The sequence below is a fragment of the Halorubrum halophilum genome (assembly GCF_000739595.1).
GTDB lineage: Archaea > Halobacteriota > Halobacteria > Halobacteriales > Haloferacaceae > Halorubrum > Halorubrum halophilum.
On the sequence record NZ_BBJP01000081.1, the window covers coordinates 163,503 to 206,794 of the forward strand.

The window sequence follows — 43,292 nt, forward strand, 5'->3', positions numbered from 1 at the left end:
CAGCACCTCGACCGCGGCCGGGACGACCTCGCGGCCGATCCCGTCGCCCTCGATGACGACGACCTCGTGGCTCACGCCTCGTCCTCCGGGATGTGGTCATCCGGAACGTACGGCAGCGACCGGGCCGTCTCACGGACCGCGCCCTCGTTCGCGCCCATCAGCGCCGTGGTGTCCCAGACGCCCTCGACGAGCGCCTTCCGCTGGGCGTCGTGGACCGTTGCGTCGATCACGGTGTCGCCGTAAGTGATCGTCTCGGCGGCCACGTCGATGTCGACCTCGGCGTCGGGGTTGGTCTCGACGTAGTCCTGGAGCGCCTCGATCTCCTCCTGATCGGCCGTGACCGTGGGAACGCCGAGCGCGAGGCAGTTGCCCGCGAAGATCTCCGCGAACGACTCGCCGACGACGGCGTCGATCCCCCAGCGCATCAGCGCCTGCGGGGCGTGCTCGCGCGACGAGCCGCAGCCGAAGTTGGCGTTGACGACCAGCACGTTCGCGCCGCGGTATTTCTCCTCGTTGAACGGGTGGTCCTTCTCGTTGTCGTCGTCGTCGAACCGCTGGTCGAAGAACGAGAACTGGCCCAGCCCGTCGAAGGTGACGACCTTCATGAACCGCGCCGGGATGATCTGGTCGGTGTCGATGTCGTTGCCCCGAACCGGAATCCCGGTGCCGGAGACCTCGGTGACCTTCTCGGCCGGCGCCTCGCCGTCGCTGAACTCGGGCGAGCTCATACGGTCGCCACCTCCTCCATCTCGCGGACGTCGGTGACCTCGCCGGTCACCGCCGCGGCCGCGACCATGATCGGACTCATCAGCACGGTGCGCCCGTCCTTCGAGCCCTGTCGGCCGACGAAGTTCCGGTTCGAAGAGGAGGCGCTCGCCTCGTCGCCCACCAGCTGGTCGTCGTTCATGCCGAGACACATCGAACAGCCGGGCTCGCGCCAGTCGAAGCCGGCGTCCTTGAACACCTCGTCGATCCCCTCGGCCTCGGCGGCGTCGCGGACGCGCTGGCTGCCGGGGACGACCATCGCGCGCACGTCGTCGTCGACCTCGCGGCCCTCGACGAACGCCGCGGCCTCGCGGAGGTCCTTCAGCCGCGCGTTGGTACACGAGCCGAGGAACGCCACGTCGATGTCGTACCCCTCCATCGTGTCGCCGGGCTCGACGCGCATGTGCTTCTGCGCGCGCCGCGCCGTGTCGCGGTCCTCCTCGGGCAGATCGTCTGGGTCCGGGATCGGCTCGGTGATACCCGCGGTCTGGCCGGGCGTGGTCCCCCACGTCACGGTCGGCTCGATCGCCGAGCCGTCGATGGTGACCACGTCGTCGTACTCGGCGTCCTCGTCGGTCCGGATCGACTCCCAGTAGGGTTTCAGCCGCTCGAACTCCTCGGGGTCGTCGGCGAAGGCGTCCGTCTGCTTGAGCCACTCGTAGGTGGTCTCGTCGGGGTTGACGTATCCCGCGCGGGCGCCGCCCTCGATCGACATGTTACAGATGGACATCCGTCCCTCCATCCCGAGGCTCTCGATGGCCTCGCCGGCGTACTCGTACACGTGGCCGACGCCGCCGTCGGTCCCGAGCTTCCCGATGATCGTGAGGATGACGTCCTTCGCGGTGACGCCCTCGCCGAGCTCGCCCGTGACCTCGATCTTGCGGACCTTCTGTTTCTCCATCGCGACGCAGCCGGTCGCCAGCACGTCGCGGATCTGCGAGGTGCCGATCCCGAACGCCAGCGCGCCGAACGCGCCGTGCGTCGACGTGTGCGAGTCGCCGCAGACGATCGTCATGCCCGGCTGGGTGAGCCCCTGCTCCGGCCCGATGACGTGGACGATCCCCTGGTTCCCGGAGTCCGGGTCGGAGAACTCGATGCCGGAGCCACGGACGTTCTCCTCTAACTCCGCCATCATGCTCTCGGCGGCCTCGTCGCGGTAGGGCCGGTCGCGGTTGCCGGTCGGCACGATGTGATCGACCGTCGCGTGCGTGCGCTTCGGGAACGCGACCTCCTGTCCGCGTTCCTTCAACATGCCGAACGCCTGTGGGCTGGTGACCTCGTGGACGAGGTGGAGCCCGACGAACAGCTGGTCCTGTCCGGTGGGCAGTCGCGTCACCGTGTGCCGGTCCCACACCTTGTCGTACAGCGTCCCCTCGCTCATCGGGACTCACCCGCGTGGCGCGTGGATCGCGTCGACTGCGTGGTCTCACAGGGTCGGTTCGCGTCGCCGCATACTCCCATCAGGCGGTCACCTCGGCGCTCTCTTCCTCGTCTTCTTCCTCGTCCTGCCACGCGAACAGCCCGCGCAGTTCCTCACCGACGGCCTCGATCTCGTGGTTCTTCTCGGCGGTCCGGAGCTGCGTGTAGGAGGGTCGCCCCGCCTGGTTCTCGGCGATCCACTCGCGGGCGAACTCGCCGTTCTGGACCTTCTCAAGCACTTCCTCCATGTTCTCGCGGGCGTGCTCGTCGACGATCACGTCGCCCTGCGTGAGCCCGCCGTACTCGGCGGTGTCGGAGACGGAGTCCCACATGCCGCCGAGCCCGTCCTCGTACATCAGATCGACGATGAGCTTCAGCTCGTTGAGACACTCGAAGTACGCCATCTCCGGGGAGTAGCCGGCGTCGACGAGCGTCTCGTACCCCTGTTTCACGAGCGACGTGACGCCGCCGCAGAGGACGGCCTGCTCGCCGAACAGGTCGGTCTCGGTCTCCTCGCGGAACGACGTCTCGACGACGCCGGCGCGGGTGCAGCCGATCGCGGCCGCGTACGCGAGCCCCTGGTCGTGGGCGTCGCCGGTCGCGTCCTGGTACACCGCCAGCAGACCGGGCGTTCCCTCGTCATTCTCGTAGTTGCGGCGCACGAGGTGGCCCGGCGACTTCGGCGCGACCATCGTCACGTCGACGTCCTCGGGCGGCTGGATCTGGTTGTAGTGGATATTGAACCCGTGCGCGAACTGGAGCGTGTCGCCCGCGTCCAGGTTCGGCTCAACGGCGTTCTCGTACACGTCCGGCTGGACCGTGTCGGGCACGAGCACGCTCACGATGTCGGCCTCGGCGGCCGCGTCCGCGGGGGTCTCCACGCGGAGCCCGTCGCTCTCGGCGGCGCTGCGGGAGGAGCTGTCCTCGCGGAGGCCGACGATCACGTCGACTCCGCTCTCGGAGAGGTTCTGCGCGTGCGCGTGGCCCTGCGAGCCGTAGCCGAGCACGGCCACGGTCTCGTGGGCGATCGCCTCCTCGTCGGCGTCTTCGTCGTAGTATACTGTCGAGTTGAACGTCTGCGTGTCGTCTTCGGTCATGTGTATCGTGTGAGTTCGCGTGTAGGTTCGCGTGTCAGTCGTCGTGCGTGGTCGGTTCGCCGGCCGTTCCGGGTTTCTCTCCGGGCGCCGTCGGCGTGTCGCCGCGGGCGAGGGCGGTCGGCCCGGTCCGCGCGATCTCGACGATGCCGAACCGCTCGAAGGCGCCTATCGCGTTGTCGATGCTGGCGTTGTCGCCGGTGAGCTCGACGGTGATCGTCTCCGGGCCGGCGTCGACCGTCCGGCCGTCGTACATCTCGGAGACCGCGTGGACCGCGGCGGGGTCGTCCGCCTGCACCTTCAACAGGACGAGCTCCGAGGTGACGGCGTCGCCGGCGACCTCGCCGACGGAGATGACCGGCTTCAGCTTCGCCATCTGCTTTTCGATCTGGTCGATGCCGGGGTCCGTCTCCTCGACGACCATGGTGATCCGCGAGTGGCCGTCGACGGTCGTCGGACCGACGGTGAGGCTCTCGATGTTGAACTGCCGGCGGGAGACGAGCCCGGAGACGCGCGCGAGCACTCCGGGTTCGTCCTCGACGAGCGCGGAGATGACGGCGCGTCGCGACTCGTGTTCGGCCTCGACGACGGGGTCGATGCGGATCCCTTCGAGGTTCCGTCGCCCCTCGGGGTGGTCGCGCTCCTCGGGACCGGGCTGGTCGGCGGCGGGGGTAGCGTCGGAGCCGGAGCCGGCGTCCGAGGCGGAGCCGCCGTCGGTCGCGGGTCGGGTGTCGATCGGGTCTTCACCCGGCTGGGAGTCGGACGACTCGCCGCTCATAGCTGGTCCTCCACGGCCGCGAACTTGCCGTTCGCACCGCCGCTCGGCACCATCGGGAGGACGTTCTCCTCGGGATCGACGTGGAAGTCGATCACGGCCGGCCCGTCGTAGTCGAGGGCCTCCTCGACCGCGGGCGCGACCTCGTCGTAGTCGTCGACGCGGAGGCCTAAGGCGCCGAACGCCTCGGCGAGCTTGTCGAACTCGGGCATCCACGTGTAGTCGGAGGCCATGTGGCGGCCCTCGTAGAAGGCGTCCTGCCACTGGCGCACCATCCCGATGTACTCGTTGTTGAGCACGGCGATGGTGACGTCGAGGTCTTCGCGGACGGCCACCGACAGCTCCTGCATCGTCATCAGGAAGGAGCCGTCGCCGTCGAAGCACACCACGTCGCGGTCCTCCTCGCCCATCGTGTCGGCCGCGACGCGCGCGCCGACCGCGGCTGGCACGCCGTACCCCATCGTCCCCAGCCCGTGCGAGGAGACCCACGTCCGGGGCTCCGTGTACGTCCAGAACTGGGAGGCCCACATCTGGTGTTGGCCGACGCCCGTGGTGACGATGGTGTCGTCGTCGGTCGCCTCGTCGAACGCCTCGACGACGAACTGCGGCTTCAGCGGCTCGTCCTCGGGCGTCGCGTACGTGAGCGGGTACGTTTCTTTCCACTCGTCGCAGCGCTCGCGCCACGCCTCGGCGTCGGGCGCCTCGCGGACCGCGGCGGTCAGCTGGTCGAGGACGCGCCCCGCGTCACCGATCAGCGGGTAGTCGGCGTACACGTTCTTCGAGATCTCGGCCGGGTCGATGTCGACGTGGACGACCTCGGCCTCCGGCGCGAACGTGTCTATCCCGCCCGTCAGCCGGTCGTCGAACCGGGTGCCGACCGCGATCAGGCAGTCGGTGTGGGTGATCGCCATGTTGGCGTAGCCGGTGCCGTGCATCCCCGCCCACGAGAGGCAGAGGTCGTCGTCCTCGGGGAACGAGCCGATCCCCGGCATCGTCGTCGTCACCGGGATGCCGTACGTCCGCGCGAAGGTGCGCGCGGCGTCGCTCGCGTCCGCCTTGATGACGCCGCCGCCGAACAGGCACACGGGTCGCTCGGCCTCCTCGATGGCGCGGGCGGCCTCCTCGACCGCGTCCGAGTCGGCGTTCGGGTCGGGATCGGTGCCGGCCGGCGGCGTCGCCGGCTCGGGCGTCTCGTCCGTCTCGGCCTGCGTCACGTCCTTCGGCAGGTCGACGAGCGTCGGCCCGGGACGCCCCGCGCGCGACAGCTCGAACGCCTCGCCGACGGTGTCGCCGACGGTGTCGGCGCCGTGCGCGAAGTAGTTGTGCTTCGTGATCGGGCGGGTGACGCCGACCGTGTCAGTCTCCTGGAACGCGTCGTTGCCGACGAACTCGGTGGGAACCTGCCCGGTCAGCGCCAACATCGCGTCGGAGTCCATGTCGGCGTCGGCGATGCCGGTGACGAGGTTCGTCGCGCCCGGACCCGAGGTCGCCAGGCAGAGTCCCGGCTCGCCGGCGACGACGCCGTAGGCGTCGGCGGCGTGGGATGCCCCCTGCTCGTGGGCCATCGTCACGTGGCGGATCGAGGAGTCGTACAGCGCGTCGTAGACGGGCATGATCGCGCCGCCCTGCACGCCGAAGGCGGTCTCCGCGCCGGCGGCCTCCAGCGCGGCGACGACCGACTCGGCGCCGGTCGACACCGGTCCCGCGACGGGACCGTCGTCGGCGCCCGGATCGTCGGTCTCGGCCGCGACCGACTCGTCCGCGTCCGGCGGATCCTCCGGCTCCTCTGCGTCCTCGTCTCGTGGCTGTGCTGCTGTGTCGCTCATTGTCGTGGTGGTGTTCGGTGGTGCATCTCGCGGGTGTGAGAGTCAGTCGGTCCGAACGCCGGATCATCGGACGAGAACGGACTCGCCCGTCGGCGTTCGTCGATGCGTGGCGTCGGTGAGGAAGGGGTGGTGTAGGGGGTTAGACCCCTACGATAATCGGCGCGACGGCTCCGGCGACGTCGGCGGTCGTCGGGATTGCGGCGTGCCGTCGCATCTCGCTTCCACCAACGCGACCGGGGTATAAATCCCTGTCGGGGAGCGAAACCGGAGGACCGGTCCCGGAGAGCTGACCGTTTTCGAGCGGCGGATCGCGTCGGGCGATCGCTCTCGTCCGCGCGACCGCACGGCGGTCGCTCGGCGGGCTCCCCGCGCAGGGAGGCGGCCATCAGACCCGGACCTCCTCCTCGCGGTCGACGTCCGCCTCCTCGGCGAACCGCTCGACGTCGCCGGCGGTCACCTGGCGCTTGCCGGAGCCGTACTCCTTGACGCGCTTGGTGATGCGCCGGACCTCGCCGTCGCTCGGGTCGAAACCGGCCTCCACCAGGTGCTTGCGCACGCTGTGGGTGCCGGTGTGTTTCCCGAGCACGAACTCGCGTTCGGCGCCGACCATCTCCGGGGTCATCACGCCGGTCTCGAACGTGTCGGCGTTCTCGATGACGCCCGCGGCGTGGATGCCCGACTCGTGGGCGAACGCGTTCCGCCCGGTGACGGGCTTGTTCGCCGGCACCGGGATGTCCGAGGCCTCCTCGACGATCCGGGCCAGCTTGGTGATCTGGGTCGTGTCGATGCCGGTGTCGACGCCGTACACCGATTCGACCGCCATCACGACTTCCTCGTAGGCGGCGTTGCCGGCGCGCTCGCCGATCCCGTTGACCGACACCTGCGCCTGCTCCGCGCCGTTCTCGAACCCGGTGACCGCGTTCGCCGCGGCCATCCCGAAGTCGTCGTGGGTGTGCACGTCGACGCGGGCGTCGGTCGCCTCGACGACCGCCTTCACCGTCTTCCCGAAGCTGGTCGGCATCGCCACGCCGCACGTGTCCGGGATGTTGATCCAGTCGGTGCCCGCGTCGCTGACCGCCTCGACGATCTCCCGCAGGTAGTCGGGGTCGGTCCGCGTCGCGTCCATCGGCGAGAACATGCACTCGACGCCGGCGTCTTTCACCTGCTCGACGGCGGCGACGGCGCGCTGTTTCGCCTCTTGTCGGGTCGCGTGCATCGAATCCTCCAGCTGTACGTCGCTGGTGGAGACGAACACGTGGACCATCTCGACGCCGGAGTCGATGGCGGCGTCGATGTCGCCCTCGACGACCCGCGCCAGCCCGCAGACGGTGGTGTCCGTCGCGGCGGCGATGTCGCTCACTGCCTCGAACTCCGCGTCCGAGTTGACCGGGAACCCCGCCTCGATGACGTGGGTGTTCATGTCGTCCAGCGTCGCCGCTATGCGGCGTTTCTCGTCGTAACTGAACGACGTACGTGGTGACTGTTCACCGTCTCGTAACGTCGTGTCGAAGATCCGTACAGGACCGATATCGATGTTAGAAGCTATCGTGCCCTGGAAGAACTCGATCCGCCGGGGTGTCCGACGAAGCCTCCGTGATGTCTGTCATCGACTGACGAAAACACGGTCGAGAACTTAACACTTGTGCCGGTTGCAAAAACAGCCCGCCCGACAAGGCCTCGGTGTTCGACCGACGATCCGTAAAATCGCACGACACCAACGCCATCAATTGTCCTTATACACATTATACACACACCGAGACGATCGGGGTGATGTCGTTTCGGAACCGGGTTCATAAGGGAGATAGACGTTCGTTTCGTTCCGTGCGGGGCCGGCGCGCGGTCGGTGGCACCCGAAACGGCGACGGGCCGCGCCTCAGTCGCCGTTCATCCACGCGGAGAAGCCGCCCTCGATCAGCGTCTCGGCCTGTCGGTCGATGTACTCGCGCTGCGTGTCGTGGACGGCGGTCTCGAAGTCGTCGCCGGCGTCGAGGCGCCCGCGGACCCGATCCCGCTTCCAGCTGGCCGGGGTCGTCCGGTTCGCCACCCGCCACCGGAGCGGGGCGAGCCACGCGGCGGCCTCCTCCTCGGGGCAGCCCGCGGTCCGGAGGCCCGCCTCAGCGTGGTCGAGGAGGTCCGCGTACACCGCGTCGGTGTCGGTCGTGGTCTCACCGTCGAGGCCTATCCACTCGATCTCCGCGCCGAGGCCGTCGGCGACCGCGGCGTAGAAGTTGTCGCGGGCGGTCTCCCAGTCGAGCCCGATGACGGGGTGTTCGCGCTGGGGGAGCGCCTGCATCAGGCCGGCGAACGCCGCCTGGAAGGCGATCGAGTCGCGGACGGTCGGTTGGCCCGGGATCGGCCGGAACTCGATCCGAGCGTTGGCGCTCGACCGGCTCGCGCCCTCGAAGACGGGACGGACCCACCGCCAGTAGCTTCCGTGCTTCGTTCGGAACGTCGCGAACTCGTCGTCGAACCGGTCGGTCCCCTCGGGCTCCGGCATCGGAATCAGGGTCTCGTCGCCCGCGATCCGGTCGACCGCGGTCTCGACGTCGTGGAACTCCCGCGGGAATCGGACCTTCCCCTCGTCGGTGCGGGAGTTGAGCACCGACTCGAACACGTGGATCCGGTTCTCCGTCGCGCCCTCCGCGAGGACGCGCTCGCCGTCCCAGTCGTCGTCGTACAGGTCCGGCGGGAAGAAGGGGGAGTTGACCCCGAGCGCGAGCAGGGGACCGGCGATCCGGAGCGCGTACCGGAAGTGCCGCGGCAGGGTCTCGGCCTGCGCGACCTGATAGTGCGGCTGGACCGAGGTGATGAGGCTCTCGGGCATCACCGTGTCCGCCTCGAGCGACACCCCCGGCGCCTCAACGACCGTCCCGCGCTTCGCGTCGTCGCCCGCGTTCGCCATCGCGTGGTACCGCACCGCGTCGCTCATGTTGACGGCGACGGTGACTCCGTCAACGTCGACGCTGTCCGTGAGATATCCACGGGCCGTCTCGCCCGCCGGCGGGATGGTCCAGAGGGCGTCGGAGACGAGCCGCATCCCCTCGACGCCCGCGGTGTTCTCCGCGGCCTCCAGCCGCGCCCGGACCTCCGCGAGCTGCGCCCGGAGCCCGTGGTCCGAGAGCGGCTGCGGGCTCGTCGACATCTCGGCGTTGTGGAGCCCGAGCTCCTTCTCGAACCCCATCAGCTCCAGCAGTCGGCGGGGGACTCTCATTAGGGCGTACTCGCCCGCCCGCGACTCCTCGCTCCACCGCCCGTCCGCGACCGCGTAGAACTCGTACTCGAAGCCGACGATCGACTGCTGGTTGTCGAAGGCGCCGTCGCGGAGCGCCTGCTTGACGACCTCCGCCTCCTCCTCGGCGCGGGCGTCGAACTCGTCGGGGTCGACCGCGAGCGCCTCGCGAACTCCGTCGGCGAGGGCGGACTCGGTGCTCATGGGACGGTCGACGACCCCGGCCAGTAAAAAGGCCTACGCCCGATCGGCGGCGTGTGAGCGGTCGGCACGCGGTTCGTCGGTCCCGGGACCGACCCGTATCGGGGCGCCGGCCCATCTCGAGGCGCCGACCGTACCGAGGCGCTTTTGCCGAGCGATCGCCGACTCCGCGCATGGAGTTCGCAGCGTTCGCCGACCGGGCGGAGGCGCTGGCGGCCGAGCCCGCCGACATCGAGACGACCCGGCTCGTCGCCGACCTGCTCGCGGCGGCCCGGGATCGCGGCGGGAGCGCCGGCGGCGAGAACGGCGACGGCGCCCGCTCCGAGGGCGACGACCTCCCGACAGTCACCCGGTTTCTGCTCGGCCGTGTCTTCCCGGCGCACGACACTCGGACGCTCGACGTGGGGCCGGCGCTCTGTCGCGAGGCGATCGCCCGCGCCGCCGGTCCGAACGTGACCGCGGCCGACGTGGAGGAGCGGCTGGCCGAGGCGGGCGAGATCGGCGCGGTCGCGGCCGGCTTCGAGTTCGGCGGCCAGCGCGGCCTCGCCGCCTTCGGCGAGGGACGCGACCGGCTCACCGTCGCCGCGGTGGACGCGGCGCTGCGCGAGCTGGCGGCCGCCGCCGGCGACGGCAGCGAGTCACGCAAGCGCGACGCGCTGTTCGGGCTGTTCAATCGGTGCGAGCCCGCCGAGGCGAAGGTGCTCGCCCGGCTGGTGCTCGGCGAGATGCGGCTCGGCGTCGGCGAGGGAGCCGTCCGCGACGCGATCGCCGAGGCGTTCCTCGCGGACGGGAGCGACGGCAAGGAAGGGGGAGACGACGGCGACCGCGACGGCGACGAACCGACCCTCCGCGCCGGCGACGAGACGGTCGCGGCGGTCGAGCGCGCGCTGCAGGTGACCAACGACTACGGCCGCGTCGCGGTCCTCGCCCGCGATGAGGGGTTCGAAGGTCTGCGCGCCGAGGGGCTGGAGGTCGGCCGGCCGGTGCAAGCGATGCTCGCGCAGGCCGGGACGGCGACCGACGCGGTGGAGGCGTTCGGCGAGGTCGCCGTCGAGACCAAGTTCGACGGGGCCCGGGTGCAGGTCCACTATGTGCCGGAGTCGGACGCCGAGGGCGAAGGGGACGATCTCGGCCCGCGGATCTACTCGCGGAACATGGACGACGTGACCGGCGCGCTCCCGGAGATCGTCGAGTACGTCGCGGGGCGCGTCTCGGTCCCGGTGATCCTCGACGGAGAGGTCGTCGCGGTCGACGACGACGGCGATCCCCTACCGTTCCAAGAGGTGCTGCGTCGCTTCCGGCGGAAACACGGCGTGGACCGGATGCGCGAGGAGGTCGGGCTTCGGCTCCACGCGTTCGACTGCCTCCACGCGGACGGCGAGGACCTGCTGGACGAGCCGCTCCGCGCGCGCCACGACCGACTCGTGGAGGTCCTGCCGGACGCGGCCGCGAGCGTCGAGTTCGCGGACGACCCGGCGGCGATCGAGGACGCGGAGGCGGCCGCGCTCGACGCGGGCCACGAGGGCGTGATGCTGAAGAACCCCGAGGCGGCGTACACGCCCGGCGACCGCGGCCGCGACTGGCTCAAGCGCAAGCCCGACGTGGAGACGCTCGACGCGGCGGTGGTCGGCGCGGAGTGGGGCGAGGGGCGCCGCGCGGAGCTGTTCGGGACGTTCCTGCTCGGCGTGCGGACAGGAGACGACGAGTTCGCGACCATCGGCAAGGTCGCGACCGGGCTCACCGACGAGGCGCTCGCCGACCTGACCGAGCGGCTGGAGCCCCACGTGGTGAGCGAGGACGGGACCGAGATCGAAATCCGGCCCGAGGTCGTCCTCGAAGTGGGCTACGAGGAGATCCAGACCTCGCCGACCTACTCGTCGGGCTACGCCCTGCGGTTCCCGCGGTTCGTCGGCGTGCGCGAGGACAAGTCGGTCGACGGCGCCGACTCGCTGGAGCGTGTCTCGCGGCTCGCCGGCGGTGAAGGTGAAGGCTGATAGCCACCCTCAAGGCGTCCGCGGCCGGAACCCGGCGTATGACGGTACGATACGACGACTTCACGGTGGAGTGGCTCGGCTACGCGACGGCGCGACTGGAGCCCGAGGACGGTCCGGTCGCCTACACGGATCCGGGGCGATACGGCGTCCTCGACGATTACTGGGCCCGCGACGGTGACCTCGTCGTGGTCACCCACGACCACCACTACGACCCCGACGGGATCCGGTCGGTCGCGCGCGAGGACGCGACGCTCGTGATCTACGAGGCGGTCGACCCCGCGGGGATCGACCGCGACGTGGAGTCGATCGAGTCGCTCGCTGACGACTACGACGTGATTCGGGTCGACGACGAGGCGCGCGTCGACGTGGCGACCCCGGCCGGCGAGGTCGCCGTCTGGTCGGTCGCCGCGCACAACGATCCCGATGGTCCCAACGCCGGACCGGACGGCTCGGTGACCCACCCGCCGGGGTTCGGCTGCGGGTTCCTGCTCGGTCTCGGCGACCGCACAGTCTTCTGGCCCGGCGACTCCGACGCGCTCGACGGGTTCGCGGAGCTCGACGTCTCGATATTCCTCGCGAACATCGCCGGCGGCGGGCTCGCTTCCGACCGCCACGCCGCCGCGGACCTGGCCGAGGCGATGGACCCCGACCTCGTCGTCCCGATCCACTACGACACCTTCGAACAGTTGGCGGCGGACGGCGAGGCGTTCGCGGGCGACGTGGCCTCACGATCGATCCCAGTCGCACTCGACGCGCGGTCGGCGAACCAGTAGCGAGAGAGAGGGGGATCCGCCGCGACTGCAACCCCGCCGTCTCGTCCCAGTTCTCCTACGATCGCCGTGCGATCAGCGTCGCGGCGAGCGCCGCGATCAAGGCGGCGACGACGCCGAATCCGGGGGCTTGGCTCTGCGAGTCGCCGTCGCCGTCCGTCGCCCCTTCACCTTCCGTCTGCAGCTCCTCGACCGCGGTCGCGAGCGTCTCCGTCGACTCGATCACGCTCCGCGGGGCCGGCTGGTTAAGATAGTTCACCTCCATGACGACGTAGTTCCCCTCGACCCCGGCGGTCGTGCTGGCGTACGGCTCCTCGTCGAGGATCGGCGCCTCGGGGTCGGTGACGAGGATCAGTTCGGGGTCGGTTTGGAGGATGACCTCGTTCGAGAGTTGCGGATAGCCGTCGCCCTCCGCGGCGGCGACGTTGTTCACGCCGCCGATCTCCATGATCTCGTTGATGAACGTGTTGTTCGCGGCGACGAAGCCGTCGCCGAGCGGGTACAGCGCGTTCGGGCGGTCGAGGTCGGCGGTCCGGCTCTCGGCGTCCGCGACCGCCTCGTTCATCTCCGCGTTCGTCTCGGCGGCGGCCTCGCAGTTACCGACGAGACGACCGGTGGTCTCCGTCTTCTCCGCGATGTCGTCGACCGAGGTCGCAGCGGGGAAGTGGTACACCGTGAGGCCCTGCTCGCGGAGGTCCGCGACCTGATCGGCCGACGCGTTCGGCGCGAGCACGAGGTCGGGATCGGTGTTCACGACGCGCTCGACGCTGACGCCCACTCCCTCCGCGGAGACGTCCGTCTTCTCGTCCGCGCCGTCGAGGTACGCGGCGTACTGCGTCACGCCGACGACGCGATCCTGCGCGCCGATCTCCCAGAGGGTCTGCGCGGCCGAGGGGTTGATCGTCGTGATCCGCTCGGGGCGCTCGTCGAGCGTGACCGCCGTTCCCGTGGCGTCCGTCAGTTCGACGGGGAATCCGCAGGTGTCGGCGTCTCCGTCGTCCGTCTGTTGAACGCCCGGCTCGTCGACCGCGTGGGCGGTCGGCGTCGGCTCCGGTGTCGTCTCCGTCGTCGGCTGTGCGCCCGCGACCGGACCCGCGACGCCGCCCACGAGAGCGGTCGTCACGAGCAGGGCTACCGCGATGACATGCCTGTCTCGCATCCCATCGACGACGGCGCTCGTTCAATAAGTACTTACCTACTACAAGTTTTGTTGGAATACGAATGAGTGCCTGGGGCCGGTCAGTGGGGTGGTCTGCGGCGCTAGCGGCCGTTCTAGCTCTCGTAGTGGTCGCGAGCGCCGCGATCGGGCCCATCCGTATTCCGCCCGCGGAGGTGGTGAAAGCGGTGCTGAACGCGCTCGTCGTCCCGGCCGGGATCGAGACGACATCGCACGGGATCGGGCCGCTCACGCTCCCGAGCGTCGACCTCGCGTATCGGTCACCGTTCGCGTTCCCCGTCGACCGCGTTCACCAGCAGATCGTCGTCGGCGTCCGGCTCCCGCGGATCCTCATGGCCGCGCTCGTTGGATTCGCGCTCGCCGCCGCCGGCACGGTGATGCAGGGATTCTTCCGCAACCCGATGGCGGACCCGTCGATCATCGGCGTCTCCTCGGGCGCGGCGGCCGGCGCGGTCGCGTTCATCGTCTTCCCCGTCGCGCTGTCGACGAAGCTGGCGCTCCCGGTCGTGGGTGCGGTCGACGTGGGGGTCTCGCACGGCGCCGGGGTGAGCCTCTTCGCGTTCGTCGGAGCGCTCGCCGCCGCCTTCGGCGTGTACGCCATCGCGACGCGACACGGGCGGACCCCGGTGGCGACCCTGCTCCTCGCCGGCGTCGCTATCCAGACGTTCCTCGGCGCGGTCATCTCGTACCTCCAGCTGCAGGCCGGCGAGTCGCTCCGTCGGATCGTCGCGTGGCTGATGGGTCACCTCTCGGGCGCCGCGTGGAGCGACGTCGCCGTCACCGCGGTCGTCGTCCCGCCGCTGTTCGCGGTCCTGCTGGTGTACGCCCGCGATCTCAACGTCATGCTCCTCGGCGAGGAGGAAGCGCAGGGGCTCGGGATCGCGGTCGAGCGCACGAAGCGGATCCTGCTCGCCGCCTCGGCGCTGATCACGGCCGCGGGCGTCGCCTTCGCGGGGGTCATCGGCTTCGTCGGGCTGATCGTCCCGCACATGCTCCGGCTGGTCGTCGGGCCCGACCACCGCGTCCTGCTCCCGAGCGCCGCGCTCGCGGGCGGGTCGTTCCTCGTCGCCGCCGACACGGTCGCGCGGGCCGGGAGCACGGAGCTCCCTGTCGGGATCGTCACCGCCGCCGTGGGCGCGCCCTTCTTCGTCTACCTGCTCGTGACGCGGGAGGTGCACGAGCTGTGACCGCCGAATCGTCCGTCGTCGACGACTCGGAGCCCTCCACCGTCGACGAGCCAGAATCGCGCTCGGCCGTCGACGACGAGACCCCGCCGATCGAGGTCAGCGACCTCTCGGTCTCGTTCGGCGACGTGCCGGTCGTCTCGGGGGTCGACTTCCGCGTCGAGCGCGGGTCGCTCACGGGGCTCGTCGGGCCGAACGGCGCGGGGAAGACGACGGTCCTCCGAGCGATCAAGGGGACGCTCTCGCCCGACGCCGGCGAGGTTCAGCTCGACGGCGACCCCACCGACTCGCTGTCCGCGCGCGAGGCCGGACGGCGGGTCGCCAGCGTCCCGCAGGAGACGAGCCTCGCGTTCGACTTCCGAGTCCGGCAGATCGTCGAGATGGGACGGACGCCGCACCTCGGCCGGTTCGACGGCCACGGGCCCGACGACGAGCGCGCGGTCCGCGAGGCCATTGAGGCCGCGGGCGTCGCGCGCTTCGCCGACCGGGCGATCACGGAGGTCTCCGGCGGCGAACGTCAGCGAGTCCTGCTGGCGCGGGCGCTGGCACAGGAGACCCCGTCGCTGCTGCTCGACGAGCCGACGGCGAGCCTCGACGTGAACCACGCGGTCCGGACCCTCGAACTCGTCAGGGACCTCGTCGACGACGGGCGCGCCGCGCTCGCGGCGATCCACGACCTCGACATGGCCGCGCGGTACTGCGACCGGATCGTCCTCCTCGCGAACGGCGGCGTCCGGGCGGTCGGCCCGCCCGCAGAGGTGTTGACGGCGGACGCGCTCCGGGATGCGTTCGACGCCGAGGCGTTCGTCGGCGAGAGCCCGGCGACGGGGACACCGACTGTCACCGCGTTCGACGGGACCGCTGGGAAGGATCCGCCAAACCCGCGCCGCGTTCACGTCGTCGGAAGTGGTCGACCGGCGGGGCGAGCCGTCGCCCGACTGGCCGCCGCGGGCCACGCCGTCTCCGTCGGCGTCGTCCCCGAGGGGGACGCGGCCGCGGGCGTCGCCGCCGACGCTGACGCGAGGGCGGTGACGGCGCCGCCGTTCGCGGCGGTCCCCCCCGAGCGACGGGACGAGGCGGTCGCGCTCGCCCGGGAGGCCGACGTGACGGTCGCAGTCGGGAAGGCGGGACGAGCCGGCGACGAGCTCGGATCGAACAAGGCCGTTCTAGACGCGAGCGACCGGATTGTGCGCGTCGACGACACAGTCCGCGATGACGACCTGCTCGACGCTGTACGCGAGAGCGACGAAGCTGACGCCTCGGGCCGGTGATATCGGCCAGAACGGTCCGGTCGCTATCGGCTTCGGAACAACTCTGTCACAACCTGCTTGTCCAGCGATCTCTCAGTCCGAAACACCGGTCGATAAACTTGCTTCGTGATCGACAGCGAGAGTATGTGTGTCAGATCGATCGTGGCGATCCGGCATTTAAAAGAAATGAGCGACCGCGACGATTGCTTATAAATAAACGAGTCGGTGGCGCGCGCCGGTGAGCGCCCGGAGGGCGCGAACCGCGAGGGACCTTCGGTCCCTCTGGCAGCCGGCGGCTTCGCCGCCGGCGACGCCCGCGCGAGGGAGTCGGCGCGGCGCTTTTAAGCGCCGCGCCGACGAGGCTGGGGAGGCGTGAGGCTGCGGTCCCGCGAGCGACTGAAGGGAGCGAGCGGGAGCACAGAAGTTGCACCCCGCGCAGCGAACGGAGTGAGCGAGCAGGACCGTCTTCCAGCGGTGCTGTGCGGTCGGGTGGGACTCAAAGGGGCAGTCGTCGAGGCGGGGGCAGGCGACGTAAGCACCGCAGCGAAGGAGCGCTAGCGACTGAGTGAGGAGCGCAGCGAGCGTGCCCCCGCCTCGACAACTGGGGCTTTGGCGGTGTTCGCCGACGATCCGTCGGCAACGATTTATAAGTAAGCGGCTGGAGCTTTGGAGGAGTTCGCCGTCGATCCACCAGCAACTACGTACAAACAGCCGACAGCAACACCACTCGATCACTTATAAACGACGTATGAATGGCGGACAGGCGGGGTGGCCCGGCGTTCCGGCGCGGGGTATCCCGGTTGCCTTCTCCACCCCGCGACCCGACGAGCGACGGGCGTCCGGCGGTGGGCTGCTCGCTTCCGCGCCTGACCCAGTGTCGCCGACGAACCGCGACGGACCGCTCCTGCGAGCGGGCGTCGCGGACCGCTGTCCCCGGCGGACGAGGCTTCCACGTTGGCTCTCGGGGCCCGCACCGGTCTGACCGGACGCGCCCGCTGTTCGGTCCCCGCTAAAGACTACCTCACGGGTGACGAGCGGGGCCTAACCGCCCGACCTAGTCCACTTCGCGGTACACGACACCACCTTAAGGGCCTTTCGTTCGGCGGAGAGCCGGTCGAGATCGCGACCGGCGGGATCGGGACCAAGGCTACGCCAGGAGGTTCCGGGCGTACGCCGCGGCGGATGCCGGAACGAGGACGGAGAGCGCGACGACGACTCGCGGGTGCCACACTAGCCAGAGGTTGTCGCGGAACATCGGGCTCGGTTCGATCGCCAGCGCCCACGCCGCCGCGCTCAGGGTCGTCGCGAGGCCGAGGACAACCGCGGCGCCCGCAAGGGATCCGGGATCGAGGTTGCCGCGTTCGACGGAGGCGATGACGACCGCGCTGAGCAGCGCGAACAGCGCGATTCCGGCGGCGCCGACGACGCCCGAAGCGTAGTAGTCGGCGAGCTGTGACGCGTACGCTCCCCCCGACAGGATCACGTACGGCGCGGCGAGCGCGAGCGCGGTGACGACGCCGGCGGCGATCCCGATCCGGCGCGTGACGGCGCGGAGGTTCATGCGAACTCGTCGGGCCGGCAGCGCGGTAAAAGGCCCGGATCGATGTCGAGCGGCGGATCGATGTCGAGCGGCGCGCCGATCGCCGGCGCGCTCCCGTAGCGTTTTGGGTCGCCGGCGCGGAGGGTGGCGTATGACCCTCGACGTCGACCCGCCGGAGCCGCCCGAACTCGCCGCCGTCGATCCCAACGAATACGAGGACGCGGAGGTCGCCGGCGGCGAGTACCGCCGCGACGACCTGGAGGCGTTCCTGCGCGAGGGCGCGTGGGAGGAGGCGTTCGCGGAGTGGGCCGCCGGCAGCGACATGGACGAGGAAGACTGGAGGATCGCCGTCGACCTCGGTCTCGTCTCTCGGTTCGACTTCTTCTGGGACGACTTCGCCGACCGCGTCGGCTACCACGCGCCCGGGCTCCCCGAGGACTGGAAGGAGCGAGACCTCCACCCCGACCTCGACTCGTGGGGCACCGTCTCCGCGATCAACGCGGGGCTCACGGAGCTGGGTCAGATCGTCTGTGAGACGCTGAAAGAGGAGTATATCGACTGGGAGGCCGAGTTCGAGGCGCCCGACGACCTTCCCGACTTCGAGGCGTAGCGGGGAGAGTTCGTCGTATTTTTGGCCCTCAGTGGCCCCAGAGGTTCCCGTCCGAGTCGTACCGCGCGTCCATGATCCGGTCCCACTGCGCGTCGGAAAGCGCGAGGTCGGCCGCGGCGACGTTCTCGTCGAGCTGGTCGGTCGTGCGCGCGCCGACGATGGGGACGCAGGTGAACTCGTCCCACTCGGTGAGCCACGCGAGCGCGACCTGCGCGGGCGTCGCGTCGAGCTCGTCGGCGACCTCGCGGACCGCGTCGAGCACCTTCCAGCCGCGCTCGGAGAGGTAGAAGCGCTCGAACCGGTCGTCGAAGCTCGCCCGCGACCCGTCCGGCGCGATCACCTGCTCGGGGTCGTCCGGGTCGGCGCGCTCGTACTTCCCGGTGAGGAACCCGCCCGCAAGCGGGGAGTACGGGCAGACGGCCAAGTCCTGATCGGCGCACACGTCGAGGTACCCCTTCACGTCCTCGTAGTAGCCCGCGTGGTGGAGCGGCTGGACCACGTCGAAGCCGGCGTAGTCGTTCGCGTCGGCGGTCCACAGCGCCTTCGTCAGCTGCCACGCCGCCATCGTCGACGCGCCGAGGTGGTGGACCTTCCCCTCCGAGACCAACTCGTCGAGGACGCGCATCGTCTCCTCGATCGGAGTCTCCTCGTCCCAGCGGTGGATGTAGTAGATATCGAGGTAGTCGGTGTCGAGTCGGTCGAGCGTCCCCTCGACCTGCGCGCGGATGTGCTTACGCCCCAGTCCCGAGTCGTTGGGGCCGGGCTCGCCGCGCCCGTCGAACGGGAAGTACACTTTCGAGGCGATCACGTAGTCCTCGCGCTCGCGCTCCGCGAGCCACTCGCCGATGTACTCCTCGCTCGTCCCGTGCGGCGACCCGTACACGTTGGCGGTGTCGATGAAGTTGATCCCGTGGTCCGCCGCCGCGTCGAGGAGTTCGTGGGCTTCCTCGCGACCCGTCTCGACGACGCCGTTCGTCTCCCGCCCGAAGCGCCACGTCCCGAAGCAGAGCTCGGAGACGCTGAGTCCCGTGTTGCCGAGCCGTCGGTAGTCCATGTTCGCACGTCTCGGCCGCGATTTCTAAAGCGTGGCGGCAGCGGCGGTCCGCGAACCGATTCGGGAGGGCGGTCGCGCCGATCGCTCATAAGCGAGCGAGGCGCAAAGTGCCTCTGGCAGCCGGCGGAGACGAGGGCGAGGTTTTGGAGGGGGTCGCTGCGCCGTTGCGAGCAGGGGTTCAGACCGCCGGCTGGAGCTGTAAGGATATTCACAGCGCTCGGAAACGCTGTGTTCCGTCCCGATCTCGACCCGACACTTATGACGGCCGAGGAGAACTCGTACCCGATGCCCTCCCGACTCGCTGCGGGCCTGTTCAGTGAACCGTCCGGTCGCCGCCACGCGACCGTGATGTTCGTCGCGGCGCTCGCGTTCGCGTGCCTCTACCTCTACGCCGTGCGCCACGCCGGTTCGACGGGGGCCGAATGGCTCCTGTTCATGATCGCCGGAACCGCGCTGTCCGGCCTCGCCGAGTCGCTCCCGGGCGATCGCCGAGTCGCCGCCGGCGTCCTCCGCGTCCTCGCGATCCTCGTGTTGACGTGTCTGCTCGTGGTGCTCAGCGTCGCACCCGGGCTCATCGACCTCCGGTAACTCCGCCTCCCGTCGCTCCGAGTCCGTTGCCGTCCCGTAGCTCCGACTCCGCCGTATTCAAATACGCGCGCGGAGACCAACGGATATGGACGAGATCGACGACCAGTACACGCCCGCGGACGTCGAGTCCGGGGTCGACGAATACTGGGACGACCACGACGCCTACGAGGCGGCGAAGGAGGCGCACGCCGACGACCCGCCCTTCTTCTTCGTGGATGGCCCGCCGTACACCTCCGGACAGATGCACCTCGGTACGGCGTGGAACAAGACGCTGAAGGACGCGATCATCCGCCACAAGCGGATGACCGGCCACCGCGTCACCGACCGGCCGGGCTACGACATGCACGGGCTCCCGATCGAGGTGAAAGTCGAGGAGGAGCTCGGCTTCGAGAACAAGCGCGACATCGAGGAGTACGGGATGGAGTCGTTCATCGAGAAGTGCAAGGAGTTCGCCCTGCGCAACCGGGCGGCGATGGACGAGGACTTCCAGTCGATCGGCGTGTGGATGGACTGGGAGAACCCCTACGAGACGATCGATCCCGAGTACATGGAGGCCGCGTGGTGGGCCTTCTCGAACGTCGCCGATAACGGGCTCGTCGAGCAGGGGAAACGGTCCATCTCGCAGTGCCCGCGCTGCGAGACCGGGCTCGCCAACAACGAGGTCGAGTACGAGGACGTCGAGGACCCCTCCATCTACGTGAAGTTCCCGCTCGCCGACCGCGAGGGGAGCCTCGTCATCTGGACGACGACGCCGTGGACCATCCCCGCGAACACCTTCGTCGCCGTCGACGAGGAGCTCACCTACAACGCGGTCCGCGCCGAGAGAGACGGCGAGGAGGAGGTGCTCTACGTCGCCGCGGAGTGTGTCGAGGACGTGCTGCAGGAAGGCCGCTACGAGGAGTACGAGGTCGAGGCCGAACTCACCGGCGAAGAGCTCGTCGGCTGGGCGTACGACCACCCGCTCGCCGGCCGCGTCGCCGAGTACCCCGACTTCGAGGGCGCCGGACAGGTGTACGCCGCCGACTACGTGGAGGCCGACCGCACCGGGCTGGTCCACTCCGCGCCGGGTCACGGTGAGGAGGACTTCCACCGCGGCACCGAACTCGGACTCGACATCTACTGCCCGGTCGGCCCCAACGGCGAGTTCTCCGAGGCCGCCGGGGAGTACGCCGGCCAGTTCGTGCGCGACGCCAACGACGACATTATCGACGACCTGGTCGCCGACGGCCACATGCTCGCGCACGGCACCGTCGAGCACAGCTACGGTCACTGTTGGCGGTGTGACACCGGGATCATCCAGTTGGTCACCGACCAGTGGTTCATCTCGATCACGGACGTGAAAGAGGACCTCCTCGAGAACATGGCGGAGTCCGAGTGGCACCCGCAGTGGGCCCGAGACAACCGCTTCCGCGACTTCATCGAGGACGCGCCCGACTGGAACGTCTCCCGCCAGCGCTACTGGGGGATCCCGATCCCGATCTGGGTGCCGGAGGACGCGGACGGAAGCAGCCTCGACGAGGACATGATCGTGATCGGCACCCGAGAGGAACTCGCCGAGCGCGTCGAGGAGGACGTCGATCCCGAGACGATCGACCTCCACCGCCCTTCCGTCGACGACCTGACGGTCGTCGAGGACGGAACCACGTACCGCCGCGTCGAGGACGTGTTCGACGTGTGGCTCGACTCGTCGGTCGCCTCGTGGGGCACGCTCGGGTACCCGAGCGACGAGGCGGCCCACGACGAGCTGTGGCCCGCCGACTTCATCGTCGAGGCGCACGACCAGACTCGAGGCTGGTTCTGGTCGCAGCTCGGGATGGGAACCGCCGCGGTGGACCAAGTCCCCTACGAGGAGGTCCTCATGCACGGGTTCGCCAACGACGAGGACGGCCGCAAGATGTCCAAGTCCGTCGGCAACATCGTCACGCCGGAGGAGGCGATCGAGCGCGCCGGCCGCGACCCGCTCCGCACCTACCTGCTCAGCCACGACCAGCAGGGCGTCGACCTCGCGTTCGAGTGGGACGGGCTCGGCGAGCTGCAGGGGAAGCTCAACATCCTCTGGAACGTGTTCCGCTTCCCGCTGGAGTACATGGACCTCGACGGCTACGACCCCGCCGACGCCGACCTCTCGGACGGCGAGCTCGAGCTCGTCGACGAGTGGGTGCTCTCGCGGCTCCAGTCCGTCGAGACCGAGGTCGAGGAGGCGTGGGCCGACTACCGCGTCAGCGACGCCGTCAACGCAGTGATCGAGTTCGTCACGCAGGACGTGTCCCGCTTCTACGTGAAGGCGGTCCGCGACCGCATGTGGGAGGAGGCCGACTCCGCCTCGAAGCGCGGCGCCTACGCGACGCTCGCGACCGTCCTCGACGAGACGACCCGGCTGCTCGCGCCGATCGCGCCGTACATGACCGAGCGCATGTACCAGACGCTCGACGGCGAGGCCACGACCGTCCACCAGCTCGACTACCCCGAGCCCGACGACGACCTCCGGGACGCCCAGCTCGAACGCGACGTGGCCGTCCTCCGCGACGTAGAGGAGGCCGCCGCGAACGCGCGCCAGCAGGCCGGCCGCAAGCTCCGCTGGCCCGTGCCGCGCGTGATCGTCGAGAGCGACGACGAGGACGTGACCGCCGCGGTCGAACGGCTCTCGGAGCTGATCGCCGAGCGCGTCAACGCCCGAGCGGTGACCGTCACCGGCGCGTTCGACGAGCTGGTCGAGACCGCCGAGCCGCAGATGGGCGCGATCGGCCCCGCCTTCGGCGCCGACGCCCAGAAGGTGATGGAGGCGGTACAGGGCGCGACCCGCGCCGCGGTCGAGGGCGGCGAGGTGACCGTCGACGGCGAGCCCGTCGACCTCGACGACGAGATGGTCGAGTACGTCGCCGAGCCGCCGGAACACGTCTCCGGCGCCGACTTCGACGGCGGCGCCGTCTACGTCGACACCTCGCTGACTCCCGAGATCGAGTCCGAGGGGTACGCCCGCGACGTGATCCGCCGGATCCAGGAGATGCGCAAGGAACTCGACCTGGACGTGGAGGCCCGGATCCGCGTCGGCGTCGCGGTCGACGACGACCGGATCGCCGCGTTCGTCGACGACCACGCCGACCTGATCGCCGGCGAGGTGCGCGCCGACGCGTGGCTCGACGGCCCGAGCGACGCCGCGGACGCCGAGGGCGGCCTCGTCGAGGAGTGGGAGGTTGAGGGCGTCGCGGTCACGATCGGGATCGAACCGGTCGCGTGACGACCTGATCGGGACCGTCGCGAGAGAACGTTCGGCGATCCGTGTACTCAGGAGATCGTCATACGCCGAACCGTCGCGTAACTGATCGTTCTTACTATTCCCGATCTCGATACCCTGCGAAACGTTGTCGTCCCGAAACCTATAGGTGACTTCTTCACGCACGGTCGTATATGCATGTCCGGGCGGCTCGGCCCGACGACGCGGAGGCGCTACGAACGGCCGTCTCGCGAGCCCGCGAGGCGACCGTCTTCGACGACATCGGAGCCCCTCTTCTCGACGTGTCCGCTGCCGGCGTCCGCGAGGCCGCCGCAGAGGCAGAGTGGTCGTTCCTGATGGAGGACGAGGACGGACCGGTGGGGGTCGCCATCGCTCATCCCGACGCGGAGACGTCGACCGACGAGCACGGAGACGACGGCGACCACGAGGCCGAACTGCTCGCGCTGTGGGTCCACCCGAACCACGCGGGCGAGGGCGTCGCGGGCGAGCTGCTCGCCCGCGTCGCGTCTTCGGTGACCGACTGCGGCGTGGAGACTCTTCGCGCGAGCGTCCCCGCCGACAGCCCCGGCGCCACGGAGTTTTTCAGTGCACACGGGTTCGTCCACCGCGGCACCCGTCGCGGTCCGGCCGGCGACGAGTCTATCGTCGTCGCCGACGTGGACGCGCTCCAGTGACCGCGCCGCGATCGGACCGAGCCTAGGAGATCGCCAGACGAATCGCCGTTACTTCAGCCGTTCCTGGAGGAACGAGGGATGTGCCGCGGTGACGCCGTCCACGCCGAGGAGCTTCTCGGAGATGACGTCGCCGAGTTCGTCGCCGTCGCCGGCGCGGACTTCGGCCATCAGCATGTGGTCACCGGAGGAGGTGTACAGCGCCTGCACCTCGTCAAGGTCCTTCAGCTTCCGGGTCGCGCCCACGTACTGTCCCGAGTCGACGTCCATCCCGACCATCGCGATCGACTGCGACGAGAGCTTCTTCGGGTCGATCTCCGCGGAGTAGCCGACGATCACGCCCTTCTCTTCGAGGCGGTCGATGTACTTCCGCACCGTCGGCTTCGAGACGTCAGCCCGGTCGGCGATCTCCGCGCAGGAGGCCTGCGCGTCCTCCTCTAACACCGACAGGATCCGTTCCTCCGTCGATACCGTACTCATGACTACTGCTTTGTCACCACCGAAAAAATACCTTGCGAACCGAAAAACGAGACGAACGGACGACGAATCGCGGCGGGATCGTCGGCCGATCCCGGTCTACGGTCGCTTCAGGCGTGCTTGTCGAGGAACATGTCGTGGGAGCGCTCCCACTCGTAGTCGTCGTCCCAGTAGCGCTCGGCCAGCGGCTCGTCGGGCATTTCGCCGATCGCCTGCTTCTCCGCGCCGTAGGACGGGCGGTCGTCGTCGACGTAGAAGCGGCCGGTGAGGACCTCGCCCTCGTAGAGCGACTCCTCGGTCTCGCGCATCATCTCGGCGGCCTCGACGCGGTCCGTCTTGTCGAAGTCGTAGTCGTCGGACTCGTTGACGTCGATGTACGGGACGTACTGGCGCGCGTCCTTGTTCCAGGTCGGACACTGAGTGAGGAAGTCGACGTGCGCGAAGCCGTCGTGGTTGATCGCCTCGACCAGAATCTCTTTGGCCTGGTTCGGGTTGACTGCGGCCGTGCGGGCGACGTAGGAGGCGCCGGCGTTGAGCGACATCGAAAGCGGCTTGATCGGCTCCTTGGCGCTGCCGGACGGCTGTGTCTTCGACTTGTGGCCCTTCGGGCTGGTCGGGGAGGTCTGTCCCTTCGTGAGCCCGAAGATCTCGTTGTTGAACACGATGTACGTCATGTCGTGGTTCTCCCGGGCCGTGTGGATGAAGTGGTTCCCGCCGATCCCGTAGCCGTCGCCGTCGCCGCCGGCGGCGATCACTTCGAGGTCGGGATTCGCGAGCTTCGCGGCGCGGGCCACGGGCAGCGAGCGCCCGTGGATCGTGTGGAACCCGTACGTGTCGAGGTAGCTGTTCAGCTTACCGGAACAGCCGATCCCGGTACACAGCAGGGTCTCCTCAGGCGTGCGCCCGACCTCGGGGAGCGCCTGCTTCAGCGCCTTCAGGACGCTGAAGTCACCGCAGCCGGGACACCAGGTCGGCTGGGGCTCGACGCCCGGCGTGTACTCGTCGCGGTCGATCTCTCGTTCGTCTCCGATTGCTGAAAACGTGCTCATGAGTTAGTCACCTGCGGCTGGGACGAAGGTGGTCTGATGGCCCGACGCGTCGCCGTCGCCCTCGACGACCGCGGCCTCGAACCCGTCGACGATCTCAGCCGGCTCGAACGGGTTCCCGTTGTACTTCAACAGGCTCGACAGCTTTTCGCCGTAGCGGCCGAGGTTCTTCTGAACGAGCCCGCGGAACTGTCCGGACGCCGTCATCTCGACGACGAGGACCTCGTCGACGCTCTCGACGAACGCCTCGACCTGTGCGGTCGGGAAGGGGAGCATGTCGGAGACGCCGTACGACTTCACCGAGACCCCGGCGTCGTTGAGCCGGTCGACGGCCTCTTCGACGGTGCCCTGCTGGCTCCCGAACGTGAGGATGCCGTACTGGGCGTCGTCGGGACCGGCGTAGGAGCCGGTGTCCTCTTGATCGAGGTCGGCGCGAATCGCCTCCAGCTTCTGGGTGCGCCGGTCGATCTGCGCGACGCGGTTGTCCGGCGACTCCTCGATGTGGCCGGTCGGGCTGTGCTCGTTGCCGGTCGCGAGGAAGCGACCGCCCTTCTGGCCGGGAATCGACCGCGGGGAGACGCCGTCCTCGACGTCGTGCTGGAACCGGTGGAACTTCCCGTCGGGCGAGTGCGGCTCGTCGGCGAGCGCGTCCTCCGAGAGCGTCTTCCCGAGCGTCGGGTTCGGCTCGCGGTCGAAGTGGCTCTTGGGGACGTTCACGAGCTCGCCGCCGAGCTTCTGGTCGTACAGGAGGATCGACGGGATCTGGTACTCGTAGGCGAGCCGGAAGGCGATCCGCGACTGCTCGTACGCCTCCTCGACGGTCCCCGGAGCCAAGACGACGCGCTGGGAGTCGCCCTGCGAGGTGTAGAGGACGTGTTCGAGGTCGGACTGCTCCGGCTTCGTCGGCATCCCGGTCGACGGACCGGCGCGCATGGCCTCGACGAGGACGACGGGCGTCTCCGTCATCTCCGCGAGCCCGAGCGGCTCCGACATCAGCGCGAAGCCGCCGCCGGAGGAGCCGGACATGGCCTTCACGCCGGCGTGCGAGGCCCCGACCGCGAGCGCGGCCGCGGCGATCTCGTCTTCGACCTGCTCGGAGATCCCGCCGAGCTTCGGCAGGTTCTTCGTCATGATGGTGAACACCTCGGTCCACGGCGTCATCGGGTAACCGGCGATGAACCGGCAGCCCTCGTCGATGGCGCCGTAGGAGATGGCGTCCGAGCCGGACATGAGCAGCTGCTCCTCGTCGTGCTCGCCGGTCGGCACCGACACGTCCGAAGCGTCCACGTCGTACTCCTCGCGCACTTGGTCGTACGCGATCTGGAGGATCTCGAGGTTCGGTTCGAGGATCTTCTCCGGCATCGCGTCGCGCATGAGGTCCTGGACGTGGTCGAGGTCCATCCCGGTCAGCGCGCAGGTCGCGCCGACGCCGGCGGTGTTGCGCATGACTTCACGGCCCTGATCGCGGGCGAGCCCGCGGAGGTCGAGGGGGTATACGTGCCAGTCGTTCTCCTCGGCGCGCTCTTCGAAGTTCGGAATCTCGGAGGCGTCGAGGAGTCCCTCGTCGTACACGATGACGCCGCCCTCGCGGAGCTCGTCCAAGTTCTCCGAGAGCGGCTTGATCTCCTCGTTCCCGTAGACGGCCTCCTCCTGCGGGTTGCGGGCGAACGAGTCGCCGAGCGCGAGCAGGAAGTTGTACCCGTCTCCTCGGGACCGCACCGGATCCGAGGACGCACGGACCTCGGTGTAGGTGTGGCCCCCGCGGATCCGCGACGGGTAGTGGCGATGCGTGAAGACGTTGAGCCCCGATCGCATCAAGGCCTTCGCGAAGTTCTGGCTGGTCGAAGCGATCCCGTCACCGGATCCCCCCGATATCCGCCAGATGAGTTCGTCGTCAGTCATAGTGGTATGTGAGCCCGTGAGGGCCTAGTAATTCGACATTGTGCTGGTTACCTCTTAGGGCTTGCTATGGAATCACAAGGAACAATGATGAAAGACCTTTAGGTGTTACCCGCCGCGGACAGCGCGATCCGTTCCACGCCTTTTTACTCACCGCCCGCCCGACGGGTCGTATGCTCACGTTCATCGGTCTCGGCCTTTACGACGAGCGCTCGATCACCGTCGAGGGGCGCGAGGCGCTCCGGTCCGCGGACCGAGTCTTCGCGGAGTTCTACACGAGCAAGCTGGTCGGCGCCGACGTCGAGGACCTCGAAGCGTACCACGGCGCGGAGATAGCGGTCCGGCCGCGCGAGGGAGTCGAACGGGACCCGGAGGCGATCCTCGCGGCGGCCGAAGAGGGTCACGCCGCGTTCCTCACCGCCGGCGACACGATGATCTCGACGACCCACACGGATCTCCGGCTGCGTGCCGAGGAACGCGGGATCGACACCCGCGTGATCCACGGCGTGACCGCGCAGTCGGCCGCGTCGAGCCTCACCGGCCTGCAGAACTACCGGTTCGGCAAGGCGACGACGCTCCCGTTCCCGTACGCCCACGGCGGCGACGACGTGCCCGGGAGCGTGATCGACACCATCGAGGCGAACCGCGAGCGCGGGCTCCACACCGTCGTCTACCTCGACATCAAGGTCGGCACCGGGCCGACCGGCCCCGACCCGGACCACGAGGAGTACATGACCGCCGACGCCGCGGCCCGGCTGCTCGCCGACGGGTGGGAGGACGCGCTCGCGGTCGTCGTCGCCCGCGCGGGCTCGCCCGATCCGATCGTCGCCGCCGACCGCCTGAGCGCGCTCGCGGAGCGCGACTTCGGCGACCCGCTCCACCTGCTCGTGATCCCCGGCGACCTCCACCACGTCGAGGCCGACGCGCTCGCCGGTCTGGCCGGCGCGCCGGCGGAGCTGGTCGAGGAGTGAGCACCGGGAGGTCGCCCGGTCCGACGACCGGTCGTTTGATATTCCTGTCCTGCGTTGTCGGATCTCATGACAGACCTTCCCGTTGAGCAGCTGATGTCGACCGAACTCGTCACGATCGCCCCGGGGGCGGCCGCCGCGGACGCGGCGAACCGGATGTTGGAGACCGGAGTGAGTTCCATCCTCGTCGTCGACGACGATGGGCACCTGGCCGGGCTGATCACCGCGACGGACTTCGTCTCGCTCGTCCGCCGGAACGACCCGGAGGACGAGACCCCCGTCGAGGCGTTCATGACGACGGACATCGTCACCGTCTCTCCCGACGACTCCGTCGAAGACCTCGCGGAGCCGACGGACCAGGGGTACACGCACCTCCCGGTGGTCAACGAGGACGGAGAGCTGATCGGGATGGTCTCGACGACCGATCTCACGGCGTACGTTTCGGAGCAGCGGTGAGCGGTCCGGTGGTGTGCAGCCGATGAGCCGTCAGACGGCGCGCGGCTCACCCCGAGAGTCGGCCCCGACCGTGGGATTAGCGACCCGACGCGGCCATCTGGTCGTCGTAGGTGGCGCCCGCCGCGATCAGGAACCCGATTATCGCGGTGACGACGGCGATGCTCCCGATCGCGACGACGGCGATAGAGAACAGGTCGTTCGGGAGGACCCGTGCGGACGTCAGCAGCGACACCGCCGTGACGCCCCCGATCAGCAGCAGGAGTCGACCGAACCGGGCGGTGTCGAGCCCGTCGTCACTTGACATAGGCTCTAATCTCGTTGATGACGCCGTCGTACCCGTCGTCGCTGGCCTCCGCGCCGAGCGAGTGAATCGACTGGCAGATCCACATCCCGGCGGTGAAATTCAACAGCGCGACGAAGGACACCAGCCCGAGCTGCGAGTCCACGGTGAGCCCGATGACGAGCCCCAACGGGAGCGTCACCGACATGATGGCGTGCGTGAGCAGCGACCGAGTCCCGAAGTCGTCCAACGAGCTGAGTACCCCTGACATGTGAACAGTACGGGGACGAACGCGTATATATACTCGTGCGAGCTGTCTCGGATATCCGGGGCGGTCGCCGGCCCGTCGCTGAAGTCGACCTGACCGGACGGAGATAGACACCGGAAGAGTAATCAGATCTGCTATCACACCACATGATATGGATCTGAACGACCGAACCCGCGTCAGTGAGGTCATGTCGACGCCGCTGGAAACGATCGGGGCGGACGAGCCGCTTCGCGAGGCCGCGCGTCGAATGGACGGCGACGACATCAGCGCGCTCGTCGTGACGACGGGCGGGGGCTGTATTATCACGCAGAGCGACATCATCGGTGCCGTCGCGGCCGGCCGCGACCTCGACGAGGCCGTCGTCCGCGACGTGATGACCGAGGACGTAGAGACCGTGACGCCGGACCTCATGATGGAGGAGGTCGCGGCGATGATGACTATGTACGGAGTCAAACACCTCCCCGTCGTCGACGACGACTACGTCGGGATGGTCTCGTCGACCGACGTGGCCGAGCACCTCTCCTGAGTCGGCGGGCGGCGTCGAGTCCGCACGTCATTTAAACGAGAAGCAGCGGTGCGCCCACCGCTACTCCGACCGCGATCAACACGAGGTTCCAGAACAGCACCGGCCGGATTAGCTCCCGCGTGATGCTCGCGGCGAAGGCTGTTTTAATCAGGACGCTCGCGGCCGTCCCCGCGACGACTCCCGCCGCCGCGGTGTCGACCGTGATCTGCCCGGTTCCCAGAAGCGAGACCGCCGTGGTCGTCGCCGTCCCGGAGGAGACGAGCCCGGCGAGGAACGACGTGGCGATGAATCCGCCCGCGCCGAACGTCCGCTCGGCGCCCGCGGAGACGACCAGCACGACGAGGAACAGCGCCCCGAACGTCAGGGCGTTCCGAAGGCTGAACGGCGAGGTGAGCTCGGCTTCCATCGTCGTCTGCCAGTCGCTACGCCACACCGCGACGAGGACGCCGGCGACGGTGATCGCGCCCAGCGGCGCGCCGACGATCACGGCGGCCTCGGGAACGAAGACGGCGACGACCGCGGCGTTCCGGAACGCCATCGCGGCGTTCGCGAGCAGGATGGAGCCGACGGCGATGTCGAGTAGGTCGGTTCGTCCCTTCGCGCGCTTGGCCATTTCCGCGACGACCGCGGTGGAGTTCACGAGTCCGCCGAAGAAGCCGGTGACCGCGTAACCGCGTCCCTGGTACCGCTTCACGAGTACGTAGTTGACGAAGCCGATGGCGCTGACGGCGACGACCAGCGACCAGATGAGCCGGGGCTGGACCGCGCCCCACGGGTCGATGGTCTCCGCCGGCAGCAGGGGGAAGACCACGAACGCGAGGACCGTGAACTCGACCGCACTGCGGACCTCCTCCCGCGAGAGCCCCCACGCGAACTGGTGGAGTTCGCGTTTCAACACGAGCAGCAACGAGGAGAGCATCGCCACCGTCACCGCCTCGATGAAGAACTCCTCGGCGACGAGCGCACCGACCCCGTACGTGACGAGCATCGACACCGACGTGGTCAGCGAGAGCCCGTCGACGTCCTCCTCGACGAAGCTTCGGACGGCGAGCAGCACCGCGATGGCGACGATCAGCGCCCCGCCGACGATCAGGAGCCCGTCGTCGTCGAGCAGCGAGAAGACGGCCGCCGCGAGGCTGATCAGCGCGAACGTCCGGATCCCCGCGGACTTCTGGGACCACTCCCGCTCCAATCCGAGAAACATCCCCAGCGCGGTCGCCAAGACCAGCTTTGCGACGTTCGTCTGGAGGTAGACCAACGGGTCGACGGCGCTCAACACGGGTCGTCACCTCGTCGCGTCCGTCGCCCTCGCGGGGTCCGGTCCGGCCGAATCGTCGCGTTCATACCCGAACCAGTCGACAGCCGTGCCTATAGCTTGCTATATACTGATATATAGTTTCTGAGGATCGTCTCCTCGACGCCGCGTCAGCGGTTAGTCGGCTCCCGCGGGAGATCGAGCGCCTCCGTCAGGTCGTGTTCCTCGCCGGTGAGCAGGTAGAGCACGTCTTCGAGGATGACCACGAGCTCCGGTAGCTCCCGCACGACGAGGAAGGTGATGCCGATCAGCGCCACGACCGCGAGCAGCTGGCTCATGATCCGGTCGGAGATCAGGAACGACACCCGGTACGGATCGCTCGCGCCGAACATCAGCAACACGAGGTCCGGGTACCAGTGCATGTACTGGTTGCCCGAGGCGACCGAGATGAACGTCGTCCGGAGGATGTTGAGGACGTAGATGAGCGTGACCGACACCGCGAGCCCGCGGAGCTTCCGCCGCAGGGGGGCCTCGACCGCCGCGACGAGCCCGCCGAAGATCGCCATGCTCCCGAGCCCCGTGCAGGCGAGCACGATGTCGATCCGGTAGGTGTGGCCGTCGTCGAGCGTCCACAGGTAGGCCGCGTCGTACCCCTCGCTGCTCGCCACCCGCTCCGGCGCGTAGCCGAGCAGGTCGATGAGCATCCCGGTCTGGGTCGCGACGACCTCGATGAGGATCCGGCGGGGTTCGGGGAACGCGACGCCGGCGAGCGTGAACGCCGGAATCGTCTCGAACGGGAGGTAGATGAACAGCATGATCGCGATCGCCCGCGTGAGGGTGAACAGCGACGCTCGTCCGTTATACAGGAGGTAGCCGGCGTACATACAGGCCGGCACGCCGACGAGCGCAAGGATCGACTCGACGTAGCTCTGGTGTTCGAACGCGAAGTACGGCACCGTGGTCAGCCAGAAGAGCCCGAACAGCGCCCACGTACCGGCCGCGAGCGACCGGCCCGCCGCCAGCCCGCGACTGTCGAGCAGCCACGCGACGGCGAAGAGGATCGCGACGAGCCAGGCGAACGTGAACGTGTCCGGCAACAGAGTCAGGACCGCCGGCACGCCGGAACCGAACATGTCCGAACGGTCAGTCGTCGGCGGATAAAGCCCTTGTCGTTGCCGACGGCTCGTCGGGTAGTTGGGCGTGAAAACGAAGCCGGGGAGAAATCTGGCCGCTTACCGCTCGTCCGAGTCGAGCACGCGGATCTGGTCCCCGCGGACCGTCACCGGAATCGGGACCGTCGCCTCGTACAGCTCGACCGTCACCTGGTCTTTGCCCTCGTCGATGCGCTGGACGCGAGCCTTCTCGCCCTTGAACGGGCCGGCGATCAGCTCGACGATGTCGCCCTCGGCGATCCCCTCCACGTCGGGGGTCGGCGAGAGGAAGTGTTCGACCTCGGAGAAGGGGCTTCTCGCCGGTCCCTCCGAGCCCTGAATCACGCCGCGGGCGTGCGGAATCTCGTCGAGGATCCGGGCGAACACGCTGCCGTCCGTGGCCTCGACCATCACGTAGCTCGTCAGCTGGTCGGGGGCGATGACGGCCTGGATCTCCGGCATCTCCTTTTCGGCGAGCATGTCGGCGACGGTCCGCTCTTGGCTCGCGGTGGTCTTGACCGAGAAGATCGGCATTACGCGCCGACCCCCGGCAGGAGGCTCATGATCGCAAACATCAGGAAGCCGATGAAGCCGATGAGGAGGATCCCGGCCCCGGCGATCTTCGACACCTGGAGGAACTCGTCGGTGCTCGGCGTGCTCGCCAGTTTCAGCACCCGAATGTAGCTGTTGAGGTCGTACGGAACGTCCATGTTACGAGGGAGTTCGAGTCGATCCGGTTTTTACCTTTTGATGCGAGGTCGGCACGCGCTAGCCGGCGGGGAACAGCGAGAGAACCGCTGTGAACTGTCGCGAGGACGCCGACGGCTCGATTATTCCACGTAGTCGATGTCTTCCATCTCGGGCTCCGTCCCCTCGGGCGCCTCGCCGTTGCGACCGTAGATCTGCGGCGACTCGACGCCGGTCACCACGATCATGGTCCGCATCTCGCCTTCCAGTTCGTCGTCGACGGAGGTCCCCCAGATGATCCGGGCGTCGGGGTCGATCCGGTCGTAGATCTCCTCGACGACGCCCTCGGCCTCTTCGATGGACATGTCGGTGCCGCCGGTGACGTTCACCAGCGCGGAGTTCGCGCCGGAGATGTCGACATCGAGCAGCGGCGAGCGGAGCGCGGACTTCACCGAGTCCTGCGCCTTCGAGTCGGAGTCGGACTCGCCGAGGCCGATCATCGCGACGCCGCCCTTCTCCATGACGGTCCGGACGTCGGCGAAGTCGAGGTTGACGAGGCCGGGCATCGTGATCAGCTCCGTGATCCCCTTCACCGAGCGCATCAGCACCTCGTCGGACACCTTGAACGCCTGCCGGACGGGGAGCTTCCCGACCGCGTCGAGCAGGCGGTCGTTGGGGACGACGATGACGGTGTCGGACACGTCGCGGAGCCGCTCTAAGCCGGCCTCGGCGTTCGTCCGTCGGACCTCGCCCTCGGCCGTGAAGGGGGTCGTGACGATGGCGATGGTGAGCGCGCCCGACTCGCGAGCGGCCTTCGCGACGACCGGCGCCGACCCGGTCCCCGTGCCGCCGCCGAGCCCGGCGGTGACGAACACCATGTCGGAGCCGTCGATGGCGTCCTGGATCTCTTCTTGGGACTCGATCGCGGCCTCCTCGCCGACCTGCGGGAGGGAACCGGCGCCGCGTCCCTGCGTCTTCTGCTGGCCCATGAGGATCTTCGTGTCGGCCTCGATGTTGACGAGGTGCTGGACGTCGGTGTTGGCCGCGACCAGCTTCGCCCCGTGGATCCCTTCCTCAGTCATCCGGTTGACCGTGTTGCCGCCGGCGCCCCCGCAGCCGACGACCGTGATGTTCGTCTGGAGGTCTTGGAGAACGTCCTGCAGCTCCTCGTCGGTCATCGTCCCGGTCTGTGGCGGGGCGCCGGCGGCGGCGTCGTTCCCGCCGGTGCCGGCCTCCCCGGCGTCGTCCGCCGGGGATTCCTCGGCTTCGTCGATGGCGTCCTCTACGATAGAGTCCATTATATGGTGTGGTTGCGACCCGGACGTATTTATTTTTGCCCGATCGTCTGACGGAAGTCAGACTAGCGGAGACAGTCTTCAGAGCCGACAGAACGCGCGTATCACTGTTCAAAAACGAATGATCGGGAACCGCTCCGTTCGCGCCCGTGACACGTCTTCGGGCGCCACCGTCTCGCCGTCGACTTCAACCGCCTCCCCGTCCGCGAGCCGCCCGAACGCCGGGCCCTCCGGGACGCCCCGCTCGGCGGCGAGACCCGGATCGAACGCGGTCTCGTGTGCGATCACGGCGTCGTCGTCGACTTCGACCGCGTCGTACCCTTGTTCCAGCACGCCAGCGAGATCCGCGACGAGGTCGTCGTATCCGGGAGACACCTCGTCCGCGGCGAACGCGGCCCGTCCGGTCGCGCGCGTCCCGGCCTGCTCGGTGTCGAAGGCGACGGCGTTCGCTTCTACCGCCGCGCGAGTCGCGTCGGCGGCCACGCCCTGCGCCCGCGAGAGCAGTTCGTCCGGAAGGGCTCTGACGCGGATCGCATCGGGAGACGCCGGGACGACCTCGCCGAACCGGAGCCCCTCGTCGACCGTCGCGACCTCGGCCTCCAGCCGCTCGACCAGCGGGAGGGGGCGATCGCCGACCTCGCGCACCCACGTCTCGCTCACGACGCGGTGGCCGAGCCCCTCGACCGTCGCCGCGAGGTCGGGTTTGTCGCCCTCGATCACGGCCAGGTCCGCGCGACTCCGCGCGAACGCCTGCTCGATCACGTCCCGGTTCTCGTCGCGCGCGCCCATCTCCCCGAGCGCCCAGTCGGCGCCGATGTGTCCCACCGCCCACTCGGTCTCACGGACGATCCGTGTGAACCGCGGGGCGTAGTGGCCGCCGCCGAAGCCGACGACGTGGCGGGGGTGGAAGTTCGGATCGTCGCTCTCGTTCTCTTCGTCGGTCAGATCCGCACCGGTCCCCCGCAGATCGAGCACTGCTCGCGCGACTGCCCGAGCCGCCTCCGGGTCGGCCCACTGCGGTTCGTCGGAGCCGAGTTCGACGAACAGCGACGGGACGGAGGTATCTGTGGGTCCGTGGTGGGTGCACTCGATCCCCACGTCGTACCCCTCAGGGGCGTGTTCCGCGAGCGCCTCGACGACGCGCTTCTCGGCGCCCGGCGCGGCCCGCGCCAGCGTCTCCGGCTCGCCCCCGTACGGCGCGGGGCCGAAGTTCCCGGTGACGTGAGCCGTGAGGAGTTCCTCCGTCTCGCCGGAGTGGCGGGAGACGAACGCGAGGAATTCGGGGGAGTCGTCGCCCTCGGCGTCGTCTTCGTCACCGCCGAACGCGGCCGCGGGGTCCTCCAGATCGATGTGGAGGTCGTCGAACTCCCGCAGTTCGAACCCGTCGGTCCGGTAGTACGTCCCGCCGCCGTCGGCGTCGGGGCGGCTCGGGTCGTCGCGGCGCTTCCAGTCGCCGACGTCGAGCAGATGCTCGCCGATGTGTTCCGAGGCGCTGTCGGCCCGGCTGACGACGATCGCTATCACGAGTTTCGGTCGGAGTCGGGCGACCGAATAGCCGTCGATACGATCTCGGTGAAGCGGTAGCGAGTTCGACTGACTGTTCGGTCGATTGTTTATAAGTGGTTGACTGTCGATCGGCGGTGAACACCGCCAACACCCCTGTCGATCGTTTATAAATGGTTGCTGGCGACGGAGCGACGGTGACCACCTCCAAAGCCCCAGTCGTCGAGGCGGGCGCACGCTCGCTGCGCTCCTCACTCAGTCGCTCACGCTGTTCGCTCCTTCGCTGCGGTGCTTACGTCGCCTGCGCCCGCCTCGACGACTGCCCCTTTGAGTCCCGCCCGCAACCGCACAGCACCTCACGCCTCCCCAGCCTCGTCGGTCGCCCTCCGCGTTGCTCCGGGCGACCGACTCCCTCGCGCGGCGCTCCTCGTGGCCGCCGGTGGCGGCCACTCGGAGGCACGCGCCACCGCCCATCGACTTACTGTCTATTTATAAATAGCACCCGCAGCCGCTTCATCGATCCAGCGAGCCCATCACGCGCTCACGGCAGCAACAGGTAGATGAAGGCGAGGTAGCCGCCGACGAGGACGCCGCCGTCGAGCCGCGAGATGCGGTCGCCACGGTACATCAGCCCGACGAGCAGGGCGGTGAAGGCGAGCAGCGCGGGGAACTCGAAGCCGCGCACGCTGGGGGCCACGCTGATCGGCGTGATGATCGCGACGATGCCGATGACCGCGAGGATGTTGTAAATGTTCGAGCCGACGACGTTGCCGACGCTGAACTCGGCTTCGCCGCGGATCGCCGCGACCACGCTGGCGGCCAGCTCCGGCAGCGAGGTCCCCAGCGCCAGCACCGTGAGCCCGATGAAGATGTCGGAGAAGCCGGCCTCCGAGAGCAGCGTCTGCCCGCCCTGGACCAGCCACCGAGAGCCGAGGACCAAGGCGACGATCCCACCCACGACGGCGGCGACATCGCGGAGCCGCGCGTCCGGCATCTCCGCGCGCTCGGCGTCCGAGATCCCGGACTGCGTCTGCTGGACCCGCCGCATGACGACGGCGGTGAACGCGACGAGCGCGGCGAGCAGGACGACGCCGTCGACCGCGCCGATCCGCCCGTCCCAGCCGAGGCCGACGAGCAGCAGCGCGGCGAGCACCATGAACGGGACGTGGCGCTCGAAGACCGTCTGCGAGATGTCGAGCGGGCGAATCAGCGCGGAGACCCCCAACACGAGCCCGATGTTGGCGATGTTCGAGCCGACGATCGCGCCCAGCCCGGTGTCGGTCGACACCGTGATCGCGCCGAGGAGGGAGACGAACAGCTCGGGGGCCGTGGTCGCGAAGGCGACGACGGTGACCCCGACCGTCGACGCCTTCAGCCCGACCGCGAGCGCGAGGTCGCTGGCGCCCGTGACGAGCAGTTCGGCGCCGGCGTACAGAAGGGCGGCGCCGCCGGCGAGCAGCAGCAGTTCCGTGAGCGGCGACCCGAGTAGCACGGCTCCGGGTTGTCGTCGGCGTTGTAAAAAGCGTCGTGTTCCGGGGCGTCACAGGTTCGCGCCGGTTTCCGTTGTGCGGCAGTTCGAGGCGCCTCAGGCGCGCGTCGCGCGGAACTCGCCGTGTTTCATTCCGACGACGAACGCGACGGCGCCGAAGACGACCATCGAGGGAAGCACCATCATCATCGTCGTCTGGAGCGCCATCGGCGTCCCGAGGGCGACCCCGGCGGTTCCGAGGACGACGATGAGCGCGACGATACCGGCCGCACGCGGGAGGTCGAACTCCATGGCCGCGGTACGGCTCGCGGACCCCTAAGGGTTCGGCCCGCGGAAGCGCTGTCTCCGGGAGGAGAGTCGTCACCGTTCCGTCGGAGCGCTACGCCTCGATGATCTCGTCGTCGTCTTCGGCCGGGACTCGCAGCTCGCCGTCCATCGAAACCATCGCCCACCCGCCCACGCGCACCTCGTCGCCGGAGACCCGGACGCGGACGTGACCGGGGCGGTCGATGAAGTGGCCCTGCTCAAAGCGCAGCTCGTCGGGGAAGTCGCCGTCGAACGCGCCGACCTCGCGGAGGTAGGCCCCGACCGCGCCGCTCGCGGTCCCCGTCACGGGGTCCTCGGGCACGCCGACGGCCGGGGCGAACGCTCGACCGTGCAGCGTCGACTCCGCCCCGATCGCGTCGAACGTGAACGCGTACACGCCGGCGGCGTCGTACGTCTCGGAGATCGCCTCGATCGCCGCCATATCGGGCTCGGCCTCGCCGAGCCGTTCGAGGAAGTTCACGGGGACGACGAGCCACGGGAGCCCCGTGGAGGCGACCGCGACCGGGAGGTCGGCGCCCACGTCGCGCAGGGCGGCCGGGTCGATCCCGAGCGCGTCGCCGAGGCGGTCGGCGTCGAGGTCGGACCCACCTTCGCCGCCGGGATCGATCACGTCGACCGTCGGCGGGTTCTGTCGCATCCAAACGGTTCCGTCGTCGTCGACCGTTATCTCCAGATCGCCGACGTTCGTTCGGAGTGTCCGGTCGCCGGCGTTGATCGCGCCCTCGGCGAACAGGGCGCCGTAGGTCGCGATCGTGGCGTGGCCGCACAGGTCGACCTCGGTGGAGGGGGTGAAATACCGGAGCCGATCGTCGGCGTCGTTCGCACCCTTCGCGCCGTCGCCTGCCTCATCCGCGTCGAACAGGAACGCGGTCTCGGAGGCGCCGATCTCCGCGGCGATCCGCCCCATCCGGTCGTCGCTCAGCCCTGCAGCGTCCGGCACGACGCCGGCGACGTTCCCGGCCAGCGGCTCGTCCGCGAACGCGTCGACGAGAAGCGTGCGTCGCGTCTCCATGCGCCACCGTGACGGCCCGCCCTCAAAAGGGTCCCGAGAGAGTGGAGTACTCGCAGTCCGGGAGCGAAACGGTCGGGAGGCGATGTGAACCCTTTTGCCCTCCACGGCGGATGTACCCCTATGGGCCTCTTCGACCGGCTGCGAGGGAACGACACGCCGCGCGTGGCGTTCATCGGGATCGACGGGCTCCCCCACCGCCTCGTCGCCGACAATCCGGACGCGTTTCCGACGCTGTCGGCGATCGCCGACGAGGGCGACGGGGGACCGATCGACAGCACCGTGCCGCCGGAATCGAGCGCGTGCTGGCCGGTACTCACGAGCGGCGTGAATCCCGGAGAGACCGGCGTGTACGGCTTTCAGGACCGCGAGGTCGGGTCGTACGACACCTACGTTCCCATGGGTCGGGACGTGCAGGCGTCGCGGGTGTGGGACCGGGCGACCGACGCGGGCCTCGACGCGACGGTGATGAACGTTCCCGTCACGTTCCCGCCGCAGCGAACGGTACAGCGCATGGTCTCCGGCTACCTCTCCCCCGATGTCGACAAGGCGTCCCACCCGGAGGAACTCCGGAAGTACCTCACCGAGAGCGACTACAAGCTGTCCGTCAACGCGAAGCTCGGACACCGAGAGGACAAGACGGAGTTCATCGAACAGGCGCGCGAGACCCTCGACGCCCGCGCGGCTGCGTTCGACCGCTACGTCGAGATGGACGACTGGGACCTGTTCGTCGGGGTGTTCTCCACCCCGGACCGGATCAATCATTTCCTGTGGGGCGACTACGAGGACGGCGGGCCGTACCGCGAGGACGTATTGGAGTTCTACGCCGCCCTCGACGAACACATCGGGACCATCCGAAGGGCCCTGCCGGACGACGTTCGGCTCGTCGTCGGCTCCACGCACGGGTTCACGCGGCTCCGGTACGACGTGTACTGCAACGAGTGGCTCGAACGTGAGGGATGGCTCTCGTACGAGGGCGACGACCACGGCTCGCTGTCCGACATCGCCGGCGACGCCCGCGCGTACTCGCTCGTCCCCGGCCGGTTCTACCTCAACGTCGAGGGGCGCGAACCAGACGGTGTCGTCCCCGAGTCGGAGTACGAGGCGGCCCGAGAGGAGCTCCGGGCGGAACTCGAAGCATGGGAGGGTCCGAACGGGAAACCGGTTGCCAAGCGGGTCGTCGAGCGCGAGACGGTGTTCCGCGGCGACCACGACGCCATCGCGCCCGATCTCGTGGTGATCCCGAACGAGGGGTTCGACCTCAAGTCCGGGTTCCGCCCCCACGACGCGGTGTTCGATCCGGACGGCCCCCGGACCGGGATGCACACCTTCGAAGACGCCGCCCTGTTCATCGATCACCCGGACGCGAACGTCGAGGACGCGGACCTACTCGACGTCGCCCCGACCCTCCTGCGCCTGCTCGACGTCGACTACGGCCGGACCGACCTCGACGGCGCGAGCCTCATCTGAGGTGGTGTCGACGTGGAACGCACGCCGGACGGGACCCCGGTCGGCGTCGACGACCCGTACGCGGTCGCCGGCGTCTGCGATCACCTCACCGACGACGGTCGCTGCCGGTTCGCGCTGACACGGGCGGGCGACGATCCCGAATTCGCCGCCGAGCGCCGCCGAGACGGCTACGCTTGTCACGTCGGCGCGGACAACGCGTGGCGCGCCTGCCCGCACTATCGGTCGACGACCGACGGGAGAGAGTGCTATCGGTGCAGCCTGGCGGAGGTTCGACTGGCCCACGACGACGCCCGGCCGCTGGTGGAGGAACACCACCTGTCGTACGGCGACGGCGCTTCTTCCGCACCCGACACCCCCGACTCAGACGGCGGCGGCCCCCACGAGATCACCGTCGCACTGTGTCGCTGGTGTCACACGAAGGTCCACAAGTCGTTCGCCCGGATCGACGACGACGCCAGCCCCGATCCCGAGGCGATCGCGGCGCGGGAGGCTCGGCGGAGCAAGGAGCAGTCGGAGTCCGCGTTCGAGACCGCGAGCGAACGGTTCGACCGAGAGGAGTAGCGGAGCCGAAGCGGAGAGGCGGGCGGAGCGGAAGTGGGAAGAGTGGATGTCAGTTGGGGCGTCGGTTCAGTCGTCCGGCTTCGGACGGATCAGGTTCGCCAGCGCGACGAGCAGGCCGAGGAACCAGCCGAGCGGGACGGAGATGCCGATCCACATCAGCACGTAGCCGAGACCGGGAGCACCCCACTGCTGTCCGAACGTGTCCAGATCGAACGCGCCCTGAAGCGTCTCGTTGATCCCGCCAACCGTAAGGAACGTGTCAAGTATCCACTGTGCGAGTTCGGAGCTCGGTGGGAGGATTATTTCACCAATTGCCGGTGTGATCACTGCCGCGACAACCGGAGGCAGGAATATCGCCGTCATCGCGAACGGGTAGGCGAGGAAGACGCTAACGAACCGACCGCCGACCTTCGAGAAGCCCGCTGCGAGGCCGGCGGAGACGACTGCGACGATGCTGGCAAGCCCGATGACGAGCATAATCTCCGTCGGGAGTTGGAAGTGCGCGAGGAGAGTCAGCGAGCCCCAGACGACCGTCGCGACGATCACCGCACCGAGCACACCGAATCGCGTGACCGCGGAGTCGAGCTTCGCGGCGTAGTACCGGGTGGCGAACCCGACGAGCAGGAGGGGGTACGCCACCGCCACGAGCGGTGCACCGAGGATCGCCCACAGGTAGTACCCGACCGTCTGAACGGTGCTCTCCGGCTTCCACTTCCCTAACACCGCGCTCGGATCGAGCTGTCTGGGAAAGACGACCTCCATCCACGTTTCGTGGAGACGGACGACGTCAAGGAGGAGCGCTTCCACCAGCCCAATTTGTCCTCGGCGTTCCATTTGGCTCATCTCGCGCGCGACACACCGTGAACTTTGTGCCTTCGACTCCACCGCCGGACCCGACCGCCGACGAGATCATACTCTCGAGATTTTAGAACCGCTAAAGTCGACTTAACATCCCAGAACGGCGAGATTATCAGACATCTGTGTCCGCGGCGATACGCTTAACCATCCCAGCGGGCGTACCTATCGACATGTATAGACGTGGGCTGCTCGCGGCGATCGCCGCATCGACATCAGTCGCGGTCGCTGGGTGCGCCGACGCCAGCGGCGGGAACGGCAGCCACGAGTTCGACGCGGAGCCGGCCAGCGTCCCGCTCGCGACCGCGTCCGAAGCGGGGTACGAGGGCGAGGAGCCGGAGTCGTTCACCCTCGAACAGGAGTTCGACGTTGCCGGCGTGAACGCACAGGTGTCCGCGACGACGTGGGCCGCCGGGTACGAGAACGCCGACAACGGGTCGGCGCTGTTCGTGGCGAGCACACCGGACGCGTCGGTGGGCGGACAGTCCGTCAACCCGCTCGTTCGAGCGGGCGAGACGGAGCTGATCCGACGGCTGTTAGCGCGGGTCGACCAGCGGGGGATCGGTGGCAACGGCACCGACGTCGAAACGAACGACCTCGAAGAGAAGGGGTCGGAGACGCGCACCCTCCTCGGCGAGGAGGTGGAGATCTCGATCTTCGAAACGACCAGCGACGCGGCGGCCGACGCCGGTAACGGTCAGAACGGAGAGGTCGAAGACGTCCCGGTGTACCTGTATGTCGGGACGGTCCAACACGGAGACGACGTGATCGCGCTCGTCGGCGTCCACCCTACCGCCGTCGACGCCTCCGAGTCGCTGCTGTCCCTGATGGAACAGGTCGAACACTAACCGTTCGTTTACACTCCTTTTTAAATCAGAGCTCCGGCTCGACAGCCCGCAATTCGTTCCGATAGCAACGATCGAAACCCAACGACTGCGCCGCCTTCAGTGGTGACGTTTCCGCGAGCGGAAGCTTCCCGGTCCGTAATTCATTTATAAGTAATCGGTCCGAATGCGACTATCTCGCGTTGTGAGACAGCAGTGCGGCCCCGACCGTTGCGATTCGCGGTCTGTGTGCCCGATAGCCGCTGCTCTCGCAGCCGGAGGTACGATAATGGCACAGAAAATGACGATTCAGTGTGTGGTGATCTGTACCCTTGCTCTCTCAGTCAGCGTTTTCTCCGTTATCGGAGTCGGGATTGGTGTTGCGGAATCAGGCACAAATGAAACAGAAGCTCCAACAATAACCTCATCGGGAGAAGGAGAAGATATATTTTCGAATAAAAACAAAGTAACATTAGCAAATATATCGATCGATTATTCACAAAAATATGATAATAGTTCAAAAATAAATGTATATATTAGTATGAGTGAGTTAGAAAAGAGAAATATAGGAACAAAGTCTGCTGAGATTGGAAGCTATAACATATCTGGTTCTAGTGTGTCAAACATAAGTAAGCTAGATAATCAAACGCATACTGTTTTCAAGATACAGGTCAATCCGAATAATGAGACAGAAGCTATAAATTTTGATAAAATTGAAATACTAAATGTTGATACATCCAAAATCAATTCAACGATTAGTTCACGGTATAAATTGGGAGTCTCTTCCAACAATAATAGTGAAAATTATTCAGATCTAAAGAGTAAGGACCAAACAACAAGATCTACTTCTTTTGATATTGTAGTTAGTTCAGTTGAAGCACCAGATCAAGCCACAATCTCAAGTCAGATATTGGCTGATTCGGAAACATCTCCTGGAGTTACTCTAACTAACTTTGTCTCAAATAATGATTCGATCGTTATTGTCACCCAAGGATATAATGGAACTCGACTTGCCGGATTTGAGAGACAATCAGCCACATCAGTATCTGGTAGACAGAATACTACTATTGGACTGAGGAATATTGGCGGAAAGAAAACTGTTCACGTCATACCAGATAGTGATATAAACATGACAAACTACGACTATGGAGAGCACATACCTAAATCAAAACTTGACGCTGCGATTGCAACAGATACCGTACATGTCTTTGTGAGTAGAATTAAATTCCCGGATCAAGTACATAATAGATCAGTAAATTCAACATTGGCTCTAGACCGTGTAAGTCTGCGTGACCTAAACGGTGATAAGACACCATACATTGTGTCAATACATCCAATAACCACCGATGGAGATATTGTTGATAGTACAATATACGGACATTCCAACAGACTAACTGGAAAGAAGGAGGGTATTGAGATAGATCTCAAGTATGTGTTTAGCCCGAAGTGATTTCGCTGCTGTCTCATAGGAGGCGCACAAGTTGGGCTGTATGAACTGGCAGCAGAGGTTCGTGATGATCCTCAGGGATGGGCTCCGTCGTGGAGACCCACACGACACTAAAGA

Annotated in this window: 41 protein-coding genes and 1 other RNA gene (1 of these 42 only partly in view); 15 read left to right on the top strand and 27 right to left on the bottom strand. The window is 67.9% G+C overall.

Going from position 1 to position 43,292, the window contains the following annotated elements:
- From ACP96_RS16795 to ACP96_RS16830, 8 genes are all read right to left on the bottom strand, one after another.
- A protein-coding gene (locus ACP96_RS16795) for an isocitrate/isopropylmalate family dehydrogenase (RefSeq protein ID WP_050034171.1) crosses the window boundary here: on the bottom strand, positions 1-75 show its 5' portion. The gene continues 924 nt to the left of window position 1, outside the view; the window shows 75 of its 999 coding nt (coding positions 1-75); it begins with the start codon at positions 73-75; the stop codon falls past the left edge of the window.
- Positions 72-728, bottom strand: coding sequence for a 3-isopropylmalate dehydratase small subunit (leuD, locus tag ACP96_RS16800; RefSeq protein WP_050025519.1), 657 nt, complete (start codon positions 726-728; stop codon positions 72-74). The genes ACP96_RS16795 and leuD overlap by 4 nt, the downstream gene beginning before the upstream one ends.
- Positions 725-2,146: a 3-isopropylmalate dehydratase large subunit gene (gene leuC / locus ACP96_RS16805; protein WP_050034172.1), complete on the bottom strand. Its 1,422-nt coding sequence runs from the start codon at positions 2,144-2,146 to the stop codon at positions 725-727. Before leuC ends, leuD begins: the two co-directional genes overlap by 4 nt.
- A gap of 79 nt (positions 2,147-2,225) precedes the next feature.
- The gene (gene ilvC, locus ACP96_RS16810) at positions 2,226-3,281 is read right to left on the bottom strand and encodes a ketol-acid reductoisomerase (RefSeq protein ID WP_050025521.1); all 1,056 of its coding nucleotides are present in this window, start codon (positions 3,279-3,281) and stop codon (positions 2,226-2,228) included.
- Positions 3,282-3,315: 34 nt separating this feature from the next.
- Positions 3,316-4,056: an acetolactate synthase small subunit gene (gene ilvN / locus ACP96_RS16815; RefSeq protein WP_050025523.1), complete on the bottom strand. Its 741-nt coding sequence runs from the start codon at positions 4,054-4,056 to the stop codon at positions 3,316-3,318.
- Entirely contained in the window at positions 4,053-5,879 is a 1,827-nt protein-coding gene (gene ilvB, locus ACP96_RS16820) for a biosynthetic-type acetolactate synthase large subunit (RefSeq protein WP_050034173.1), read from the bottom strand. Before ilvB ends, ilvN begins: the two co-directional genes overlap by 4 nt.
- A 385-nt stretch (positions 5,880-6,264) precedes the next feature.
- Entirely contained in the window at positions 6,265-7,446 is a 1,182-nt protein-coding gene (locus ACP96_RS16825; protein ID WP_449272147.1) for a LeuA family protein, read from the bottom strand.
- Positions 7,447-7,752: 306 nt separating this feature from the next.
- Positions 7,753-9,312: a hypothetical protein gene (locus tag ACP96_RS16830; RefSeq protein ID WP_050034175.1), complete on the bottom strand. Its 1,560-nt coding sequence runs from the start codon at positions 9,310-9,312 to the stop codon at positions 7,753-7,755.
- Between the two features lie 170 nt (positions 9,313-9,482).
- Here ACP96_RS16830 and ligA point away from each other — a divergent pair, with 170 nt between their 5' ends.
- A complete protein-coding gene (gene ligA, locus ACP96_RS16835; protein WP_050034176.1) occupies positions 9,483-11,303 on the top strand; it encodes an ATP-dependent DNA ligase LigA in 1,821 nt (606 codons plus the stop codon).
- A 38-nt stretch (positions 11,304-11,341) separates the two neighbouring features.
- Positions 11,342-12,076, top strand: coding sequence for an MBL fold metallo-hydrolase (locus tag ACP96_RS16840; RefSeq protein ID WP_050034177.1), 735 nt, complete (start codon positions 11,342-11,344; stop codon positions 12,074-12,076).
- Between the two features lie 55 nt (positions 12,077-12,131).
- Here ACP96_RS16840 and ACP96_RS16845 read toward each other — a convergent pair whose 3' ends face one another.
- Complete coding sequence (locus ACP96_RS16845; protein ID WP_050034178.1) at positions 12,132-13,232, bottom strand: PGF-CTERM-anchored ABC transporter substrate-binding protein; 1,101 nt, start codon at positions 13,230-13,232, stop codon at positions 12,132-12,134.
- 62 nt (positions 13,233-13,294) lie between these two features.
- Between ACP96_RS16845 and btuC the strand changes: the two genes are divergently transcribed.
- Positions 13,295-14,437: a vitamin B12 ABC transporter permease BtuC gene (gene btuC / locus ACP96_RS16850; protein WP_050034179.1), complete on the top strand. Its 1,143-nt coding sequence runs from the start codon at positions 13,295-13,297 to the stop codon at positions 14,435-14,437.
- A complete protein-coding gene (locus ACP96_RS16855) occupies positions 14,434-15,705 on the top strand; it encodes an ATP-binding cassette domain-containing protein (protein WP_050034180.1) in 1,272 nt (423 codons plus the stop codon). Before btuC ends, ACP96_RS16855 begins: the two co-directional genes overlap by 4 nt.
- Before the next feature lie 732 nt (positions 15,706-16,437).
- Here the strand turns inward: ACP96_RS16855 and ffs are convergent.
- An RNA gene (gene ffs / locus ACP96_RS18315) (signal recognition particle sRNA) lies at positions 16,438-16,749 on the bottom strand.
- Positions 16,750-16,831: 82 nt separating this feature from the next.
- Positions 16,832-17,245: a DUF7548 family protein gene (locus tag ACP96_RS16860; protein WP_050024206.1), complete on the bottom strand. Its 414-nt coding sequence runs from the start codon at positions 17,243-17,245 to the stop codon at positions 16,832-16,834.
- Positions 17,246-17,375: 130 nt separating this feature from the next.
- Here ACP96_RS16860 and ACP96_RS16865 point away from each other — a divergent pair, with 130 nt between their 5' ends.
- Positions 17,376-17,834 (top strand): hypothetical protein, encoded by a 459-nt coding sequence (locus tag ACP96_RS16865; protein ID WP_050024204.1) that lies wholly within the window; start codon positions 17,376-17,378, stop codon positions 17,832-17,834.
- A gap of 28 nt (positions 17,835-17,862) precedes the next feature.
- Here ACP96_RS16865 and ACP96_RS16870 read toward each other — a convergent pair whose 3' ends face one another.
- Complete coding sequence (locus ACP96_RS16870) at positions 17,863-18,888, bottom strand: aldo/keto reductase (protein WP_050034181.1); 1,026 nt, start codon at positions 18,886-18,888, stop codon at positions 17,863-17,865.
- Positions 18,889-19,173: 285 nt separating this feature from the next.
- On the opposite strand from ACP96_RS16870, the gene ACP96_RS16875 reads away from it, so the two are divergent.
- From ACP96_RS16875 to ACP96_RS16885, 3 genes are all read left to right on the top strand, one after another.
- The gene (locus ACP96_RS16875; protein WP_050024210.1) at positions 19,174-19,476 is read left to right on the top strand and encodes a hypothetical protein; all 303 of its coding nucleotides are present in this window, start codon (positions 19,174-19,176) and stop codon (positions 19,474-19,476) included.
- An 85-nt stretch (positions 19,477-19,561) separates the two neighbouring features.
- The gene (gene ileS / locus ACP96_RS16880; RefSeq protein WP_050034182.1) at positions 19,562-22,714 is read left to right on the top strand and encodes an isoleucine--tRNA ligase; all 3,153 of its coding nucleotides are present in this window, start codon (positions 19,562-19,564) and stop codon (positions 22,712-22,714) included.
- A gap of 170 nt (positions 22,715-22,884) precedes the next feature.
- The gene (locus tag ACP96_RS16885; RefSeq protein WP_050024200.1) at positions 22,885-23,385 is read left to right on the top strand and encodes a GNAT family N-acetyltransferase; all 501 of its coding nucleotides are present in this window, start codon (positions 22,885-22,887) and stop codon (positions 23,383-23,385) included.
- A gap of 48 nt (positions 23,386-23,433) precedes the next feature.
- Here the strand turns inward: ACP96_RS16885 and lrpA1 are convergent, their stop codons facing one another.
- From lrpA1 to ACP96_RS16900, 3 genes are all read right to left on the bottom strand, one after another.
- The gene (lrpA1, locus tag ACP96_RS16890; protein WP_050024198.1) at positions 23,434-23,862 is read right to left on the bottom strand and encodes an HTH-type transcriptional regulator LrpA1; all 429 of its coding nucleotides are present in this window, start codon (positions 23,860-23,862) and stop codon (positions 23,434-23,436) included.
- Between the two features lie 107 nt (positions 23,863-23,969).
- On the bottom strand, positions 23,970-24,908 hold the full coding sequence (locus ACP96_RS16895) for a thiamine pyrophosphate-dependent enzyme (protein WP_050034183.1): 939 nt from the start codon (positions 24,906-24,908) through the stop codon (positions 23,970-23,972).
- Positions 24,909-24,911: 3 nt separating this feature from the next.
- Complete coding sequence (locus ACP96_RS16900; RefSeq protein ID WP_050024196.1) at positions 24,912-26,807, bottom strand: 2-oxoacid:acceptor oxidoreductase subunit alpha; 1,896 nt, start codon at positions 26,805-26,807, stop codon at positions 24,912-24,914.
- Between the two features lie 170 nt (positions 26,808-26,977).
- Between ACP96_RS16900 and dph5 the strand changes: the two genes are divergently transcribed.
- Entirely contained in the window at positions 26,978-27,775 is a 798-nt protein-coding gene (gene dph5 / locus ACP96_RS16905; RefSeq protein ID WP_050034184.1) for a diphthine synthase, read from the top strand.
- A gap of 66 nt (positions 27,776-27,841) precedes the next feature.
- Positions 27,842-28,228, top strand: a complete 387-nt coding sequence (locus ACP96_RS16910) for a CBS domain-containing protein (RefSeq protein WP_050024195.1) — start codon at positions 27,842-27,844, stop codon at positions 28,226-28,228.
- Positions 28,229-28,304: 76 nt separating this feature from the next.
- Here ACP96_RS16910 and ACP96_RS16915 read toward each other — a convergent pair whose 3' ends face one another.
- The gene (locus ACP96_RS16915; RefSeq protein WP_050024193.1) at positions 28,305-28,532 is read right to left on the bottom strand and encodes a hypothetical protein; all 228 of its coding nucleotides are present in this window, start codon (positions 28,530-28,532) and stop codon (positions 28,305-28,307) included.
- Positions 28,522-28,779: a hypothetical protein gene (locus tag ACP96_RS16920; protein ID WP_050024191.1), complete on the bottom strand. Its 258-nt coding sequence runs from the start codon at positions 28,777-28,779 to the stop codon at positions 28,522-28,524. Before ACP96_RS16920 ends, ACP96_RS16915 begins: the two co-directional genes overlap by 11 nt.
- Positions 28,780-28,927: 148 nt before the next feature.
- Here ACP96_RS16920 and ACP96_RS16925 point away from each other — a divergent pair, with 148 nt between their 5' ends.
- Positions 28,928-29,302, top strand: a complete 375-nt coding sequence (locus ACP96_RS16925; RefSeq protein ID WP_050024189.1) for a CBS domain-containing protein — start codon at positions 28,928-28,930, stop codon at positions 29,300-29,302.
- Positions 29,303-29,333: 31 nt separating this feature from the next.
- On the opposite strand, the gene ACP96_RS16930 is transcribed toward ACP96_RS16925, so the two are convergent.
- The 9 genes from ACP96_RS16930 to ACP96_RS16970 all read right to left on the bottom strand — a co-directional run bounded on the left by ACP96_RS16930 (position 29,334) and on the right by ACP96_RS16970 (position 38,021).
- Positions 29,334-30,581: an MgtC/SapB family protein gene (locus tag ACP96_RS16930; RefSeq protein WP_050034185.1), complete on the bottom strand. Its 1,248-nt coding sequence runs from the start codon at positions 30,579-30,581 to the stop codon at positions 29,334-29,336.
- 146 nt (positions 30,582-30,727) lie between these two features.
- A complete protein-coding gene (gene artA, locus ACP96_RS16935; RefSeq protein WP_050034186.1) occupies positions 30,728-31,690 on the bottom strand; it encodes an archaeosortase A in 963 nt (320 codons plus the stop codon).
- Positions 31,691-31,789: 99 nt separating this feature from the next.
- Positions 31,790-32,242 carry a transcription elongation factor Spt5 gene (locus tag ACP96_RS16940; protein WP_004050001.1) on the bottom strand — a complete coding sequence of 151 codons (453 nt, stop codon included), beginning with the start codon at positions 32,240-32,242 and terminating at the stop codon, positions 31,790-31,792.
- Entirely contained in the window at positions 32,242-32,418 is a 177-nt protein-coding gene (locus ACP96_RS16945; protein WP_006628863.1) for a protein translocase SEC61 complex subunit gamma, read from the bottom strand. Before ACP96_RS16945 ends, ACP96_RS16940 begins: the two co-directional genes overlap by 1 nt.
- 120 nt (positions 32,419-32,538) lie before the next feature.
- A complete protein-coding gene (gene ftsZ / locus ACP96_RS16950; RefSeq protein WP_050034187.1) occupies positions 32,539-33,693 on the bottom strand; it encodes a cell division protein FtsZ in 1,155 nt (384 codons plus the stop codon).
- 108 nt (positions 33,694-33,801) lie between these two features.
- Positions 33,802-35,214: a D-aminoacyl-tRNA deacylase gene (locus ACP96_RS16955; RefSeq protein ID WP_050034188.1), complete on the bottom strand. Its 1,413-nt coding sequence runs from the start codon at positions 35,212-35,214 to the stop codon at positions 33,802-33,804.
- Positions 35,215-35,734: 520 nt separating this feature from the next.
- Entirely contained in the window at positions 35,735-36,685 is a 951-nt protein-coding gene (locus ACP96_RS16960) for a calcium/sodium antiporter (protein ID WP_050034189.1), read from the bottom strand.
- A gap of 93 nt (positions 36,686-36,778) precedes the next feature.
- Positions 36,779-36,973, bottom strand: a complete 195-nt coding sequence (locus tag ACP96_RS16965) for a DUF7333 family protein (RefSeq protein ID WP_050024179.1) — start codon at positions 36,971-36,973, stop codon at positions 36,779-36,781.
- Between the two features lie 88 nt (positions 36,974-37,061).
- The gene (locus ACP96_RS16970; RefSeq protein WP_050034190.1) at positions 37,062-38,021 is read right to left on the bottom strand and encodes a PhzF family phenazine biosynthesis protein; all 960 of its coding nucleotides are present in this window, start codon (positions 38,019-38,021) and stop codon (positions 37,062-37,064) included.
- A gap of 120 nt (positions 38,022-38,141) precedes the next feature.
- Between ACP96_RS16970 and ACP96_RS16975 the strand changes: the two genes are divergently transcribed.
- Complete coding sequence (locus tag ACP96_RS16975) at positions 38,142-39,488, top strand: alkaline phosphatase family protein (protein WP_050024175.1); 1,347 nt, start codon at positions 38,142-38,144, stop codon at positions 39,486-39,488.
- A 12-nt stretch (positions 39,489-39,500) separates the two neighbouring features.
- Positions 39,501-40,049, top strand: coding sequence for a DUF7097 family protein (locus ACP96_RS16980; RefSeq protein WP_050034191.1), 549 nt, complete (start codon positions 39,501-39,503; stop codon positions 40,047-40,049).
- 66 nt (positions 40,050-40,115) lie between these two features.
- On the opposite strand, the gene ACP96_RS16985 is transcribed toward ACP96_RS16980, so the two are convergent.
- On the bottom strand, positions 40,116-40,856 hold the full coding sequence (locus ACP96_RS16985; RefSeq protein WP_050024174.1) for a hypothetical protein: 741 nt from the start codon (positions 40,854-40,856) through the stop codon (positions 40,116-40,118).
- Positions 40,857-41,077: 221 nt separating this feature from the next.
- Between ACP96_RS16985 and ACP96_RS16990 the strand changes: the two genes are divergently transcribed.
- Complete coding sequence (locus ACP96_RS16990; protein ID WP_050034192.1) at positions 41,078-41,752, top strand: DUF6517 family protein; 675 nt, start codon at positions 41,078-41,080, stop codon at positions 41,750-41,752.
- 265 nt (positions 41,753-42,017) lie between these two features.
- Positions 42,018-43,178 carry a hypothetical protein gene (locus ACP96_RS18955; RefSeq protein ID WP_154020515.1) on the top strand — a complete coding sequence of 387 codons (1,161 nt, stop codon included), beginning with the start codon at positions 42,018-42,020 and terminating at the stop codon, positions 43,176-43,178.
- The last annotated feature ends 114 nt before the right edge of the window (positions 43,179-43,292 follow it).

Excerpts from the sequence above, each read along its gene's own strand:
- ACP96_RS16845 (WP_050034178.1), bottom strand. The coding sequence starts at position 13,232 with ATGCGAGACAGGCATGTCATCGCGGTAGCCCTGCTCGTGACGACCGCT.
- ACP96_RS16885 (WP_050024200.1), top strand. The coding sequence starts at position 22,885 with ATGCATGTCCGGGCGGCTCGGCCCGACGACGCGGAGGCGCTACGAACG.
- ACP96_RS16915 (WP_050024193.1), bottom strand. The coding sequence starts at position 28,532 with ATGTCAAGTGACGACGGGCTCGACACCGCCCGGTTCGGTCGACTCCTG.
- leuD (WP_050025519.1), bottom strand. The coding sequence starts at position 728 with ATGAGCTCGCCCGAGTTCAGCGACGGCGAGGCGCCGGCCGAGAAGGTC.
- ACP96_RS16860 (WP_050024206.1), bottom strand. The coding sequence starts at position 17,245 with ATGAACCTCCGCGCCGTCACGCGCCGGATCGGGATCGCCGCCGGCGTC.
- ACP96_RS16875 (WP_050024210.1), top strand. The coding sequence starts at position 19,174 with ATGCCCTCCCGACTCGCTGCGGGCCTGTTCAGTGAACCGTCCGGTCGC.
- ACP96_RS16965 (WP_050024179.1), bottom strand. The coding sequence starts at position 36,973 with ATGGAGTTCGACCTCCCGCGTGCGGCCGGTATCGTCGCGCTCATCGTC.
- artA (WP_050034186.1), bottom strand. The coding sequence starts at position 31,690 with ATGTTCGGTTCCGGCGTGCCGGCGGTCCTGACTCTGTTGCCGGACACG.
- ftsZ (WP_050034187.1), bottom strand. The coding sequence starts at position 33,693 with ATGGACTCTATCGTAGAGGACGCCATCGACGAAGCCGAGGAATCCCCG.
- ACP96_RS16900 (WP_050024196.1), bottom strand. The coding sequence starts at position 26,807 with ATGACTGACGACGAACTCATCTGGCGGATATCGGGGGGATCCGGTGAC.
- ilvB (WP_050034173.1), bottom strand. The coding sequence starts at position 5,879 with ATGAGCGACACAGCAGCACAGCCACGAGACGAGGACGCAGAGGAGCCG.
- ilvC (WP_050025521.1), bottom strand. The coding sequence starts at position 3,281 with ATGACCGAAGACGACACGCAGACGTTCAACTCGACAGTATACTACGAC.
- ACP96_RS16990 (WP_050034192.1), top strand. The coding sequence starts at position 41,078 with ATGTATAGACGTGGGCTGCTCGCGGCGATCGCCGCATCGACATCAGTC.
- ACP96_RS16945 (WP_006628863.1), bottom strand. The coding sequence starts at position 32,418 with ATGGACGTTCCGTACGACCTCAACAGCTACATTCGGGTGCTGAAACTG.
- ligA (WP_050034176.1), top strand. The coding sequence starts at position 9,483 with ATGGAGTTCGCAGCGTTCGCCGACCGGGCGGAGGCGCTGGCGGCCGAG.
- ilvN (WP_050025523.1), bottom strand. The coding sequence starts at position 4,056 with ATGAGCGGCGAGTCGTCCGACTCCCAGCCGGGTGAAGACCCGATCGAC.
- ACP96_RS16925 (WP_050024189.1), top strand. The coding sequence starts at position 28,928 with ATGGATCTGAACGACCGAACCCGCGTCAGTGAGGTCATGTCGACGCCG.
- ACP96_RS16865 (WP_050024204.1), top strand. The coding sequence starts at position 17,376 with ATGACCCTCGACGTCGACCCGCCGGAGCCGCCCGAACTCGCCGCCGTC.
- ACP96_RS18955 (WP_154020515.1), top strand. The coding sequence starts at position 42,018 with ATGGCACAGAAAATGACGATTCAGTGTGTGGTGATCTGTACCCTTGCT.
- lrpA1 (WP_050024198.1), bottom strand. The coding sequence starts at position 23,862 with ATGAGTACGGTATCGACGGAGGAACGGATCCTGTCGGTGTTAGAGGAG.
- ACP96_RS16840 (WP_050034177.1), top strand. The coding sequence starts at position 11,342 with ATGACGGTACGATACGACGACTTCACGGTGGAGTGGCTCGGCTACGCG.
- ACP96_RS16970 (WP_050034190.1), bottom strand. The coding sequence starts at position 38,021 with ATGGAGACGCGACGCACGCTTCTCGTCGACGCGTTCGCGGACGAGCCG.
- ileS (WP_050034182.1), top strand. The coding sequence starts at position 19,562 with ATGGACGAGATCGACGACCAGTACACGCCCGCGGACGTCGAGTCCGGG.
- ACP96_RS16940 (WP_004050001.1), bottom strand. The coding sequence starts at position 32,242 with ATGCCGATCTTCTCGGTCAAGACCACCGCGAGCCAAGAGCGGACCGTC.
- dph5 (WP_050034184.1), top strand. The coding sequence starts at position 26,978 with ATGCTCACGTTCATCGGTCTCGGCCTTTACGACGAGCGCTCGATCACC.
- btuC (WP_050034179.1), top strand. The coding sequence starts at position 13,295 with ATGAGTGCCTGGGGCCGGTCAGTGGGGTGGTCTGCGGCGCTAGCGGCC.
- leuC (WP_050034172.1), bottom strand. The coding sequence starts at position 2,146 with ATGAGCGAGGGGACGCTGTACGACAAGGTGTGGGACCGGCACACGGTG.
- ACP96_RS16975 (WP_050024175.1), top strand. The coding sequence starts at position 38,142 with ATGGGCCTCTTCGACCGGCTGCGAGGGAACGACACGCCGCGCGTGGCG.
- ACP96_RS16870 (WP_050034181.1), bottom strand. The coding sequence starts at position 18,888 with ATGGACTACCGACGGCTCGGCAACACGGGACTCAGCGTCTCCGAGCTC.
- ACP96_RS16830 (WP_050034175.1), bottom strand. The coding sequence starts at position 9,312 with ATGAGCACCGAGTCCGCCCTCGCCGACGGAGTTCGCGAGGCGCTCGCG.
- ACP96_RS16895 (WP_050034183.1), bottom strand. The coding sequence starts at position 24,908 with ATGAGCACGTTTTCAGCAATCGGAGACGAACGAGAGATCGACCGCGAC.
- ACP96_RS16920 (WP_050024191.1), bottom strand. The coding sequence starts at position 28,779 with ATGTCAGGGGTACTCAGCTCGTTGGACGACTTCGGGACTCGGTCGCTG.
- ACP96_RS16910 (WP_050024195.1), top strand. The coding sequence starts at position 27,842 with ATGACAGACCTTCCCGTTGAGCAGCTGATGTCGACCGAACTCGTCACG.